41 protein-coding genes and 1 pseudogene (1 of these 42 only partly in view) are annotated in these 44,354 nt (G+C 60.1%); 16 read left to right on the top strand and 26 right to left on the bottom strand.

Annotated elements, in window-relative coordinates:
* Positions 1-344: 344 nt before the first annotated feature.
* Both HMPREF2996_RS02245 and HMPREF2996_RS02240 read left to right on the top strand, forming a co-directional pair.
* On the top strand, positions 345-701 hold the full coding sequence (locus tag HMPREF2996_RS02245) for a VOC family protein (protein ID WP_369816035.1): 357 nt from the start codon (positions 345-347) through the stop codon (positions 699-701).
* Between the two features lie 102 nt (positions 702-803).
* Complete coding sequence (locus HMPREF2996_RS02240) at positions 804-1,406, top strand: AMIN domain-containing protein (protein WP_246821747.1); 603 nt, start codon at positions 804-806, stop codon at positions 1,404-1,406.
* A gap of 96 nt (positions 1,407-1,502) precedes the next feature.
* Here the strand turns inward: HMPREF2996_RS02240 and HMPREF2996_RS02235 are convergent, their stop codons facing one another.
* The 4 genes and pseudogenes from HMPREF2996_RS02235 to HMPREF2996_RS02220 form a co-directional block, all read right to left on the bottom strand.
* Positions 1,503-3,773, bottom strand: coding sequence for a polyribonucleotide nucleotidyltransferase (locus tag HMPREF2996_RS02235; protein ID WP_070729866.1), 2,271 nt, complete (start codon positions 3,771-3,773; stop codon positions 1,503-1,505).
* Between the two features lie 140 nt (positions 3,774-3,913).
* On the bottom strand, positions 3,914-4,183 hold the full coding sequence (rpsO, locus tag HMPREF2996_RS02230; protein WP_010190317.1) for a 30S ribosomal protein S15: 270 nt from the start codon (positions 4,181-4,183) through the stop codon (positions 3,914-3,916).
* A gap of 78 nt (positions 4,184-4,261) precedes the next feature.
* Positions 4,262-5,177, bottom strand: a pseudogene (locus tag HMPREF2996_RS02225) (nucleoside hydrolase).
* Positions 5,178-6,158: a bifunctional riboflavin kinase/FAD synthetase gene (locus HMPREF2996_RS02220; protein ID WP_070711396.1), complete on the bottom strand. Its 981-nt coding sequence runs from the start codon at positions 6,156-6,158 to the stop codon at positions 5,178-5,180.
* A gap of 37 nt (positions 6,159-6,195) precedes the next feature.
* Between HMPREF2996_RS02220 and truB the strand changes: the two genes are divergently transcribed.
* Complete coding sequence (truB, locus tag HMPREF2996_RS02215; protein WP_070729864.1) at positions 6,196-7,089, top strand: tRNA pseudouridine(55) synthase TruB; 894 nt, start codon at positions 6,196-6,198, stop codon at positions 7,087-7,089.
* Between the two features lie 9 nt (positions 7,090-7,098).
* On the opposite strand, the gene HMPREF2996_RS02210 is transcribed toward truB, so the two are convergent.
* The 9 genes from HMPREF2996_RS02210 to rimP all read right to left on the bottom strand — a co-directional run bounded on the left by HMPREF2996_RS02210 (position 7,099) and on the right by rimP (position 16,319).
* On the bottom strand, positions 7,099-7,773 hold the full coding sequence (locus tag HMPREF2996_RS02210; RefSeq protein ID WP_070718082.1) for a 4'-phosphopantetheinyl transferase family protein: 675 nt from the start codon (positions 7,771-7,773) through the stop codon (positions 7,099-7,101).
* Positions 7,766-8,587 (bottom strand): metallophosphoesterase family protein, encoded by an 822-nt coding sequence (locus HMPREF2996_RS02205; RefSeq protein ID WP_070729862.1) that lies wholly within the window; start codon positions 8,585-8,587, stop codon positions 7,766-7,768. The genes HMPREF2996_RS02210 and HMPREF2996_RS02205 overlap by 8 nt, the downstream gene beginning before the upstream one ends.
* Before the next feature lie 44 nt (positions 8,588-8,631).
* Entirely contained in the window at positions 8,632-9,930 is a 1,299-nt protein-coding gene (locus tag HMPREF2996_RS02200; protein ID WP_070729859.1) for an MATE family efflux transporter, read from the bottom strand.
* Positions 9,931-10,893, bottom strand: coding sequence for a DHH family phosphoesterase (locus HMPREF2996_RS02195; RefSeq protein WP_070643874.1), 963 nt, complete (start codon positions 10,891-10,893; stop codon positions 9,931-9,933).
* On the bottom strand, positions 10,894-11,337 hold the full coding sequence (gene rbfA, locus HMPREF2996_RS02190; protein ID WP_070729857.1) for a 30S ribosome-binding factor RbfA: 444 nt from the start codon (positions 11,335-11,337) through the stop codon (positions 10,894-10,896).
* Between the two features lie 130 nt (positions 11,338-11,467).
* Positions 11,468-14,167, bottom strand: coding sequence for a translation initiation factor IF-2 (infB, locus tag HMPREF2996_RS02185; RefSeq protein ID WP_070729856.1), 2,700 nt, complete (start codon positions 14,165-14,167; stop codon positions 11,468-11,470).
* Positions 14,168-14,276: 109 nt separating this feature from the next.
* Positions 14,277-14,612, bottom strand: a complete 336-nt coding sequence (locus HMPREF2996_RS12390; RefSeq protein WP_083276446.1) for a YlxR family protein — start codon at positions 14,610-14,612, stop codon at positions 14,277-14,279.
* A 120-nt stretch (positions 14,613-14,732) separates the two neighbouring features.
* Positions 14,733-15,749, bottom strand: a complete 1,017-nt coding sequence (nusA, locus tag HMPREF2996_RS02180; RefSeq protein WP_070718075.1) for a transcription termination factor NusA — start codon at positions 15,747-15,749, stop codon at positions 14,733-14,735.
* Positions 15,750-15,752: 3 nt separating this feature from the next.
* Positions 15,753-16,319, bottom strand: a complete 567-nt coding sequence (rimP, locus tag HMPREF2996_RS02175; RefSeq protein WP_070445646.1) for a ribosome maturation factor RimP — start codon at positions 16,317-16,319, stop codon at positions 15,753-15,755.
* Between the two features lie 37 nt (positions 16,320-16,356).
* On the opposite strand from rimP, the gene HMPREF2996_RS02170 reads away from it, so the two are divergent.
* Complete coding sequence (locus HMPREF2996_RS02170; RefSeq protein ID WP_070445643.1) at positions 16,357-17,196, top strand: hypothetical protein; 840 nt, start codon at positions 16,357-16,359, stop codon at positions 17,194-17,196.
* On the opposite strand, the gene HMPREF2996_RS02165 is transcribed toward HMPREF2996_RS02170, so the two are convergent.
* On the bottom strand, positions 17,193-18,962 hold the full coding sequence (locus HMPREF2996_RS02165; protein ID WP_070445637.1) for a proline--tRNA ligase: 1,770 nt from the start codon (positions 18,960-18,962) through the stop codon (positions 17,193-17,195). The two genes, HMPREF2996_RS02170 and HMPREF2996_RS02165, sit on opposite strands and share 4 nt — an antisense overlap.
* A 32-nt stretch (positions 18,963-18,994) precedes the next feature.
* Here HMPREF2996_RS02165 and yaaA point away from each other — a divergent pair, with 32 nt between their 5' ends.
* Both yaaA and HMPREF2996_RS02155 read left to right on the top strand, forming a co-directional pair.
* Positions 18,995-19,717 (top strand): peroxide stress protein YaaA, encoded by a 723-nt coding sequence (gene yaaA, locus HMPREF2996_RS02160; RefSeq protein ID WP_070445634.1) that lies wholly within the window; start codon positions 18,995-18,997, stop codon positions 19,715-19,717.
* A gap of 77 nt (positions 19,718-19,794) precedes the next feature.
* Positions 19,795-20,919, top strand: coding sequence for an AAA family ATPase (locus tag HMPREF2996_RS02155; RefSeq protein ID WP_070729854.1), 1,125 nt, complete (start codon positions 19,795-19,797; stop codon positions 20,917-20,919).
* A 10-nt stretch (positions 20,920-20,929) separates the two neighbouring features.
* On the opposite strand, the gene HMPREF2996_RS02150 is transcribed toward HMPREF2996_RS02155, so the two are convergent.
* Entirely contained in the window at positions 20,930-22,243 is a 1,314-nt protein-coding gene (locus HMPREF2996_RS02150; RefSeq protein WP_210384570.1) for a DUF4921 family protein, read from the bottom strand.
* Between the two features lie 51 nt (positions 22,244-22,294).
* Between HMPREF2996_RS02150 and HMPREF2996_RS02145 the strand changes: the two genes are divergently transcribed.
* Positions 22,295-23,110 carry a PhzF family phenazine biosynthesis protein gene (locus HMPREF2996_RS02145; protein ID WP_070445631.1) on the top strand — a complete coding sequence of 272 codons (816 nt, stop codon included), beginning with the start codon at positions 22,295-22,297 and terminating at the stop codon, positions 23,108-23,110.
* The gene (locus tag HMPREF2996_RS02140) at positions 23,103-24,491 is read left to right on the top strand and encodes a protein adenylyltransferase SelO family protein (protein ID WP_070729852.1); all 1,389 of its coding nucleotides are present in this window, start codon (positions 23,103-23,105) and stop codon (positions 24,489-24,491) included. Before HMPREF2996_RS02145 ends, HMPREF2996_RS02140 begins: the two co-directional genes overlap by 8 nt.
* Positions 24,492-24,789: 298 nt before the next feature.
* Here HMPREF2996_RS02140 and mqo read toward each other — a convergent pair whose 3' ends face one another.
* Positions 24,790-26,292, bottom strand: a complete 1,503-nt coding sequence (gene mqo / locus HMPREF2996_RS02135) for a malate dehydrogenase (quinone) (protein WP_070711408.1) — start codon at positions 26,290-26,292, stop codon at positions 24,790-24,792.
* 301 nt (positions 26,293-26,593) lie between these two features.
* On the opposite strand from mqo, the gene HMPREF2996_RS02130 reads away from it, so the two are divergent.
* From HMPREF2996_RS02130 to HMPREF2996_RS12940, 6 genes are all read left to right on the top strand, one after another.
* Entirely contained in the window at positions 26,594-27,595 is a 1,002-nt protein-coding gene (locus tag HMPREF2996_RS02130; RefSeq protein WP_070711409.1) for an alpha/beta hydrolase, read from the top strand.
* A gap of 56 nt (positions 27,596-27,651) precedes the next feature.
* Positions 27,652-29,037, top strand: a complete 1,386-nt coding sequence (gene mtr, locus HMPREF2996_RS02125; RefSeq protein WP_070729850.1) for a mycothione reductase — start codon at positions 27,652-27,654, stop codon at positions 29,035-29,037.
* A 341-nt stretch (positions 29,038-29,378) separates the two neighbouring features.
* Complete coding sequence (locus HMPREF2996_RS02120; protein ID WP_070445621.1) at positions 29,379-29,816, top strand: hypothetical protein; 438 nt, start codon at positions 29,379-29,381, stop codon at positions 29,814-29,816.
* 41 nt (positions 29,817-29,857) lie between these two features.
* A complete protein-coding gene (locus HMPREF2996_RS02115; protein WP_070445619.1) occupies positions 29,858-30,256 on the top strand; it encodes a hypothetical protein in 399 nt (132 codons plus the stop codon).
* A 304-nt stretch (positions 30,257-30,560) separates the two neighbouring features.
* Positions 30,561-30,914, top strand: coding sequence for a hypothetical protein (locus HMPREF2996_RS02110; protein WP_070643849.1), 354 nt, complete (start codon positions 30,561-30,563; stop codon positions 30,912-30,914).
* Positions 30,915-30,962: 48 nt separating this feature from the next.
* On the top strand, positions 30,963-31,397 hold the full coding sequence (locus HMPREF2996_RS12940; protein ID WP_246822968.1) for a hypothetical protein: 435 nt from the start codon (positions 30,963-30,965) through the stop codon (positions 31,395-31,397).
* A 122-nt stretch (positions 31,398-31,519) separates the two neighbouring features.
* On the opposite strand, the gene map is transcribed toward HMPREF2996_RS12940, so the two are convergent.
* The 5 genes from map to dxr form a co-directional block, all read right to left on the bottom strand.
* Positions 31,520-32,389 (bottom strand): type I methionyl aminopeptidase, encoded by an 870-nt coding sequence (gene map / locus HMPREF2996_RS02100; RefSeq protein ID WP_070527034.1) that lies wholly within the window; start codon positions 32,387-32,389, stop codon positions 31,520-31,522.
* Positions 32,390-32,458: 69 nt separating this feature from the next.
* Positions 32,459-34,309 carry a penicillin-binding transpeptidase domain-containing protein gene (locus tag HMPREF2996_RS02095; protein WP_070729848.1) on the bottom strand — a complete coding sequence of 617 codons (1,851 nt, stop codon included), beginning with the start codon at positions 34,307-34,309 and terminating at the stop codon, positions 32,459-32,461.
* Positions 34,310-34,366: 57 nt separating this feature from the next.
* Positions 34,367-35,530, bottom strand: coding sequence for a flavodoxin-dependent (E)-4-hydroxy-3-methylbut-2-enyl-diphosphate synthase (gene ispG, locus HMPREF2996_RS02090; RefSeq protein ID WP_070445607.1), 1,164 nt, complete (start codon positions 35,528-35,530; stop codon positions 34,367-34,369).
* 77 nt (positions 35,531-35,607) lie between these two features.
* Positions 35,608-36,816 (bottom strand): M50 family metallopeptidase, encoded by a 1,209-nt coding sequence (locus HMPREF2996_RS02085; protein ID WP_070729846.1) that lies wholly within the window; start codon positions 36,814-36,816, stop codon positions 35,608-35,610.
* A gap of 15 nt (positions 36,817-36,831) precedes the next feature.
* A complete protein-coding gene (gene dxr, locus HMPREF2996_RS02080) occupies positions 36,832-37,998 on the bottom strand; it encodes a 1-deoxy-D-xylulose-5-phosphate reductoisomerase (RefSeq protein ID WP_070729844.1) in 1,167 nt (388 codons plus the stop codon).
* A gap of 192 nt (positions 37,999-38,190) precedes the next feature.
* Between dxr and HMPREF2996_RS02075 the strand changes: the two genes are divergently transcribed.
* The gene (locus HMPREF2996_RS02075; protein ID WP_070520063.1) at positions 38,191-38,640 is read left to right on the top strand and encodes a DUF2631 domain-containing protein; all 450 of its coding nucleotides are present in this window, start codon (positions 38,191-38,193) and stop codon (positions 38,638-38,640) included.
* Between the two features lie 89 nt (positions 38,641-38,729).
* On the opposite strand, the gene HMPREF2996_RS02070 is transcribed toward HMPREF2996_RS02075, so the two are convergent.
* From HMPREF2996_RS02070 to rlmN, 3 genes are all read right to left on the bottom strand, one after another.
* Positions 38,730-40,235 carry an ABC transporter permease gene (locus tag HMPREF2996_RS02070; RefSeq protein WP_070729881.1) on the bottom strand — a complete coding sequence of 502 codons (1,506 nt, stop codon included), beginning with the start codon at positions 40,233-40,235 and terminating at the stop codon, positions 38,730-38,732.
* Between the two features lie 80 nt (positions 40,236-40,315).
* Positions 40,316-41,137 carry an ABC transporter ATP-binding protein gene (locus tag HMPREF2996_RS02065; protein WP_070729842.1) on the bottom strand — a complete coding sequence of 274 codons (822 nt, stop codon included), beginning with the start codon at positions 41,135-41,137 and terminating at the stop codon, positions 40,316-40,318.
* Positions 41,138-41,208: 71 nt separating this feature from the next.
* Positions 41,209-42,315 (bottom strand): dual-specificity RNA methyltransferase RlmN, encoded by a 1,107-nt coding sequence (rlmN, locus tag HMPREF2996_RS02060; protein ID WP_070729880.1) that lies wholly within the window; start codon positions 42,313-42,315, stop codon positions 41,209-41,211.
* Between the two features lie 93 nt (positions 42,316-42,408).
* On the opposite strand from rlmN, the gene HMPREF2996_RS02055 reads away from it, so the two are divergent.
* Positions 42,409-42,813, top strand: coding sequence for a LapA family protein (locus HMPREF2996_RS02055; RefSeq protein WP_070729840.1), 405 nt, complete (start codon positions 42,409-42,411; stop codon positions 42,811-42,813).
* A 2-nt stretch (positions 42,814-42,815) separates the two neighbouring features.
* Here the strand turns inward: HMPREF2996_RS02055 and HMPREF2996_RS02050 are convergent, their stop codons facing one another.
* Together HMPREF2996_RS02050 and frr are read right to left on the bottom strand one after the other, a co-directional pair.
* Positions 42,816-43,670, bottom strand: coding sequence for a phosphatidate cytidylyltransferase (locus HMPREF2996_RS02050; RefSeq protein ID WP_198530945.1), 855 nt, complete (start codon positions 43,668-43,670; stop codon positions 42,816-42,818).
* 130 nt (positions 43,671-43,800) lie between these two features.
* On the bottom strand, positions 43,801-44,354 hold the 3' portion of the coding sequence (gene frr / locus HMPREF2996_RS02045) for a ribosome recycling factor (protein WP_010190379.1). It continues 4 nt past the right edge of the window; the window shows 554 of its 558 coding nt (coding positions 5-558); the start codon falls outside the window, past its right edge; the stop codon is at positions 43,801-43,803.

The raw sequence follows: 44,354 nt of genomic DNA, 5'->3' as shown, positions 1-44,354 counted from the left end.
CAAACAGTCGCCCAACACATCACCGCCACCAGAAAACGCATCCGCGAGGAAGCCCAACATTTAAAACAAGAACTCGACGACTACGCACAACAACAAGCCCAAGCCCAAGCCGAAGCCGAGGACAACACCGACACAGATGCCAGCACCGACGACATCCCCTTCTAAACCTCACCGTCGAATAAAACGACGACACCAATCCAGCAGAAAGGAAAGAACCCAAGAAACCAGGAACACAACCACCGTCGTCACAGACGACGACTGCACTGCCGAAGCCCAGTCAGGCTCGCCCCAACTGTTGCCATTGGGACCGGCTGGACTTAGTCATGCCGGTTAGGATGGAGTGAATGCAGATCTACATTGCCTCAGTACCCGTCGATGATGTTGCCCTCGCTCACGACTTCTATGTCAATACGCTCGGCTTTCGAGTCAAGGACGATGTAACCCACGGAGACTTTCGGTGGCTCACGGTCACCAATGCGGAAGGCCAAGGGGATATGGAGCTCCTGCTCGAGCCCAAGGCCCATTCCGCGGCCAAGGACTACGCAGCAGCACTCAAGGCTGACGGTGTCCCTGTCACCCAGTTCCTATCCGCAGACGTGGAGCGAGAATATAGCGAGCTCACTGAAAAGTGGGAGTGCATTTCACTATGGTGCCGACCGACGTCGGCCCCTCCATCATCGCCGTCTTCGATGACACCGTAGGCAACCTCATCCAACTGGTACAGCTCAAGAAATAGAGAATAAAGAATGTCACACTTACCTTCTTCCGTCGCTATCATCGCAGCCGTTAGCGCCCTATGCGTAATGCCTCTAACTGCATGCGCGGAGCGTGGGTCAGACACGACTCCGGCACCGCAGTTCAGTGCAATTCCGTCTAGCTCCGCTGCTATCGATGGGCCGGAGCCGCCGTCCAGTGACACGCAGAATGCTCTCTCACAACAGGATGCCAATGTTGCTGCCTTTGCGGGTATGGGGACGGCTGCGATTGATGACCAACACCACATGCCAGATCGGTTGGGCGGCCTCATTCCGACGGGCGTGCGCGTAGGTGCTCACGACGGTTTCACGCGGGTAGTGGTTGACCTCGAGGGAGAAGGTGAGCCCGGCTGGTTCACCGCCTATACCGACGATCCTCGTCAGCAGGCATCAGGTCATCCAGTCGAAGTAAAGGGAAGCACTTTTCTCAATCTGGGGGTCGAAGGAACTCCGTGGCCTTCCACACCCGATCTCGAAGAAAGGTATATGAAGCCAGGAACTACTCCCGGTACTGGTGTGGTGAGCGAAGTCGTATACACGACCTCATTCGAGGCACAAACCCAATTGATCATTGGACTACAGAAGAAGACACCGTACTCAGTGACTTTCCTGGAGGACCCTAAACGCCTAGTTCTCGACTTCCAGGTTTGACGTGTGGTGAAACGATAAGGGCCCTGTCCCCAGCTAATTTCTGGGTTACAGGGCCCTTGATCTAGGAGGTCCTAGTGGTCCTAGCTAGTCCGAGGATTAGTCCTCCTCAACCGGAACCAGGGAGATTTTGCCGCGATTATCAATGTCGGCAATTTCGACCTGAATCTTATCGCCAACATTGACGACGTCCTCGACCTTCTCAATGCGCTCGTCGCCACCGAGCTTCGAGATGTGTACGAGGCCGTCACGACCCGGAGTCAGGGAAACGAAGGCACCAAAAGCCACGGTCTTCACCACGGTGCCAAGGAAACGCTCACCCACCTTCGGCAGCTGCGGGTTAGCGATGCTATTCACGCGGTCGATCGCAGCGTCAGCTGCTTCACCGGTAGCGGCAGAGATATACACAGTGCCGTCTTCCTCGATGGAGACATCGGCGCCAGTTTCCTCAGTAATGGCGTTGATAGTCTTGCCCTTCGGGCCAATGAGCTCACCAATCTTGTTCACCGGGATAGTCACCGAGGTAATGCGCGGAGCCAGGCCAGACATCTCGTCTGGACCCTCGATGACCTCAGACATCGTGTCGAGGATGGCGGCACGGGCGTCGCGGGCCTGTTCGAGGGCGTCGGCAAGCACGTGCGAAGGAATGCCATCCAGCTTGGTATCCAGCTGCAGGGCGGTGATGAACTCGGATGTACCGGCAACCTTGAAGTCCATATCGCCGAAGGCATCCTCAGCGCCGAGAATATCGGTCAGCGCCACGAACTTTTCCTTGCCGTTGACTTCGCCCGAGACCAAACCCATGGCGATACCCGCCACCGGAGCCTTCAGCGGAACGCCCGCGTTGTAGAGGGACAGGGTGGACGCACAGACGGAGCCCATGGAGGTAGAACCGTTGGAACCAAGGGCCTCAGACACCTGGCGAATGGCGTAGGGGAAGTCCTCACGGGACGGGATCACCGGCAGCAACGCGCGCTCAGCCAGCGCACCGTGACCAATCTCGCGGCGCTTCGGGGAACCTACGCGGCCGGTCTCGCCGGTGGAGTACGGCGGGAAGTTGTAGTGGTGCATGTAGCGCTTGGACTCCACTGGGGTCAAAGAATCGATCTGCTGCTCCATCTTCAGCATGTCCAGGGTGGTCACACCCAGGATCTGGGTCTCGCCACGCTCGAAGAGAGAGGAGCCGTGTGCACGCGGGATCAGATCAACCTCCACGCCGAGGTCACGGATATCGGTCACACCACGGCCATCGATCCGGAAGCCCTCGGTGAGGATCTTGGTGCGCACGATGTCCTTCATCACGGCGTTGAAGGCGTTGCGGATCTGTTTGGATGCATCGGCCTCGTCGAGGTCATCAAAGTCTTCGATGAGCTTAGCCTCGACCTGCTCCATGTACTCATTAGTGGCGTCGTCGCGGTCCTGCTTACCCGGGATGGTAAGCAGCTTCTCCAGCTTCTTGGAGGCTGCCTTTTCGACGGCCGCGTAAACATCATCACCGTAGGGCGGGAAGAGCGGAAACTCCTGCGTCTCCTTCGCTGCACGCTCCGCCAGACCTGCCTGCGCTTCACACAGGGACTTGATGAAAGGCTTCGCAGCCTCCAAGCCCTCAGCCACGGTGGACTCCTGCGGAGCCGGTGCACCTTCCTTGATACGCTCGGCTACGTTCACACCAGCGCCGGCCTCGACCATCATGATGGCTACGTCGTCCTTGCGGCCCTTCTTCACGATGCGGCCGGCAACGACCATCTCGAAGAGGGCATGCTCGTGCTGCTCGTTATTCGGGAAGGCCACCCACTGGCCCTTCGGGTGCTTATCATCAGCAATCAGTGCCATGCGCACGCCGCCCACCGGGCCGGATACCGGCAGGCCAGAGAGCTGGGTGGAGGCGGAAGCGCCGTTGATGGCAACGACATCGTAGTACTCCTCCGGGTCCATGGAGAGGACCGTGACAACGACCTGAACCTCGTTGCGCAAGCCCTTCACGAAGGTTGGGCGCAGCGGGCGGTCGATGAGGCGGCAGGCCAGGATAGCTTCGGTGGAAGGGCGCCCCTCGCGGCGGAAGAAGGAACCCGGGATTCTACCCGCGGCATACATGCGCTCCTCGACGTCCACAGTCAGCGGGAAGAAGTCGAAGCCTTCGCGCGGCTGGTTAGAAGCGGTGGTCGTGGACAGCAGCATGGTGTCCTCGTCCAGGTAAGTGGTCACGGAGCCACCGGCCTGGCGAGCCAGCTGGCCCGTCTCAAAACGGATGGTGCGAGTGCCGAAATCGCCGTTGTCCAGGGTGGCGATGGCCTCGGTGATGCCGTAATCGTCGTCGATAAGAAACTCGACGGAATTGTTCGGTTGCTTTTTAGCGTTCTTAGCGCTCATGGATATAACTCTCCTTGGAGCTGTCATGGCGATCTTCGGTGCCGCCTCTTCTTCGATGTTTTCTGACAACGTCCAAGGATTTTAGCAGATGAGACAAGAAAACCCCCGCACACAAGGTGCGGGGGCCAAAAGTTAAGCGCTTAGCGGCGCAGACCCAGGCGAGAAATCAGGTCGCGGTAACGGTCAACGTCGTTAGCGGCCAGGTACTTCAGCAGGCCACGACGGCGACCAACCATCAGCAACAGACCACGGCGGGAGTGGTGATCGTGCTTGTGATCCTTGAGGTGCTCGGTCAGGTTGTTGATGCGGGAAGTCAGCAGCGCAACCTGTGCCTCCGGGGAACCGGTATCGGTCTCGTGCAGGCCGTACTCCTTGAGGATTTCAGCCTTCTTCTCGGTACTCAAAGCCATGGAAAATCTCCTATTGTATTTCAGTCCACATGAAATGTTGCGCCATGAGGCGCTGCCCGTGACTACTGTGGACCGCAGTCAGCAAGCCGAAGTAGAAGTATAGAGGCTGCCGAGCTTCGACATCAAATCATCAACAAAGCGCGCGTCATCTACCGCAACGGCCACACGGGTGGTGGGGTTATCCAAGCGTTCCGGGTCACCGATTGTGCGGCCAGTATCCTCACACCGCAGATTGAGGTCGAGGCAGGTGACCAGCGAGGGATCGGCAGCCACAGCTACCGCTAAAGGGTCGTGGAGCCCGCAACCGCCAAGGTGCGGAGAGGTCGTCTTGTAGGCGCGAATGTAGTAGTCCACGATGTCTGCGTAGATACGACCAGTGGGTGTACCGCGCCATTGCTTCGTGTGCTCCCTGGTGAGCAACGTGCGCAGCGTGACATCGAGCCCCACCATCGTGAGGTCCTGAGCATGGCGGAATACATAGTCCGTGGCTTGGGGATCTTGGAAAACGTTGGCCTCGGCATAAGGAGTGACGTTCCCGGGTACGGTCAGCGCCCCCCATCATCACGATGCGGGCGTTGCGGGCAAAGTCCGGGTCTTTGCGCATGGCGGCTGCAATGCTTGTCGACGGCCCCGTCGGCACGATAACCAGATCCTCGCCATGCTCACGGACCGAACGGATAAGAAAGCCCACTGCGTCCTCGTATGCCTTGCGGCGCGGCGGAGGCAGAAGTACTTCCCCAAGGCCATTGCGGCCATGGATGAAAGCAGAAATGGGAGCAACGCTAAAGCCCGGCCGCGTCGGACCGATGAAGACGGGGACATCCTCGGCGTCGAGAAGCTCGAGCAACGCCAGCGAGTTACGCACGCCCAACGCCACCGGAACGTTTCCATAGGTACCCGTAACCCCGATCAGCTCGAGATCGGGGTGCGCTAAGGCATAGGCGAGCGCAAGGGCGTCATCAATTCCGGTATCAAGGTCGAGGATGATCTTCATTTAAACCTCGCGGGCAAGAATTTCACGAACTCGGGCAACGTCACGTTCCATAGCTGTCAGGAGCTCCTCCACGGAATTGAATTTCTCCATGTCACGCACATGGTCGACGAAATGCACGGTGGCTTCGTGGCCGTAAAGGTCAGCGTCGCGGTCCAGCACGAAGGACTCCACCGAACGCTCCTCGTCACCAAAGGTAGGGTTGGTGCCTACCGAAATGGCTGCGGGATAAGGAATGCCGGGCTCCATGTCACCTTCCAGAGGGGCGCCGGTGGGCTCAACCACGAACCAGCCCGCGTAGACGCCATCGGCTGGAATGGCGACGGATTCCGGGAAATACTGGTTAGCGGTTGGGAAACCAAGCTCCTTTCCACCACGTCCTGCACCACGCACAACGGGCCCAGTCACCGTGAAATGACGCCCCAGCGCCCAATTGGCGCGCGCAATATCGCCCTTGGCAAGGGCGGCGCGAATGTTGGTGGAGCAGATGCGCTCGCCGTCGTCGTCAAGCAAGGGCACGATGTCAACGCCGAAGCCGAACTCAGCGCCGAATTCCGCCAGCGCCTCCGCGGTGCCGGACGCGCCCGCGCCAAAGGTGAAGTTCTCCCCCACCACGACGTGCTCTGTGTGCAAACGCTCCACCAGGAGCTCCGTCACATAGTCGCGCGGCTCGACGCCCCGGAGTTCTTCGGTGAAGTCGATGACGAGCACGGCCTCGATGCCCATTTCTTCCGCCAGCTGCATGCGACGCTCGAAAGTAATCACGGAGAGAGGAGCGCGCTCCGGCAAGAATACGGAGACTGGGTGCGGATCGAAGGTCACCATGACCGCGCGCTGTCCATGTCTGTGTGCGTGCTCAACGGCCTTCCTCACGAGCTGTTGGTGCCCGCGGTGCAGGCCGTCGAAGACACCAATTGTCACCGAAGTCGGGCCAAGGTCAGTGGGGATGCTATCGATTCCGTACCAAATATCCACGGGCACCATGCTATCCCACTGCGGCCGGTGCCCTAGACTGCAGGGCATGACTGATCCGCTCGAACGTTCCGGCCTCGTGGTCGTCGACAAACCCGCCGGCATGACCTCGCACGACGTCGTGGGAAAACTGCGCCGCTTCTTCCGCACCCGCAAGGTGGGGCACGCAGGCACGCTTGATCCGATGGCTACTGGAGTGCTCGTCATAGGCATCGAGCGCGGCACCAAGTTTCTTGCCCACATGGTGGCCTCCACCAAAGCCTATGACGCCACGATTCGTCTCGGCATGGCAACCCACACCGACGACGCGGAGGGGGAAGCGACGTGGGGCAAACCGGCAACCGCAGTGGAGAATTCCGCCATTGCGCGGGAAATTGCTGCCTTGACCGGCGATATTATGCAGCGCCCAGCAGCGGTCTCCGCCATCAAGGTGGATGGCAAGCGCGCGCATGAAAGGGTGCGGTCAGGTGAAGAGGTCGAGCTTCCGGCTCGGCCAGTAACGGTCAGCCGCTTCGATATTCTCGCTACGCGCCGCGAGGGTGAGTTCATCGACCTCGACGTCTCAGTGGCGTGTTCTTCGGGAACCTATATCCGCTCGTTGGCTCGGGATTTGGGCGAGGCCCTCGGCGTCGGCGGACACCTTACCGCGCTGCGCCGCACGGAAGTGGGCCCTTTCACGCTTGACGACGCCCTCCCTCTCGACGCCCTCGAAGACTCCCCGGAGTTGTCCTTAAGCCTCGACGAGGCGCTCGCTCGCAGCTATCCGGTTGTGGACGTCACCGATGATGAGGCCCAAGCTTTGGCCATGGGTAAGTGGCTGGAGCCGCGTGGGTTGAAAGGCACGTACGCGGCCGTCGACCCGCAGGGACGGTCGATTGCCTTGATCAAGGAAAAAGGAAAGCGCTTAGCCACGGTTTTCGTCGCGCGCCCCTCGACGCTATAACTGCCTGATTTAGCGGTCAAAGTTGAGCGCAGGGACAGCGGTGGCGACGATGACATAGCCATCTCGGATGATCCAGTGCCCAGTGATGAAAGGCACTGGGGTCGGCCGCGCCAAGAGGTAGGACACCAGAGTGCCATCGAGGCGTAAATCGATTTCGGCTTGGTCAAAATCCAGCCAGCGCCGGGTCATGGGGAACCACGTCTTGTAGGTGGCCTCCTTGGCGCAGAACAACAGGCGGTCCGGACAGGAAATACCCGCCGCTTGCAACTGAGCCAACTGCGGCATCTCCCCCGGCCGCGCGATCATCGTCAGCACGTGTTCCGGCAGGGGCTCCGCTGGTTCGGCGTCGAGCCCCATGGAGCGCACGTGCGTGGCAGGAGCTGCCACGGCTGCGCGCAAACCTTCGGTGTGCGTCATCGATCCGGTATAGCCCTCCGGCCACAGCGGCATGCCGCGCTCGCCGCGCAGAATCGGCTCGTCTCCCGTGTAGTTGAGCTCCTTCAAGGCCTGGTGGGCGCACCAGCGCGCATCCCCAAACTCGGATTTGCGCACGTCCACGGCTTGGGAGACCACGGAGCGCTCTTCCGGGGAGAGATGATGATAATTGAGAAGATTGGTCATCGACTCATCCGTGCGCACATAGCAAAAACGAGCTGATTCCGGGAAGAGAGAAGGTTCAAGCATGCTCGGCCCTCCCTGTCTTCTCGTCGATGGTAAGCACTGGGTACGGCCACGGCTGAAGACCACCGTGCGCCTGCCACTCACGCGGATAGCCCAGGGACACCTCGATGTGGTCTACCCCATCGATGTTGGCGCGATTAGGCATGTGGAGGTGACCATAGATCACAGCCTTAGCGTTATAGCGCCGCGGCCAGGAGCGCGTGTGGCGGGTGCCGCACCACAAGGCCACTTCGGGCCAACGCAAATAGAGAGTCGGCTCCTGTACCAGCGGCCAGTGGTTGATAAGAACCGTTTCGCCCTCGACCCGTGACAGCCGCTTGATCGAATAAGCCAGGCGGTCCCAGCACCACGCGCGCACATCGACGAAGGGGGCGATGGCAAATTCATCGGTCATGACGATCTGCTTCTCCTTCGCACTCGCAAGCGCCTGTTCCACCGTGGTGCCTGGTGGACGGAAGCTGTAATCGTAGAGCGTAAACAGCGGGACCACGGTGACGTCTCCGAATACCGGAAACGGATCCTCTGGGGTAATCACGCCGATTTCCCGACAGCCTTCAACGAGGCGATCGTATTTCGAGCGTCCCTGGTAAACGTCCTGTGACCGAGAAAAAAGCTCATGGTTGCCAGGTGCCCAAATGACCGTAGCGTAGCGGTTCTTTAGGCGCGCCAGGGTGTTAATCACCAGATCAATGCGTTCGGCGACGTCTCCCGCAACAATCAACCAATCGTTGGGATTCGGCGGGACAAGTTCATCAATGCGGTCCCCGTTCACGCGTACCGCTGCATGGAGATCAGAGACGGCCCACAGAGTGGTCATAGCGCCTCCTTCGCACGAACAGTCCTTCTACTTGTACCACAGGCTTAGACCCGTGCCCACCGCATGGAGTAAAAGCGCCCAACCACGCCCACCATGCGGATGAGGATGAATGCGGCAATACCGCCCCACACCCCGGTCAGGCCGGTGCCGAAAACAAAGGCCAACCAGACCCCGGACAGGAAGCCGAGAAGCACTGACGCGAGGGTCAGCGTGCGGAGGAAGGCTGCGTCCCCAGCGCCCAGGAGGACGCCGTCCAAAGCGAAGACAACGCCGCCGATAATGACGAGGAAAGTCATAACCCACCAGGGGCCGGAGATGGCCTCTAGGACCTCCGGGCTCGTGGTGAATATCCGTGGGATAAAGGCGGAGCCAAGGCCCAGTACCGCTGCCAGTGCGAGGGAGAAGGACGTCGAGTAGAGCGTCACCTTGGTTCCTACCGTGCGGGCATAGCGCGCTGAGCCCGCTCCCAATGCCGCGCCGGTCAAGGCTTGGGCAGCGATCGCGAGGGAATCCAGAACGAGGGATAGGAAGTTCCACATCTGCATCATGATTTGATGCGCAGCGAGCTGCGCAGTGCCGATACGTGAGGCCACGGCCGCCGCTGACAGAAACGCCACTTGGAAGCTCAGCGAACGCACGATGAGGTCACGCCCCAGCACGAGCTGCCGACGAACCACGCTCCAGCGAATCTCCCACGAGCCGGTATGCTCGCGGCGCAGCTCCGCCACGAAGAACGCCGCGATGATCCCCATGCCCAGCACCGTGGCCAGAGCGGAGCCCGGTAGACCCCAGAAGTGCACGAAAATAGGCACCGCGATGGCGCCGGGAACCATACCTGCAAGGGTGAAGTAAAGGGGCTTGCGGGTGTTGTGAACACCGCGCATCCAGCCGTTGCCGGCCATGTTGATGAGGGTAAAAGGAATAGCGACAGCGGCAATCCGCAACCACTGTGCAGTCCCTCGCGCTGTATCCGGGTTACCTGTCAACCAGGTGGCAAAGACGCCGGCAAAGAGCCACATGATGACGGCGAGCACCATTCCAACACCCACGGCAACCCACGTTGCCTGGACGCCCTCGGCGACGGCCTCCTCGCGCTTCCCCGCGCCGAACAGCCGTGATGCACGCGCGGTCGTGCCATAAGACAGAAAGGTTAATTGGGTGGTAACCACCGAATGGAGTGTGGCCGCTGCGCCAAGCGAGGCCAGATCCTCCGCCCCTAAACGGCCTACGACCGCGGTATCCAGCAATAGATACAGCGGCATGGCCGCCAGAACGCCCAGAGCGGGGACGGCGAGGCGGAAGACCTCAGCGGCAGAAACCTTCACTGGTTGCTCGGAAGCCATCTAGGACAACGCACCTACCAGCTGTGCTATAACCTCTTCGGGCCTTCCGTGCGCGGTATAACCTGCGGCTGGAATATGCCCGCCGCCGCCGAAGGTGAGGGCCACTTCCGCACAGTTGACGGCGGAGGAGCGCAAGGACACCGCCCACATTTCGGGCGCCTGTTCCTTGAAGACCACTCCGATGTCAGTGCCTTTCAAGGCCCGGACATAATCGACGAAAGATTCAATCGCGGAATCGGCGTGGGTGCTGACCTCCTCATGCGGGACGAAGAGAACAGCGAGGCGGTGCTCCCCTGCTTCCTCAATCCTGAGGCCTGAGAGCACGCGTCCAATCATCTGCAGGTCATCGGCCGTGCTGGAATCCATGAGTTCCAGCGCAATCTGCTTGGTGTCGAGACCATAGAGCATCAGGCGCGCAGCGATATCATGCATGGCTGGGCGCCCCCACCGGAAATTACCGGTATCGGTGACTAGGCCCGCGTACAGGCAATGCGCGATGACGCGATCGATCTGGATGGACAGCCTGTCCAGAATGTCCAGCAGCACCACCGTGGTGGACTCACATACCGGATCCACCACATTGATGGCTCCAAAACCATCGTTGGAGGCGTGGTGGTCGATGCACAGGACGCGGCCCACGGCGGCCATGTCTTCGATCTCCCGGGCCACCGAACCCGTCCGATCTATCGAGCCGCAGTCCACAGTGACATAGAGGTCATATCCTTGTGGAAGCTCATCCACCAACTCAATCTCATCCACCGTGGGGATGGAAAACAGGTTGGCTGAAATGTCACGGCGTTGGCCAATCACGGTGCGGGTTTGTTTCCCGCGCTGGCGGAGCGCCAGGGTAAGGGCGGCTGCCGAGCCGACCGCGTCGGCGTCTGGGCGCAAGTGCGTGATGATGCAAATACTGCTGGCTTGCACCAGCGCATCCACTGCGGCTTCGTAGTTGGTTCGCGACACTTAGTCCTCTTCCTCATCCGAGGTCTTGTACGGGTTCGCGTCGCCTGCGGGCCGTGCACCTTCCTTCAGCTTCGCTAACTCCGCATCGCGTGCACGGGCGCGGGCGAGCAGCTCCTCCATGTGCGCGGAAGCCTCGGGGACAGTATCGAGCTCAAAAGACAGCGTCGGTGTAAAGCGAACGGAGAGCTCATCACCCACAATCTTGCGCAATTGTCCCTTGGCCCTGGTGAGGGCTTCGGCCGCTTGACCATAATCTGGCTCGGTCTCGATATCCGTACCACGCACGGTGTAGAAGACGGTGGCGTCGTGGAGATCACCCGTGACCCGGGCATCCGTGATTGTCACCAGCTCAAGGCGGCGATCCTTGATTTGGCGCTCAATTGCGCTGGCAACGATTGTCTGAATGCGCTTTGCCATGCGTGCGGCGCGTGCGTGATCAACCATAGTGAAGCTCCTTTACGTACGGTTACTGGCAACTAGTCTAGGATACCGATTCTGCACCTTTCGGCTGAAATGAGGAAAGCCCAGCCAGAATCTTTCCTGGCTGGGCTTCACTACCTGAGGTTTCCTGCGCTTAGTCGCGCGGGACCTCGACTTCTTCGTAGGCCTGGATGATATCGCCTACCTGAATATCCGGGTAGGACAGAACCATACCGCACTCGTAGCCGGCGTTGATCTCGTTTGCGTCATCCTTCTCGTGACGCAGGGACTCGATCTTGGCATCGGAGGTAATGACGTTTCCGTCGCGGACCAGGCGCACCTTGCCATTGCGCTTGACCTTGCCCTCCGTGACCATACAACCGGCGATGGTGCCGACGGCGGAGGACTTGAACAGCGCGCGGATTTCTGCCGCACCGGTGTCGCGCTCCTCGTAGATGGGCTTGAGCATGCCCTTCAGAGCTGCCTCAACCTCTTCGATGGCGCGGTAGATCACCGTGTAGTAGCGGATATCGACGCCCTCAGCGTTGGCTTCCTCGGTGGCCTTGCCCTCAGCGCGGACGTTGAAAGCGATGATGATGGCGTCCGAAGCCGCAGCCAGGGAGACGTTGGTCTGCGTCACCGCACCCACACCACGGTCGATGATGTTGAGCTGTACCTCGTCGTCGACCTCGATGTCCAACAGGGCATCTTCGAGGGCTTCCACGGAACCTGCGTTGTCACCCTTGAGGATGAGGTTGAGCGTCGAGGTTTCCTTGAGCACTGCATCCAGGTCCTCGAGGGAGACGCGCTTGCGAGCCTTCGCCTGCAGAGCAGAACGCTTGCGGGCATCGCGCTGTGCAGCAATCTGGCGTGCCACGCGGTCATCCTCAACAACTAGGAGGTTGTCGCCGGCGCCTGGCACACCATTGAGACCCTGCACCTGGACCGGGCGGGACGGGCCGGCCTCTTCCACATCGTGACCGAATTCATCGAGCATGCGGCGCACACGTCCGTGTGCATCACCAACCACGATGGAATCACCAATGCGCAGCGTACCGCGCTGGATGATGACCGTAGCCACCGGACCGCGGCCGCGGTCGAGGTGGGCCTCGATGGCAGAGCCCTGTGCATCCATGTCCGGGTTAGCGGTGAGCTCCAAGGCAGCGTCCGCCGTCAGGATGACGGCTTCAAGCAGATCATCAATGTTGATGTTGTTCTTCGCGGAGATATCCACGAACATCGTGTCGCCACCGTACTCTTCCGGAACCAGTCCGTATTCAGTGAGCTGACCACGGATCTTGTCCGGGGAAGCCTCCGGCTTATCAATCTTGTTGACTGCGACAACCACAGGGATGTCTGCTGCCTTCGCGTGGTTGATTGCCTCGATGGTCTGCGGCATCACGCCGTCATCGGCGGCAACGACCAGGATGGCCAAGTCGGTGGACTTAGCACCGCGGGCACGCATGGCGGTGAAGGCCTCGTGACCCGGGGTATCCAGGAAGGTGATGGTGCGAGGACCATCCTCCAGGTCCACCGTGGTTTGGTAAGCGCCGATGCCCTGGGTAATGCCACCGGCCTCGCCGGCACCCTCGTTGGTCTTACGAATGGTGTCCAGAAGGCGAGTCTTACCGTGGTCGACGTGACCCATCACAGTAACCACTGGCGGGCGCTTCTCAAGTGCCTCTTCGCCACCCTCGTCCTCGCCGAACTGCAGGTCGAAGGACTCGAGCAGTTCGCGGTCCTCATCCTCTGGGGAGACGACCTGGACCTCGTAATTAATCTCCGAACCCAGCAGCTGCAGGGTGTCTTCGGAGACAGAAGCCGTAGCAGTCACCATCTCACCGAGGTTGAACAGCGCCTGCACCAATGCTGCAGGATCTGCACCAATCTTCTCAGCGAAGTCAGCCAGGGAAGCACCGCGACGCAGGCGCACGACCTTACCGCCGCCGTCAGGCAGACGTACGCCGCCTACCTCATGCTTCTGCTGCTCTTCAAACTCATGGCGCTTCTGACGCTTCGACTTCTTACCGCGACGCGGCGCACCACCCGGACGGCCGAATGCACCAGCGGTGCCACCGCGACGACCGCCGCGTCCACGGAAACCACCGTGGCCAGGACCACCGCGGCCGGGGCCGCCACCGCGGCCGCCGCGACCACGACCACCGCCGCCACTACCAGCGGCCTTCGACGGCATGCTGGCCGGGTTCGGGTGCGAAGGCATCATTGCCGGCGAAGGACGACGTCCACCGCTACGGTTGCCATCGCCCTGCGGGCGTGCGCCGCCCTTGCCGCCACGGTTATCACCGGGCTTGCCAGCGGAGCGCTGTCCCTTGGTGCCGCCTGGGCGAGGTCCGGGGCTCGGACGATCGCTGGAGCTACCCGTGGAGAACGGGTTATTAGCCACGCGGCGGGTGCCGCCAGGCTTCGGCATGCTGCGCGGAGTGACAGCGCGCTCGCCACCCTTCTCGGTGTTCTTGCGCTGTGCTCCAGGCTTCGGTGCGCCACCCGGCTTCGGAGCGGCACCCGGCTTCGGTGCACCGCCCGGCTTGGGGGCGGCACCCGGCTTGGGGGCAGCGCTTGGCTTCGGGCCTGGCTTTGCCGCGGCGGCAGGCTTCTTTTCTGCCGGTTTCTTGGCAGCAGAAGCTGGGGTGGCTGCTGGCGCGTTCTTCTCCGCTGCCTTGTCCTCGCCACCCTTAGCTTCGTAGTGAGCGCGCATCTTCTTGATCACCGGGGGTTCGATGGTCGAGGATGCGGTCTTGACGAACTCGCCTTGTTCCTTCAGCGTGGCGAGTAGTTCCTTGCTGGTTACGCCGAGCTGCTTTGCCAACTCGTGTACACGTAGCTTTCCGGGCACTTGTCTCCTCTTTAATCTTTCTAGGAGCCAAGGCCGCGGAATACGGCCTGACCCCTAGTTAATGGCTATGGACTTTCATCGCTGATGCTGCTTCATGGTTGTGCGCTCATCAGTGTTCGGTCTTCCTTTTTAACTCTGGGTCGCACGGGCTGTTGCCCGCCGACTGCACCTGCTGCGTGGCAGCGAGGTACTCACGTACGTGACCTGTGTCCACGTCTGTGGACAATCGGAGCGCGCGCCTGAAGGCACGGGTCCGCTCCGCCAGCTCTACTGCTTCCAGATCAGGCCTTATCCACGCTCCCCTTCCGGGAAGGCGTCGGCCGGGATCCGGAACAACACGGCATCCTGTGGGATCACCCTTATCGGCGACAACCCTCAGCAGTTCCGTGTCGGGATGCTTTTGACGCGTAGCGATACAGGTGCGGAGACGCTGTCCTCGAGACATCCAACTCCTTAGGTCATATCGCTATTGCTGCTACGCCACAGCATTCCTGCATGTGGGCCGTTGTCTAGTCTACGCGAAAATAGGCCAAACCTTTAATTCCACCGCAGGCTGCTCGGAAAGCTAGTCCCGAGCGGCGTCGGAGTGAATATCAATCTTCCATCCGGTCAGGCGTGCTGCGAGGCGTGCGTTCTGGCCTTCCTTGCCGATAGCGAGCGAAAGCTGGTAATCCGGCACGGTTACCTTGGCCACCTGCGCTTCCTCGTCGAGGATTTCTACGCGCACGACCTTCGACGGGGCGAGAGCATTGCCCACGTAAACGGCTGGGTCTTCGTTGAAGTCGATGATGTCAATCTTCTCACCCCCGAGTTCACGCATAACGTTGCTGACGCGAGAGCCCTTCGGGCCGATACACGCCCCCTTGGCGTTGAGGCCCTTGGCGTGGCCGCGAACGGAGATCTTGGAGCGGTGGCCAGCCTCGCGGGCAATGGCGATAATCTCGACCGCACCGTCGGCAACCTCCGGGACCTCCAGCTCAAAGAGACCGCGAACCAGCTCGGGGTGAGTACGCGACAGCGTGATCTGCACCTTAGCGCCGTTGCGGTTCACGCCCACGACATAGGCCTTGACGCGGTCACCGTGCTCGAGCTTCTCCCCTGGCAGCTGCTCAGCAGGCAACAGGAAAGCATCCTGGGAATCGTGTTCGGTGCCCAACTGCACCACAACGACGCCGCGCTTGTTGGCGTGGATATCGCGCTGGACGACACCCGACACTACCGTTCCGGTCAGCTCAGAATAGGAATCATAGGTTCGCTCAGCCTCGTTCTCGCGCAACTTGCGCAGAATGGCATCGCGGACCGCCTGCGCGCCGATGCGCCCAAAGTTGTCCGGGGTGTCGTCGTATTCGCTGATGACCTCTCCGGTCTCCGGATCACTTTCGGTCACAATGACAGTGACGGCGCCGCTGTCGGCGTCGATGTCTACGCGCGACTTCGTACCTTCCGCCTTTTTCTCAGCGGATTCTGCACGGTGGTCCAGGTAGGAATACAAAAGGGCACCCGCGATAGCTTCGAGCAGGTCCTTCACAGGTACGCCGCGCTCGCGCTGAATCGTGCGGAGTGCCTCTAGGTCAATATTCACTTGTTAGTCCTCTCGGGTTGCCGAGTTCTGCTCGGCGAAGTCGAACGTCTGCATAGCCGCCTCCAGCTCCATGGCTGAAGGCTGAGCAAATTCAATTTCTACCACTGCACGGCTCAAGTTTTCCAATCGCTCGATCTGGTAACGCACCTCCTTCTTCACCGTCGTGATAAGCGCCACGGATTCTTCGTCCTCAGACAGGGCGCCGATGCGCGCGACGCGAGTGGTTCCAGGTTCCTCGACAAGCGCATATCCGACCAGCCTTCCTTGGTTGCGGCGCCAATGGCGCGGGGCGCTCAGCGGGAAGTCCACACCTGGCGTCGACACCTCCAAGGTGTAGCCCGCGCCAAAGTTGAGGGTGCCCGCTTCCTCTTGGGCATCGAAAAGCTCGGAAATCTCCTGCGATAGTTCTTCTATGAGATCGGAGCTCGGGCGCTCATCGCCATCGATGCGAATGATGACCTGAGACTTCTTACCAGCTCGCGTGGTCTTCACGTCTTCGATGTCGAGGCCGCGTGCGGCGGCGACAGGCTGCAGAATTTCGGTTAGTTGCGCGGGTGTTGGGAATGCCATGCGCTCTAGACTAGGTCACCCGGGTAGGGTCTATCGCGTGAACCGCCGAGTAGTTATCCCCACCCTGCTTGTGTGCGCTGCCCCCTGGATGGGCGGCTGCCAAGCCACCGACGCGATCGTGGATTATTTTGGCCCCCACGCGGACCCCTCCCTCACCTCGCTTGCTCACACCGCCAGTGCGGATGCTCTCGCCTTGGAAGAACTTGATGCGGATGCCGCTGCCTTGCGCGCAGAGCAAGCTGAGCAGCTCTATGAAGAAATCGAGCGACTATGCGGACGCGATGAGGAAGGAGAGACTCCACGCTCCTGTGCGGTCGACCGTGACGTTGCCCCGCAGGATTCCGCGGACGTCTCCGCCGTGTTTGACGCCGCCTCCTCATTCTCCGAAGAGAACATCAGCAACGTTCCTGAAGAATCCCGCGCCCTTGTTCTGACACAAGCCATTGCGCTTAACGCGTGGAAGAACGAGGAGCTGGCAGACGCTCCCGAACTCACAGAACAGGACCGTGAACTCGGAGTCGAGCTCCTAAAATGGGAATACCAGCAGGTCTATGCCCTCGATTTCGCGCGCTCCTATGTGTCCCCCGACCAAGAAGATCATGTCGATGAGCTTCTGCGCATTCACGAGGACAGAATCCTGCAACTTCAGCTGCAACTGGAAAAGCTCGGTCCCGTGCCGCAGCCCGCGCCCGCATACGATTCACCGGCAGGTAGCCTGCCAAAGGACGCCGACTCAGCGCGCGCATTCATCGACGAGGTCGCACACAACGACACGCTGAAGTGGACCAATGCGGCCATCACGGCGGCACCGGCAACCCCGTGGCAGCACTGGCTTATCACGGTTGCGGCGCAATCGCACCGCTTTCATGCTGCCTAGCCGCGGATAAGTTCCGTGAGGGTCTCCACGATCTGATCGGCGGGAACTTCACGAGTCTCGCCGCCGCGGATGCGCAGCTCAATGATGCCATCAGCGAAAGCGCGACCCAGGATGGCGATGAACGGCATACCCAGAAGCTCAGCATCCTTGAACTTCACGCCCGGGGAGACCTTGGGGCGGTCGTCGTAAAGCACCTCGATGCCTGCGCGATCCAGATCCTCCACCAGCTTCTGACCTGCCTCCAGGGCAGCGGCGTCCTTGTTCGCTACGGCCACGTGCACCTGGTACGGGGCCACGGCCACCGGCCAGTTGAGGCCCTTCTCATCGTGGCGCTGCTCTGCCAGCACGGCGAGCATGCGCGTAACACCAATGCCGTAGGAACCCATGGTCGGCACGGCGCGCTTGCCGTTCTCATCGAGAATCTGTACGTCGAAAGCCTCGGTGTACTTGCGGCCCAGCTGGAAAATGTGGCCAAGCTCAATGCCGCGCTCCAGAGTCAGAGTGCCCTGACCATTCGGTGCCGGGTCCCCTTCCTTGACCTCGGCGGCCTCGATGAACTCATCCACAGTGAAGTCACGGCCGGCCACCAGTCCGATGACGTGACGCTGCGGGGCATCCGCACCGGTAATCCAGGAGGTACCAGAAACCACGCGCGGGTCAGCATAAATCTTCACGTCGTGGGCATTCAGGACACGCGGCCCGACATAGCCCTTGACCAGGAAGGAGTTCTTCTTGAAATCCCCCTCACCGGCGAGCTCAAACTCGGCCGGCTCCAGCGAGGCCTCGAGGCGCTTTTCATCCAGCTCGCGGTCGCCCGGAATGAGGACGGCGGCCAGCTCCCATTCCTTCTCTTCTTCCGTGGCTGCGGGGGCGGCCACCTTGATCATCATGCACTTGAGGGTGTCCGCGGCGGTGACTTCGCGGCCGTCGACAGTAATGCCGGCACCCTTAGCCCACTCCACCAGAGACTCAATGGTCTCGGATTTCGGAGTCTCATGCTCCTGTGCCTCCGGCAGGCCGTCGAAGGGGATTTCCTCCGGAGCCTGAGTGACCACGGCCTCCACGTTGGCAGCGTAATCGCCCTCGGTGGCGCGCACGAAGGTATCTTCGCCTACCTCAGACACGGCAAGGAATTCCTCAGAGGCCGAACCGCCCATCGCACCAGAAGTGGCCTTGCAAATCGCGTAATCGATCTCTAGGCGGTCAAAGATGTTCTGGTAGGCCTTGCGGTGGCGGGCATAGGACTCATCGAGCCCCTCATCCGTCATGTCGAAGGAATAGGAATCCTTCATGGTGAACTCGCGGCCGCGCAGCACGCCCGCACGCGGGCGCTCCTCATCGCGGTACTTCGTCTGGATCTGGTACAGCGTGACCGGGAAATCCTTGTACGAGGAGTACATATCCTTCACCGCAGTGGTGAACATCTCCTCGTGGGTCGGGCCCAGCAACATGTCCGCACCCTTGCGGTCCTTCAGACGGAACAGATTATCGCCGTATTCCGTCCAGCGGTTCGACTCCTCATAAGGCTCGCGCGGCAGCAGCGCCGGGAAGAGCATCTCCTGGCCACCGATGGCGTTCATCTCCTGGCGGATAACGTCTTCGATCTTGCGCATGGCGCGCAGTCCCAATGGCAACCAGGTGTACACACCCGGCGCAACGCGGCGCACATAACCTGCGCGGACGAGAAGCTTGTGGCTGGGGACTTCGGCATCAGCCGGATCCTCACGAAGAGTGCGGAGGAAAAGCTCAGAAAGACGTGTAATCATGGTTGCTCAGTCTACATCGCTAGCATGTAGCCATGCTGATCATCCTCCCTCCTTCTGAGACCAAAGCACACGGCGGCAGCGGCGCGGCCCTGAACTGGGACGAGCTTTCCTTTCCCGCGCTGAACCCGATCCGCCGAGAAATCGCTGCAGAGTTGTCGTCCCTCGACGTCGATGAAGCGCTGGAGGTGCTCAAGCTCTCTGAGAAGTTGCGTGGGGAAGCCGAGTCCAACCGCGAGTTGGCTTCCTCCCCCACCATGCCCGCGCTGGAGCGTTTCACCGGCGTGCTCTACGACGCCCTCGACGCCCCCACCCTCCCTCCAGAAGCACGGAAGTACCTAGCCGTGGGCGATGCGCTCTTCGGGTTGCTGCGCGCCGATGACCTCATCCCGCACTACCGGCTCTCCGGTAGTACGAAACTGGGCGGGCGGACGCTGAAGTCTCAGTGGGGTACGGCGATCACGGATGAGCTACGCGCGCTTGTCGACGCTGGCGAGTTCCTCATCGACATGCGCTCGGGCACCTATCAGCAGCTGGGCAAGCTCAAGGACGCCGCCACCGTGCGCGTGGAGTCAGTGCAAGAGGATGGCTCCCGCAAGGTGGTCTCTCACTTCAACAAGCACTACAAGGGGGAGCTCGCTCGCGTACTCGCTCTCAAGGGCGAGAGCGTCTCCACCCTCGAGGATGCCGCCCGCGTAGCCCAAGAGTCGGGCATGAGCACCGAACTGCGCGGCAGCGAGCTGGTGCTCGTGGTCTGATTTATCTATTTATCAATTTATCTACGCCCGCCGATTTATCTATTTATCAATTTATCTGTCTGCTCTATACTTCCAGCATGACTGGAAACCCTTTTCGCCCAACGTTTGGTGCCAGCCCACTCAAGTGGGCTGGCCGCAGTGCGGTCCTCAATGACTTCACGGTTGGGCTCGACGGCGGAGTTGGCAACCCTAATCGCGCAATGCTCATTAGCGGTCATCGTGGGATGGGGAAAACAGTCCTGTTGACTGAGCTAGAGGACATCGCAGCACAACAAGGATGGGCTGTTATTCGGGTCAGTGGTCGAAGCAATTCAGTCACCCAGCTCATCGACTCCATCATTCCAGAAAAAATCAACCAGCTGTCTTCTCCATCAACCCGTCGAATCAAGGACATACGCATTGCGGGCCTCGGTGGCATTGGTACTGAAGAGATTGGGACGCCACCGGTGCCAACATTAGAATCGCGCTTGCGCGAACTCTCCGCTCATCTCCGAGACAGCGGAATTCTACTTACAATCGATGAGATTCAGGACGCCGATCCTCATGACCTTGAAAGCATCGCAGTCGCATTCCAGCATCTTGTTCGCGATGAACTCGACGTTTCCATTGTGATGGCAGGGCTTACTGCCGGTGTTGACAAGCTTCTGCACCTGCCGGGAACAACGTTTTTGCGCCGTGCCCGCAGATTTCACCTAGGACCTGTTAACCCGCAAGCTACAACCAGCGCTTTCAAAGATACGGCAGCTTTAACGTCGATTGCTTTCAACGACGAAGCCGCCGACCGCGCTACTGAAGCGAGCCACGGTTATCCCTTCCTCATCCAGCTCATCGGATACTTGGCCTGGAACGCTGCATCCCAAGCCGGTGAAACGACCATTTCCTCAACAACCGTCGACGCAGTTCTTGGTGAGGCAATCACGGCAATGGGGACCCAAGTGCACGATCCTGCGGTACGTGCACTCAGCCAACGCCAACTTGAGTACCTACACGCGCTGGCTGATATCGCAGATGAGGCGGGGACGGCCACATCTGGCGCTATCGCTCACGAACTCAAGACAACGACAACATCTCTCAGTGAAGTACGCGCGCGTTTGCTGGAGCAGGGACTTATCGACGCCCCACGACACGGCACTGTTGCTCTAGCCCTGCCGTACCTCCGCGATTATCTTCACGCCGGCGGCGAACAAACCTACGTGGACTAACCGTGACCGCTTACACCAGTGGGTTATAGCGCAAGCTATTGCGTTTGAGCTCGCACTCAGTGGCGATAGAGATCCCGGAAGCAATCTTTCCGCGCTCGCGAAGGCGGAACATGGCGTCCACGACGCGATCACGCAAACCCCACGGATCAATGGTGTTGATGTAGACCTTCGTGCCGCCCTCAAAGCCAGCCAAGGTCGATACCCTGAGCTTGAGCATGACGCGCCACGGCTGAGGCAGGTCCACGCTGGGCGGACGGTGGTGCCACTCTTCATTGCAGGCCACGTCCGGCCCCACCGCGGCGTGGGCCGCGTGAATCAGATCCGACATTCCACGTACTTCCTCCGGGTTCTGTTCCCACGGTTCACAGCGCGGTGACTTGGAGAAGATCTCCAGTGTGGGATAGCGGTGGCCAAATCCGGCGAAGAGCACCGCATAATCATTTTCTGCGATGACGAGGTTGCGCTTTGCCGCATAGCCCACAGCCCAGTCGTTGTACATGTTGGGGTGCGCACGCAGAATCGCATTTTCCTGGTGAGCGGCCATGCCCAGGGCGTCAATCGCGACGAGCTGCTTATGCAAGTGATCGAAGGACGCGCCCGCCGGTGCCAGCCAGTTCTGAAATACAGCGACATAGGAGGCATAGCGGTTGCGCTGGTAGAGCTCGCGCGTCGATTCCGCAGTGAACGTTGTCAGCAGGAAGTGCTCATCGGGGCTCAGCGTGCCGGAGGAGGCTAGCTGACTATCATCGACGGCCCCATCCACGAAGTGCCGTGAGGAGATAATGACATCATGTCCGCCGCCGAAGAAACCATCGGCGAGGGCGAGCAGAGAATCGTCGTCCAGCGCGGTATCCTTGCCCGCTGCCTTGAGCTTGGTGCGCACCACGTTAAGTACGTGCAGGCGCCCAGCCTCGTCGCCTTCGTACTTCTCCTTGTGCTGAGCCAGGTCTGGATCCATGGTGAAGCCATAGTTCTCGTGCCAATAGTCATAAGACACGATTTCAAAAAGGTTCGGAACGCGGCGAAACAGCGGCTGGGAGTTATCCAGCTCGTGGGGAAAAAGGCCGCGCTGAATCTCCCCCGAAGCCAAGATGCGGGACTTTTCCGGCGGGGTGTCCAGCATGCGCCCGGAGCAAAAAGCACAGCTGTGCGTCAAGGCATCAGGGCCCAGCGGATGCGGTTCCTTTGCCGCATGCGCAAGCGGGCGGTTGCCGCGTCCTGGCACGGTCCACACCTCTGTTCCGGAGAAAGGGTTAACCTGTTTGACGGTCCCATCCGCCATGGTCTGGATAGGTTCGACGCGGCTAAAAAGTGCTTCGCTCATGCTGCCCAGCGTAGACCTCCCCACCCGCCGGTGCGACTAGACTTAGGCCTCATGCAGCACCGATTCTTTGAAGTAGATGTCTTCGCCACTGGGCCGTTTACCGGTAATCCCCTCGCCGTGGTTGCGGATGCCGATGGTTTGAGCACCGAAGAAATGCAGCGTATCGCACACTGGACCAATTTCTCTGAGACGACCTTCCTGTGCTCACCTACTGATCCTGGCGCGGACTACCGCATACGAATCTTCACCCCGCACGAAGAGTTCCCCTTCGCCGGTCACCCCACGCTGGGCAGTGCGCGCGTCGCGGCGGAGCTATTAGGAAAGAGCGGGACCCTGATTCAGGAATGCGGTGTCGGATTAGTCGCCGTGCGCCAGGACGAGGGCCGTTTCGCCTTCGCTACCCCGCCCTTACTGCGCCACGGGGAGCTCAGTGAGGCTGAGCGCTCCGAAGCAGCCGCCGTACTCGGAATCGATGAAGAGAGCATCGTTGACTCCGGCTGGGTGGACAACGGGCCTGGCTGGCGCTTGGTCCAGCTCGAATCTGCTGAAACCGTCCGGAAGCTTCGCCCCACGCCCACCCCCGGCGTCAAGGTCGGCGTGGTCGGCCTCACCGGGGATACGGAGCCGGCCTACGAGGTTCGCGCTATCACCGGGCAATTCGAGGACCCCGTCACCGGTTCCTTCAATGGCGGAGCCGCCCAGTTCCTCCGCGCCAAGGGCGCCGTTCCTGCCCGCTATACCGCGGCACAAGGCAGCCAAATAGGACGCGATGGCCGCGTCTTTATCGACGATGACGGGGACGAGCTCTGGGTAGGCGGCAACGTCCACATTCGCGTGCGCGGAACCCTGGGGTCCCGCGATGACTAAACAGCCCCTGCCTTTTGAGCTGCACAATGATTTTGCCCAACGCCTGCCACAGATGGTCACGGCAAGCCGCGGGGAAGAACAGCCAGCTCCACGAATCGTGGCGCTCAATGAGCACCTAGCCGCCGAGCTCGGCCTCGACCCAGACTGGCTGCGCAGCGAGGACGGAATAGAGTTCCTCCTTGGCCGTGGAGCAGTCACTCCGCACGCGATGGCCTACGCGGGCTTTCAGTTCGGGCAGTATAACCCGGCAATGGGTGACGGCCGCGCCCTCCTCTTGGGCGAAGTCACTGGCCCCACCGCCGCTCACAACCCCACGGGCCTGTGGGATCTGCATGCCAAGGGCACGGGGCTGACTCCCTACTCGCGTTATGGCTCTGATGGGCGCGGCACGCTGCGCTCAATGCTGCGTGAGTATCTCTTCTCCGAGTCGATGCATGCCCTAGGTGTGCCCACCACTCGGTCGCTGGCGGTGCTCGCCACCGGTCGCCCCATCCAGCGCCAGATGGCGGAAGAGGCAGGGGTTCTCGTGCGGGTGGCCGCGAGCCACATTCGTGTTGGTTCCTTCCACTTCGCCGCGCACTCGCAGGTGCCTGGGCTACTAGAAAGCCTTGCCGCCTACACCAGTGAACGCCACTACCCCGGCGCCGACTTCCGGGAGCTGTTCACGCACGTCATGGAGGCACAAGCCGCGACGGTCGCCGGGTGGATGCAGCTGGGCTTCATTCACGGCGTAATGAACACCGATAACACCACGTTATCGGGCGAAACCATTGACTATGGCCCCTGCGCGTTCATGGAAAGCTATGACCCCAACACCTGGTTTAGCTCTATCGATACGCAGGGACGCTACCGCTTTGGGCGCCAGCCCGACATGTTGGGCTGGAACCTTGCGCGATTGGTGGAGTCACTGCTTCCGCTTATCGACGACTCCCCTGACACCGCCCTCACCTGGGCTCAAGAGGCCATTGATACCTTTGGCGAGCGTTATGAAAGAGCGCGTCACCAGGAAGCACAGCGCTGCCTACAGATGCCCGAAGAGCTTTTCCAGGATTACAACGCTGCCCTCGTGCAGGCCGCCCCGGACCTCACACAAGCCAACCGCAGCCTTGTCAGTGCCGCGGCGGGCGAGCCTGCGGCGGCCTATGAACTCCTCAAGGATAGAAGTTTCGTTGAAGCCTACTGCGCAAGTAGCCCCGACGCTGTGCTGCTCGAGCGAACCGTGCCGCGCGTGATTCCTCGGCCGCGGCTGGTCGAAAGCGCTCTGGGCGATGCCGAAGAGTTCGCCCGTCTTCTGCACGCCACCACGCATCCTTTTGATGCTGCGCCGGAGTATGAGCAGCCCGGCGGCACCGAAGGCTATCTCACCTACTGCGGAACCTAAGAACCACGAGCGCAAACAGAAGCAAACACACCACCGCCCCGAGGTCTCCGTAGGAAAGGAAACGGAGTCTCGGGGCGGCGGTGCGTCTCTATCTTTCACTGCCACGCTCCCGGTCGGTTTCTCAGGCCGACCGCCCCGCGTGGCTGGGGTTCTCTCTATCTCTCTCGCATGCGCTCTCTCAAACGCACACCATCATTATGGGGCGCTGTCCTTGGTGAAGCGTTCCGGTGCACTGAACGCTTCCTGCCAATTACTGAGAATTACCTGCGAGGAATCGCCGACGGGGCGAAGAGCGAGATTACTTGGTGTCCAGCTGCAGAGTCTTCTGCGTGTACTCCCACATCTCGTTGTAGAGCTTCTTGTCCTTGGACAGCTTAGTTCCGTAGGAAGGAATCATCTCCTGGATCTTGTCGCCCCACTGAATCATGTTCTCACCGAAGCAGCGCTCCAGTAGCTCAATCATGATGGCTGGGGTGATGGAAGCACCCGGGGAAGCGCCAAGCAGACCAGCGATGCTGCCTTCTGGGTTGTTGATGAGGGTGGTGCCGAACTCCAAGGAGCCGAACTGCGGTGCACCCGCTGGCTTAATCACCTGGACACGCTGGCCGGCGATAACAGTCTCCCAATCAGCCGGGTCAGCGCTCGGGACGTATTCCTTCAGGGTTTCAACGCGCTTATCGAAGTCCTTGAGAACCTCAGTGACCAGGTACTTGGTCAGACCAAACTCCTGTGCTGCCACGCCCAGGTAAGAGGTGATGTTGTCCGGACGGATGGACTTGAACAGGTCCAGGTAGGAGCCCTTCTTCAGGAACTTCGGGGACCAGCCGCCGTAGGGACCAAACAGCAGGCCTTCTTCACCGTCGATGACACGGGTGTCCAGGTGCGGCACGGACATCGGCGGAGCGCCCACAGCAGCCTTGCCATAAACCTTTGCGTGGTGCTGCTTGACCAGCTCCGGGTTCTTGGAGCGCAGCCACAGGCCCGAAACCGGGAAACCGGCGAAACCAGAAACCTCACGGACACCAGCCTTGCGCAACAGGTCGAGTGCGTAACCGCCGGCACCAACGAAAACAAACTTGGCGTGGACAGCCTGGTAGTCACCGGTGTGGAGGTTCTTTGCCACCACGCGCCACTTGGAACCCTCACGCTTGATATCAACGACCTCGTGGCCATAACGGATCTCGGTGCCGGCAGCCTTAGCCGCAGTGAAGAACTGCTTAGCCAGGGCGCCAAAGTTGACGTCGGTGCCCGCATCGGTCCACGAGATGGCAACCTTCTGGGAGTTGAAGTCACGGCCCTGGGACATCAGGGGCAGCTTCTCCTGGAAGGTGGCGTCATCGTCGCTGAACTGCATGTTCGGGAACATGTGGTTATCCTTCAGCGCGTCGAAGCGGCGCTTCAGGTAATCCACCTGGATGGAGCCCTGTGCAAAGGACACATGCGGAACCGAGTTGATGAAGGCCTTCGGGTCCGTCAGGATGCCGTTGTTGAGCTGGTGGGACCAGAACTGGCGAGAAACCTGGAACTTCTCATTGATATTCATAGCCTTGGAAACATCAATGCGGCCGTTCTTTTCTGGGGTGTAGTTCAGCTCGCACAGCGCGGAGTGGCCGGTACCGGCATTGTTCCACGGGGAAGAGGACTCAAGCGCAGGGCCGTCCAAACGCTCGAAGACCATCTGCGTCCAGCTGGGCTCGAGCTCACGCAGCATGGCGCCGAGGGTGGCGCTCATAATACCTGCACCAATGAGTGCGACCTCAACCTCGTCTACTACTTGTGCTGTCTTCTTATCGGAGGACACTGTACTTATTACCTCTTTGAGTCGATGTATTCGTTGTGGTCAAGTGCCCTGCGCATGTGGGTACACAGGGCGCGGTGAGAAAGCGCTCGACGATGCTAGGAAGCAAACCGGCATACAGACCTCCCCTACGAGAGGTCCGTCAAGCATTAATTCCACTTTACGCCCCTTAGTGCGAAATAGGCATTCCTGGAAAAATAAATGCCCGAATCTGAAGTTGCTACCCCATTTGTGGTGCAGGGCATTTCCCGTCAGCGCTCTGCGGGGCCGGACACTTCTGGGAGCGCGACCTATCATGAATCCCATGATGCATAACGAACTCGAATGGTCAGAAGATATCCTCGGCCCCGACTTCCAGGCCGCCCCACTCGAACTCGGCACCGACCCTGACGGTGAAGGCAATGTCCGCGCGACGCTCGTGCGCTATTGCCCCCGTGGCGATGCCCATGATGACCGCCCCGCCTTACTGTGGGTCCACGGGATGACGGACTATTTCTTCCACGACCACGTGGCACGATACTTTTATGAGCTCGGCTATGCCTTCTACGCTATCGACCTGCGCAAGTGCGGACGCTCTCGACGGGACGGACAGACCTGGCATTACATCAGCGACTTGCAGTACTACGACGCTGATCTCAACGCGGCCCTCGATGCCCTCCCCAACCAGCGTGTCATCATCATGGGCCACTCCACCGCTGGCACCATCACCGCGCTCTGGCTTGATCGCCTTCGCCGCCAGGACCGTGAGCGCTTCGATCGAATCTCTGGTGTCGTGTTCAACAGCCCCTGGTTAGCCATGATGAGAATAGCGGATAAAACTTATGAGGTGCTCAAGCACGTAATCTTCGCTGGCGCCGCTATCGCTCCGCGGATCGAAATTCCCGGGGGCGATCTCACCGCCTACGGGGAATCTATCCATGCCGAGGAGCAGGGCGACTGGGATTTCGACCGTCGCCTCAAGCCACTGGGCGGGCACCCGAAATACCTGGGCTGGGTAGCAGCGGTCTTCCATGGCTTCGACGCGATCCATTCCGGCCGCATCAACATGGGACTCCCGCTGCTGACCATGACTTCAGGACGCTCCGAACTCAATCAGCCTTATAGCGAATCCTCTAACACCGCCGATGTTGTTGTGGACGTACGCCAGAGCCAGCGATGGGCCAAGGAGCTCAGCGCCCGTTACACGCTCCACGTTGTAAATAATGGGCGCCACGATCTCTTTCTTTCCCGCCCCGAGCCGCTGCAGGAAGCATTCTCCACCGCCGCGGAATGGTTGCGCGCCGTGGCCCCTCTTGAGACGGATTAGACTCGCCCACCTCGCGCTTTTCGGCCTGCACGGGTTGCGGCTAGGCAGCCTCTAGAATGGTCGGCATGACTTCCGCACAGCACTTTGACCTCGTCATCATCGGCACTGGGTCGGGAAATTCAATCCCCTCCCCTGAGTTCGACGATAAATCCATCGCCGTCATCGAAAAGGGAACCTTCGGCGGAACCTGTCTCAACGTGGGCTGCATCCCAACGAAGATGTACGTCTACGCTGCCGACGTGGCACTCGCCGCGCGCGAGGCAACCCGTCTTGGGCTCAGCGCCCACGTGGATGCTGTGGATTGGGACGGCATTGTCGAGCGCGTATTCCACAACCGCATCGATCAGATCGCCCGCGGCGGCGAAGAGTACCGCCGTGGCGAGGAAACGCCCAATATTACAGTCTTTGATCAACATGCTCGGTTCATCGGACCGAAAACCCTGCAAGCGGGCGATGACATCATCACCGGTGACAATATTGTTATTGCTACCGGCTCACGCCCTGTACTGCCCGAACCCTATGCCAGCTCTTTCGTGCCGGTCCACACCAACGAGGACATCATGCGGCTTGAGAAGCAGCCGCGTAGCCTCATCGTGGTCGGTGGCGGCTACATCGCCATGGAATTTGCCCACGTCTTCGACGGCCTGGGGACGGAAGTGACCGTGGTCAACCGCTCGGAGAAGTTCCTCCGGTTCCTTGACGAAGACTTAAGCTCCCGGTTCAACGACATCGCACGCGAACGTTTCGACGTACGCATTGGCACCGCCACAGCACTAGAGGAAACCGCAGACGGTGTACGCCTCACCTTGGATAACGGTGATGTCGTGGAGGCGGAAGCCATCCTCGTGGCCACCGGCCGCCAGCCCAACGGCGATCAGATGGATCTTTCTACCAGCGGTATTGAAATGCACGAGGACGGGCGCATCAAGGTCGACGAGTTTGGTCGCACGACCTGCGAGGGCGTGTGGGCGCTCGGCGATGTCTCCTCTCCTTACATGCTCAAGCACGTAGCCAATGCGGAGCAACGAGCGGTACAGCACAATCTGTTGCATCCTGAAGACCTCCGTCCCATGCCGCACGAGCACATCCCCGCTGCCATTTTCACCCACCCGCAAATTGCGACGGTGGGACTTACTGAGGCACAAGCCCGCGAAGAGGGCTATGACGTCACGGTGAAGGTGCAGAACTTTGGCGACGTTGCCTATGGATGGGCTATGGAAGACGCAACGGGCATCTGCAAGCTCGTGGCCGATCGTGCCACCGGCAAGCTCCTCGGCGCCCACATCATGGGCCCACAAGCGTCCACTCTTATACAGCAGTTGATCACTGCCATGGTCTACGACCTTGATATACGCGAGTTCGCTCGCTCGCAATACTGGATCCACCCGGCACTGCCAGAAGTAGTGGAAAACGCAGTTTTGGGACTAGAGTGGCAGGAGTGAAAGTTACATCGGATTGAGTGATCTTTTTCACATTGCGATTAAACTAATTTCACCAAAAGCCCTGAACCGCACTACAAGCACTTTTTAACACCAACAACATCTGTCAGCACCCTTTCAGAATTTCACCCATTTTGGGGGTGATAGCCGTGAGGGCTTAAAAGAAGACTCAAACTGACGTGCATTTTGCCTGACCGTTGGCTAGGTTAATTACAGACACCGGAACGAGCCGATACTCTCTACCGGCTCAGTGTGTTTTGGGGATACCAAAATAATCCCTATCCCTGTAAATCAAAGCCTCCTACTCTGGAGGCTTTGCACGTACGACTCTAAGGACTTTTGATATGCGTATCCGCAATGCAGCCATCGCCGGCGCTACTGCTCTCGCTGTTGCTTTCGGCGGCTCCACCGTCGCTTTCGCTGAGGACGCCAACGGCTCCGCTCAGGAGAACACCAACTCTTCCGCTTCCACCGACAACGGCTCCTCCTCCGCTGAGGACAACACCAACTCCGAGGCTTCCCTGTCCTCCAAGATTGGTGACTGGTTCTACGTTAATGAGAACGACAACAAGGGCACTGCGGCTGACGGCCGCGCCATCTTCGGCTCCTCCAAGCACGAGAACTGCGATGCTGACGAGACCGAGGAAGAGTGCACCACTCTCGGCGACCAGCCGGCTTGGGCCAAGGCTTTCTACGGCCTGGGCATCGCTAGCGCCATCGCTTCCGTAGCTGGCTTCATCGGCGTTGTGTACAACTTCTTCGTCCACGGCCCGTCCTTCTAAGACGTCTCCCTTACACACTTTTTCCGAAAGGTTTAAATTTCATGCGTAACTTCCGCACCGCTGCCGTTGCCGCTGCAACCGCCGCTTCCGTTGCTTTCGCCGGCACCTCCGTTGCCTTCGCTGCAGAGGACAACGAGACCGAGAACACCTCCTCTTCCAACCTGTCCTCCGCATACGACAAGGTCAAGGAAGACGACTCCGACGAGACCCTGTCCTCCAAGTGGGGCACCGCTACCGAGAAGGACAGGAAGGTCACCGGCGAGGACCTCTTCGGCAAGAAGCGCGCCGAGGATAACCCGCAGTGGGCTGAGATCTGGCGTGGCGGCACCTACGCTGCCCTCGGCACCGCAATTGCAGGCGCCCTGTTCGCTGCCTACAACTTCGCTGTGTACAACAACATCGTTCCGGCACACGTGCTGGACCCGATTTTCCGCCGCTAATTAAGTTGCGGGTACGCTGACTGACTCAGCGCACTTCATTAGCGCCCATCCTCGCATCGTGGGGGTGGGCGCTTTTGCATGCCTAGGCACCGATGAACTGTGGAGATACTCTAACTCTCTTAATAATTGCTGAGTGAATTGCTACAGTGGTGTGCCCGACAGGGGGATTTGGCGGCCTCAAGTAAACATCTAAGAGTGGTGCCGTTCCAGTGAATCCTGTCAATGTTTACGCTAGAATCGCTCAAGTGACTTGGGGCACCCTATAGTTACTCCAGTTCCTACGAGGTTTAAAAGGATTCACACTATGCGCATTCGCAAGGCCACCATTGCCGGTGTTACCGCTCTCGCTGTTGCATTCGGCGGCACCACCGTTGCTGCCGCTGCAGAGGGCAGCAGCAACGATTCCACTTCCAACTCTTCCGCATCCGCTGGTGAGCAGCAGGGCACCCAGAAGGCAGGCGGCTCCTCCGCACTGGGCAAGGCGCTCGAGGCTGAGAAGGAAGCCAACGGTCAGAACATCTTCGGCCAGAACTCTTCTATCTCCACCGAGCCGAAGTGGGCACAGGCCTTGGCTGGCATCGGCATCGTCGCCACCATCATCACCATCGCCGGTGGTCTGGTTGGCCCGGCACTGAACTACCTCAAGTTCGGCATGTAGTTCTCCCCTTCCCCCTTCTAACCCACTTTTTGAAAGGCTTTTCTCAAGATGCGTAAATTCCGCACCGCCGCCGTTGCTGCTGCAACCGCCGTCACCGTCGCCTTCGCTGGCACCACTGTTGCTTCCGCCGCTGAGGCCGTTGAGGGCTCCGGCCTGACCGACGCGCAGGTTCAGGAGGAGCTCAAGAAGGATGCTACTTCCTCCGAGATGTCTTCCGCACTCTCTTCTGAGGGCGAGGGCTCCCTTTCCTCCAAGCTGGGCGGCGTAACCGACGGCAACATCACCGGTAATGGTGCTGACGCCTTCGGCTCCACCAAGAACCCCTCGAAGGTTCCGCAGTGGCTGGACCTCTGGCGTGGTGGCACCATCGCTATGGTTGCCGCTGCTGCTGTTTCGTCCGCTGTTGCTGCCTACAACTACGCTGTGTACTCCGGCGTTATCCCGGACTACGTTGGCCAGGCCATCAAGAACGTCTCTTTCTAGTTCACGCTTTTACTGGCAGTACAAAGCCCTCCGCCCCACCGTGTACCGCACGGGAGGTGGAGGGCTTTGTTTCTTTTTGGCAATGTTTAGGCGCCTAGCGCTTAAACGCCTGCGCTTAAACGCTAGGCCTCATCCGGCAGGGTGAGGATCTCGTTGCCGTCATCGGTGATCACGATGGTGTGCTCGAACTGAGCGGTGAACTTTCCATCCGTGTTCTGGACGGTCCAGCCGTTATCCCAAATCTCATAATCCAGCGAGCCCAGGTTAATCATCGGCTCGATGGTCAAGGTCATTCCAGGCTCGAGGATGTCTCGGTAGGTCATGGAATCGTAGTGCAGCACAACCAACCCGTTATGGAAGGTAGGGCCTACGCCGTGCCCGGTAAAGTCAGTGACCACGTTGTAGCCAAAGCGGTGAGCATAAGACTCGATGACGCGTCCGATGACATTAATCTCACGGCCCGGCTTAGCGGCCTTAATGCCGCGCATCATCGCTTCCTTGGTGCGCTCTACCAGCAGCTTGTGTTCCTCGGTGACGTTGCCAGCAAGGAAAGTAGCGTTGGTATCGCCGTGGACACCATTCTTGAACGCAGTGACATCGATATTAACAATGTCACCGTCCTCAATCACCGTGGTATCCGGGATGCCATGGCAGACAATCTCATTGAGGGAAACACAGCAGGATTTCGGGAAACCCAGGTATCCCAGCGTCGACGGATATGCGCCGTGGTCACACATGTACTCGTGCGCAACGCGGTCAATCTCATCCGTGGTCACACCGGGAGCCACAGCCTTTCCCGCCTCCTGAAGGGCGTTGGCGGCAATCCGGGAGGCTTCACGCATGGCCTCAATAACCTCCGGGGTCTGCACGAATGGCTCGCCCTGAGCTTCCTGAACCGTGTCCTTCCACACGTACTCGGGGCGCTCAATATCCTTCGGTACCTTGCGGATTGGGGTATCTTTTTCTTGTTTCAGCATCGCGCGCTTAGTCATAACTACTCATGGTAGCCCTCTTCCCCAGCACCCGACAAAGAGCACCATTGGCGCGCTTATGAGCGCGCGCTACTGCTCTTGTGCGGGAGCAACCTCGCCGTGGCCTTCCGCGCGGAGGGTGTCCAGACGCTGCAAGAAATTATCAGTGATGTTGACCGAAATCGTCGAGCCACCACCCAAAACGACGAGTGTTGCGAACGCAATGTCATCATCCCGGAATCCGGTGAACCAGGCGTGCGAGCCGCCGTTGATTTCCGCCTCACCGGTCTTGCCGTAGACGGTCCCCTGGGCCTGCATTCCTGCGGCGGTACCGCTCGCCACTACTTGGCGCATCATGTCACGCACGTGAGCCAGGGTTTCCTCGCTGGGCGCGGGGACCTCCTCGGAAACCTTGGTTTCGCGTGACTCGATGAGCGTTGGCGTCGGGGTCTTGCCTGCCGCAACTGTCGAAGAGACAAGGGCCATGCCAAAGGGAGACACAAGGTCCAGGCCCTGACCATAGCCAGCTTCCGTGCGCTCCAGAGGAGTCTCGCCCTCGGGGACGGAGCCGGTAAGCGTCGACAGCCCCGGCACCTCATAGTCGATGCCTAAGCCATATTGCTTGCCCACATCGCGCAGCTCTCCCTTCGGCAGGTCCGTCGAGATCTGCGCGAAGGTGGTGTTACAAGATTGCGCGAAGGCTTGGCGCAGCGGCACCGAGCCGAGGGAGAAACCGTTGTAGTTGGTCACGGTTCGCCCATACAGGTCCATGGTTCCGGGGCACGGCACGATGGAGTCTGGCGAAAGGCCTTGCTTGTCGACGCCCGCCGAGGCCGTAATGATCTTAAACACCGATCCGGGAGGGAACTGTCCTTGGAGGGCAATATCGCCCTTCTTATCCGCTTCTGGAGTTTGGGCCACGGCAAGAATCTCGCCCGTCGAGGGGCGCATGGCCACGATCATGGCCTCGTACTCGGGGCGCAGATTGACCGCTTCTTGAGCGGCACGCTGGACGTCATAGTCCAGCGAAACTTTGACGGAAGGGGCTGCCTCGGGTTCGTGATACTCGACGTCGGAAAGCGCGGCGCCGTGCTCGTTGACTACCGAGACGGACCAACCATTAGTCCCGTCGACCTCCTCAGAGACCATCGTCCGCACGCGGGCGAGGATATCCGGGGCCAATCCAGAATCGCGCGTGATAAGCGCGGGCTCCTCGTTGAAGCGAATCCCCTTCTGGTTCTCCAGGACTGGGCGCAGCCGCGCTGCCTGAGCCTCATTGAGCATGGTGACCGAATAAGCACCATCGACTTCTTCGAGATTCTTGGCGAGCTCTCCGGAATCAATGTCGGGGAAGGAATCATCCTCCCGGTGCGCCTGGCTCAGCGCGCCGGACACTTTCGCGGCGACGGGGCGGGGATCGTCGACGGCGTCGGTGTCGACGACGAGCCGGTATTGCAAGCCCGGAGACATGAGTTCCACCCCATCGGAGGAGACCACGCCGGCGCGTTTCGGCGCTATTGAGCGCAATTCGAGGTGTTGGTGCGCGCCGAGATCAGGATGGATAATGCTGGGCTGCCAGCGAACCGTCCAGTCTTTCTCCTTGCGGGTCAAGGCCATCGAGGTGTCATAGCGCAAGGAACGATTGCGCGGCAGGTTCCACGTCACCGAATAGTGCGCGGTGGCTTGGGCCTCTTGCTGATCAACCCCGGTCAATTCAACGTCGAGCCCCTCTGCTTGCAGGCCCGCGAAGGTTGCGTCAAGAGTGTTCGTGGCGGTCGTGCCATCATCGACAAGCTGCGCCAAGTCCTTGTTATTGCGGGTTTCCATGTCTTCCAGGAATTGCTCAGCAACTGGGCGCGCGGACACCGGCTTGGGGGTGCACCCCACCAATGACGACGCCGCGATGCTTGCCGCACCGAGCAGCGCCACGAACTTCTTCATGATTGGGCAGCGTAGCAGCCAAGGGCGGCCCGACGGCCGCCCCACACCGCAGGTGGACTACTTGGTAACGCGAACCTCAGCCTTGGCGCCTTCCACGGCTTCCAAGCCCTGCTCTTCTGCCAGACGCATTGCCTCTTCGATGAGCGTTTCCACAATCTTGGATTCAGGAACGGTCTTGATGACCTCACCCTTAACGAAGATCTGGCCTTTGCCGTTACCGGAAGCTACACCGAGGTCCGCATCGCGGGCCTCACCTGGGCCATTCACCACGCAGCCCATGACGGCCACGCGCAGCGGGAATTCCATACCGTCAAGGCCCTCAGTGACTTCGTTGGCCAGCTTGTACACGTCCACCTGTGCGCGACCACAGGACGGGCAGGAGACAATCTCCAGCTTACGCGGGCGCAAGTTGAGGGACTGCAGAATCTGGTCGCCGACCTTGATCTCCTCGACCGGGTCCGCGGACAAGGACACGCGGATGGTGTCACCGATGCCTTCGGCAAGCAGGGCGCCGAAAGCGACCGAAGACTTGATGGTGCCCTGGAATGCGGGGCCGGCCTCGGTAACACCGAGGTGCAGCGGGTAGTCACACTGAGCGGCGAGCTGGCGGTAGGCCTCCACCATGACGACCGGGTCATTGTGCTTCACGGAAATGGCGATATCGCCATAACCGTGCTCCTCAAAGAGGCCAGCCTCCCACAGTGCGGATTCAACAAGAGCCTCCGGGGTGGCCTTGCCGTACTTCTCCATGATGCGCTTGTCCAGGGAGCCTGCGTTAACGCCAATGCGAATCGGAATACCAGCATCGCCGGCTGCCTTTGCTACCTCCTTGACGCGGCCATCAAATTCCTTGATGTTGCCCGGGTTGACGCGGACAGCGGCACAGCCGGCATCGATGGCGGCGAAGATGTACTTGGGCTGGAAGTGAATATCGGCAATCACCGGGATCGGAGACTTCTGCGCAATTGCCGGCAAAGCCTCCGCATCCACCGTCTTCGGACAAGCCACGCGAACGATATCGCAGCCACTGGCGGTCAGCTGAGCAATCTGCTGAAGGGTGGCGTTGACGTCATGCGTCTTCGTCGTGGTCATCGACTGCACGGAGATGGGGTGGTCAGAGCCCACGCCAACCTGGCCAACCATGAGCTGACGCGTCTTGCGGCGCGGCGCCAAGGTGGGGGGTGGGCCGTCGGGAATACCAAGACCAATAGGGGTCGACATGTGTGCTCCTTGCTAATTGGGTTTTAACGCCCCTACTCTAGCACCGCGCACGACAGCGGGAGCAGGCAGCTAGATCACTAGCCAAACAGCCGAATTGGGTTGACCACGTCCGCAATCATGATGAGCGCACCCACCGCCATCAGAACAAAAGCCAGCGCATAGGTCACCGGCATGAGCTTGGTGTAATCCGCCGGCCCCTTCGGTTCCTTGCCCATAAGACGGCGCAGGGCATCACGAATCTTCTCGTAGAAAATGACGGCGATGTGACCGCCGTCAAAAGGCGGAAGCGGAATGAGGTTGAACAGCGCGAGGAAGAAATTGAGGGTGGCCAGCATCATAAAGAAGGAGGACCACAGGCTTCGCTCGACCAACTCGCCGCCCACGCGGGAGGCACCCACCACGGACATGGGCCCGTTGACGTCACGCTCCTGCCCGAAGATAGAAGCCACCACACCCGGAATCTTTGCCGGGAATTGGGCGATGCCCTGGACGGTGGCGTTCAAGGCATTTCCCGAATAGCGAGCGGTGGCCGGGATAGCGTCGACAAAGGAGTAGGTCTCCCTGATATCGATAATCTGGTTGGTCATGCCGATGGCGCCGACCTTCACCAGCTGCCCCTCCGCGTTGAGCCGGGTCACTGTTGCAAGCGTGATATCGAAATCACGCGGTGCACCATCCCGCTCGACGGTAAGGGTGACGGTGTCACCGGGGTAGTTCATGACGGTATCGCGAAGCTGCGCGAAGGAGTCCATCGTTTCGCCGTTGAGCGCGACAACGATATCCTCTGGTTCCACACCCGCTTCGCCGGCTGGGCCCAGCCCCTGGCAGGGTTCTAATTCGCCCTCGGCATTCTGATTCGCGGCACAGGAGACCTCCCCTACACGCGGGCGAACATCCGCGTCTGGGTTGGGCAAGCCCGTGGTCATTGCGATCATCAACAGGATAATGAATCCCAACAGCAGGTTGACTGTGATACCACCGGCCAGCACGATGATGCGCTGCCACGCCGGCTTTTTGTACATGGCATAGGGCGCTTCTTCCTCCGTGAGGAACTCATCCTGCGCCGTCATGCCCGCGATATCGCAAAAGCCACCTACCGGAAATGCCGCAAGGCCATACTCGGTGTGGCCACGTGTAAAAGAGGCGACGCGCGGCCCAAAACCGATGAAGTAACGCCGCACCCGCATCCCGAAGGCACGGGCAGTAAACATGTGGCCTGCCTCGTGTAAGGCAACGGTGATGCCGATCCCCACAGCGAAGAGGATAATACCGAGGACATGTGCCATAAACTACGGGGCTTTCTAACGAGCGAGCGAATCCACCATCGCATTAGCGCGACGGCGGGCCTCACCTTCCACGGCGAGGACATCATCGACGCTAGAGGGTACACCAGCAAACTCTGAGGCCTGCCCCACGACGTGGCTAACCACGTCCACAATTTCCGGGAAGTGAATACGGCCCGCCAGGAAAGCAGCTGCTGCCTCCTCGTTCGCGGCGTTATATACGGCAGCGTGGGTGCCTCCGGCAGCGGCCACCTCACGGGCAAGGCGGACGGCCGGGAAGGCTTCGTCATCGAGCGGCTCGAAGCGCCACTCATGCGCGGTGGAAAAGTCCAGCGCCGGCTGCGCGCCTGGCACGCGGTGCGGCCAGTCCAGTGCCAAGGAGATCGGGAGCTTCATCGACGGCGGGGAGCATTGTGCAATCGTGCAGCCATCGGTGAAGGTGGCCATGGAATGCACGATGGATTGGGGGTGGACGGTGACGTCAATGAGGTCCGGGTGGACGTCGAAAAGCAGCGTCGCCTCGATGAGCTCCAGCCCCTTATTCACCAAAGTCGCCGAATTCAGGGTGTTCATCTGCCCCATCGACCACGTCGGGTGCTGTGCTGCCTGCTGTGGGGTGACATCCCACATCTCCTCGCGTCCCCACCCGCGGAAAGGACCACCGGAGGCGGTGAGTACGAGGTGCTCAAGCTCCACGCCGCTGCCTGCGCGCAGGCACTGCGCCATGGCGGAATGCTCGGAATCCACCGGGATGATCTGGCCCTCCCCCGCCAAGCGGGTCACGATGGAACCACCGGCAACGAGGGATTCTTTGTTCGCCAACGCCAATGGTTCGCCCTTCTCCAAGGTGGCGATGGTGGCGGCCAAGCCCATGGAGCCCACAAGCGCGTTGAGGACCTTATCGGCGTCCACTGCCTTGACCAGCTCCTCGGCAGAGTCTGGACCCGAGAGCACGGTGCCACCGAGGGCGTCGGAAACGGTGCGTGCCGCATCGGGCTTGGCGACGGCCACGTGGTCAAACGAAAGGTTGAGGGCACGAGCCTGCTCAATGACGAGCTGTGGGTTGGAACCGCCGGCGGCGATACCCACGACTGTGAATTTATCGGGATTATCCGCAATAACGTCCAGAGCCTGGGTGCCAATCGAGCCAGTAGAGCCGAGAATAAGAATGCGTTGGGTATTCACCCTGTCAACCCTAGCTGGTCAACCTAAGCAAGAGTCGTGAGCGCTGCACTAGCGATAGTCGGGGGTGTTTAATCGCGGTTATCGGCAGGATCATTTAAACTACTACACAGAATAACTGGCATTTTTCGTGCGCTCGCTCGAATCAATGAGTTCTAAGCAGGGTGAGCTGCATGTACACGCAAAGGAGAGCAAGTGTCTTCCCACAAGCCGGCATCGCAGGTTTTCGACGGCGTATCCACCGATGACGTCCCGTCCGCAGGTTTTGGTTGGTCCCGGATCAGCCGCTCGGGCGTACAGATCGCTGGTTGGACGTCCGTCGTGTTCCTGCTTGCTTATAACTTTGGTAACCACAAGGGCCACGTGGAGACGATTTGGCTCTTCGCCCTGGCAATCCTGATTGCCCTTGGTTTGGTCATTTACGCTCTGCAGCCAAAGCTCTCCCAGGTACGCACCCTGACCGCCCGTAACAAGCCGGTAGGCCACGAGGAGCCGGACTGGGCATATGAGCAGAAGACTGTTCACAACGTCTACGCTTCCCTGACCGATGATGAGCTGCGCGCCCTCAACATTGAGCCTTCCCGCGTTGCTCACCTCCGCGGTGTTTCCGAAGGCCGCCACGCTGCCAAGCCGGTGACCAACTAAAGCTTCTTCGCTTTAAACGAAGCTCCCTCTCCTACCAGTTCAAACCTTGAACTGGTAGGAGAGGGAGCTTTTTCTATCTGTCCTGCCCCCTAACTCACATAGCGATTCACCGTGGCATAGATTTCCGGCGTCCGCTCTTGTGCCCTGTTTCCGGCGAACCGCCAGACCCCGGCGTAGACAAGAGCCGGAACCAGCAGCGAAACTATCATTGCGACAAACAACAGTGATCCGCCACGCTCGTAAGCGAGGACAGAGATCACAATGCCGGGAAGCGCGGGCACCCACACCAACAGCATGCCGACAAACGCAGTGAGGAAAGCACCAGCAGAATAGCCAGACTTATCGTTCCACCGGTTCTGCCCAGGAGCGGACAAGGGATAAGGGTTCAGCACGGTCAGGCCCAAGCCCACCGCCGCCGTAGAGATAAACACGCCTACGGCCACAGCTGTGCACAACAAGCCCAAGGTGAAGTTGTCACTAAAGACAAGAACCACTACGGCAAGCAGAACGAACCCAAGAAAAGGAATAGTCACGTGTGCGAGGTGGCGCGCATGAAGGATGGTGCGTGGGGCAACCGGCGCCACCATGTGGACCCAATTCGATGGCCCATCGAAGCCATAATCATTAGCCAAGAGCGAAGAGAGCACGATGGCGCTGAAACAGAGCATAAAATAGGCGGTGAAATCATCGCCCCGCCACAACTGATAGAGCGTCAGCACACCAAACAGAGGCATCATATACAGCATGCCCGTTTGCCGCTTATCACGGGTGAGATAACGCAACGCGCGGGTATATTCCATCGCCGCAGGGCTGGAATAAGACCACGCGCCCAGCTCCAACTTGGACACGCCCTTTCCTGTCACCTCGCTGGCTACGTCACCACCCGCTCCCGGATTGCGCATGAGGCTGGATATCTGGCGCGACCACACCCAGCCCAGCAGGCCAAGGCTGGCCGCCGCGATCAGTAGTTGGGCTAGGGCGGTGAGGAAGTGGCCGTCGGCAAGCGCGGGCGCCCACCCCACCCCGGCACCCAACGGGGTCCAGGCCATGATGGCGCCGACCCTATCAAGCGGTGGCAAGGACTCGAGGACGCTCTGCGCTTGCAGCACGCCAAAGACCAGCAGGCCCATCACGATCATCGCCGCGATCTGGGTGCGGGATTTCTGGGAATCCGCGATGGCAGAAGCCACTTGACCAAGGCATTCGCCGAAGATGATGGTCGTCACGCACGATAAAACCATGCCCACGGCGAAGGGCGCTGCAGCCCACCCGGGCCCCGTCAGGATGAGGAAAATGCTGCCGATGATCGCATACACCAGGGAAAAGACGACCGACATGATGGCACGGGTGGTCAGCAGGCCGGCAAAGAACAAGCCCGGAAGGACCTCGCGGGGAGTCAACGGAAGTGCGCCCAGAGTTGTCGGACTCAATTGGTTCTCCCCCGCCGGCATGAAGAGAGCGAGGAGAACGTAGATGAGCATGCCGCCTGCCACCCCGACGGTCAGCGCTTGGTAACCGTGGCCCGGGGTGGTGATATCGGAATACACCATGAATGCGAGCGACAAGAGGCCGATCGCCCCGTAAATCAGCATCATGAGCCCCATCATGAGCGTCGCCGGATTGGAGGAAACGCTTCGCCACCACAGAGTGCGATGAAGGCTGAACAGAGTGGATGTCATTCGCGCTCACCTGCCGCTGGCGAGCGCAGCCACCCAAACTTCGAGGCATCCAGATCCCGTCCGCCGACGGCAGCGATAAATAGATCGCTCAGGCTTTGGCCCTGGCGGACATCGTCAACGTGTCCCGCAGTGATGACTTGGCCGCCGTTGATGATGGCGACGTGATCACACAGCCCCTCGACGAGCTCCATGACGTGTGAAGACAAAATGACTGTTCCGCCACGCGAGGCATAGGCGCGCAGCATCTGCTGGATAAGGCGTCCAGAGACCGGATCCACTGCTTCCAGCGGCTCATCCAAGATGAGCACCTCTGGGTTGTGCAGGACGGCTCCTGCTAAGAGGATCTTCTTGGTCATGCCGGCGGAATAATCCGCGATGCGCTTATCGGCGGCATCGGAGAGGGAGAGGGCGTCGAGAAGCTCCTGCGCACGGCGCAGCGACTCGGTGCGCTCCAGTTTGTGCAAAGCACCGAGGTAGTGCAAATACTCCGCGCCCGTGAGGCGATCAAAGACCGGTGCCCCATCCATGAGCAAGCCCATGGCCTGCTTGGCGGGAATGGGCTCCTCCCACACATTGTGACCAGCGATGAAGCTCTGGCCCGAATCGGGGCGCTGGAGACCACAGGCCATGGTCAACATCGTGGTTTTACCCGCGCCATTCGGCCCCACTATCCCGTAAATGGAACCGCGCGGGACGTCCAGGTTGAGGTGGTTAACGGCGATCTGAGAACCAAAGGACTTACGCAAATCGCGCACAGCCAGAGCCTGGGTGCGCGGATCAGCGGCTAAGTCCTCACGATAAGGATGAGTCATAAGCATTAACGGTATCAAGAACCATTAATTCTTTGTTCTCCGGAAAAACTATTGTTAGGAAACTGTAAGCAGGGCCCTTACGCGGTCTCGCGCTCATCAGCGGCGAGCTGGCCACAAGCCGCAGCGATTTCATCACCCTTGGTATCACGCACGGTGCAGGGCACGCCCTGCGCGATGACGCGGCGAACGAACTCGTCCTGGCGCGCCTTCGGGGCAGCGTCCCACTCCGAGCCTGGTGTGGGGTTGAGCGGAATGACGTTGACGTGGACCTTAGAGCCCAGTGCCGCATGCAGCTTCCGGCCCAGCATGTCGGCGCGGAAATCCTGATCGTTCTTATCGCGGATCAACGCATACTCGATGGACACGCGGCGGCCCGACTTATCGGCGTAGTACTTAGCGGCATCGAGCACTTCTTCAACCGGCCAGCGGTTGTTAACCGGCACGAGGGTATCGCGCAGTTCGTCGTCCGGGGTGTGCAGGGAGACTGCGAGGGTGCAGGATAAATCCTCATCCGCGAGCTTACGGATGGCCGGTGCCAAGCCGACCGTGGACACCGTGACATTGCGCTGGGAAAGGCCGAAACCGGTGAGGTCAGAGCCGGTTATCTGGCGCACTGCATGGACCACGCGCTTGTAGTTGGCCAGCGGCTCGCCCATACCCATGAAGACAACGTTGCTTAGGCGCCCGCCTTCTTCTTCCATGAGGCGAGCAGCGTGCCTAAACTGCTCCACGATTTCCGCGGTGGACAGGTTGCGATCCAAACCTCCCTGGCCGGTGGCGCAGAATGGGCAGGCCATGCCGCAGCCAGCCTGGGAGGAGATACACAGGGTGGCGCGACCTGGGTAGCGCATGAGCACGGACTCCAACAGGGTGCTATCGTGCAAACGCCACAGGGACTTGGTGGTTTCCCCATCGTCGGTGGAGGTTTGCCGAATGGGCTCCATGAGCGTGGGGAACAAACGCTCCTGGACCGCCTCGCGGGCGGCGGCCGGGATATCCGTCATCTCGGAAACATCGGCGGTGTGGTGGACGTAGTAGTGCTTGGCCAGCTGCTTTGCCCGGAACTTGGGAAGGCCAAGTTCCGCGAGCACCTCAATGCGCTCGGCCTCGGTCAAGTCCGCGAAGTGCTTCGGGGGTAGCCCGCGGCGCGGAGCGGAGAAATTCAGTTTCAGTGGTTCAGCCATGGTAGAGCCCATTTTCCACGTTTTCGGCCACATTATCCAATCTAAGCTCTGCTGGAGTGGCGAAAGTGACATCTCAACCTATTTAATAGATGCATGACGAATCCAGAAAACTCCCCTGAGGAATTCCGTACCACCACCCCGGCCGAGGAGCCGCTGACTGATTACACCGCGGAAGCCCCCGCCACCGAAGGCTCAGTAGAGCCAGTTCCAACCACGCCGGATTATGAGAACAAGAATGATGGCAAGGTGAAGGGCTCCTTCGCTGCCAGCACGTGGATTGCCCTGATCGTGGGCTTCCTGCTGCTCATCGTCCTCATCATCTTCATCCTGCAGAACCAACACCAGGTACCGCTGAACTTCCTTAACTGGTCCGTCCAGTTCCCGGCGGGCGTCACCTACCTCATCTGCGCCATCGCCGGTGCTCTCATCATGGCCCTCGTTGGCGGCTGGCGCATGTTCGAGCTGCGCCGCCAGGTACGCAAGCAGGCTCGCCGCTAAACCTAAGGTGCAAGGGTGGTGAGGAAGCTCATCGCCACCCAGGTCACCATCGCGGAGGGCAGCATGCCGTCTAAGCGATCCATGATGCCGCCGTGCCCCGGCAGCAAGGCGGACATATCTTTGATTCCCAGTTCGCGCTTGAACTGGGATTCCACTAAGTCACCGAGAGTGGCGCAGAAAACCAGCCCCAAGCCCATCAGCGCGCCTACCCACGGCTTGTGGTGAAGAAGGAATGCGAAAGAAAGCGCACCGGTCAGGGTGCCGAAGACTACGGAGCCGGCAAAGCCTTCCCACGATTTTTTAGGGCTCACCGCAGGAGCCATGGGGTGCGAGCCAAACATCACGCCGGCGATGAAACCACCGGTGTCTGAGGCGACCACGCAGAGCATAAACACGACAATCGACGCCGTCCCCGAAGCAAACGGCGTTTCCACCCGTGAGAGCATCGCGGCAAACGTGCCGAACAAGGGGATCCACGTCAGCACGAAGATGCCCATCGACATATCGCGAAGATAGTTAATTGGCGGGCGGTGCCTGCCGTTATGGAAGAGGCGCCCAAACATGAGGGCTAGGACCGCGACCACATACACCGCAACAAGGCCCGGGGCGTTAAGAAACCACGAGACCCAGAGCATTGCCTGGCCGAGAACGATCAGCAGGGTGCGTGGGACATAGTAGGAGTGCTCCCGCAGCCGAGTCAGCACTTCCCACATGCCCAATCCCACCGCGGCGGCGACGACGAGGTACCACACAAGAGGCCCAGCCCACACCGCGAAGACGACGAGCGCGCCTAGGCCGACGCCGACGGCAATTGCCGCGGGCATGTCTCGCCCCGCAGAATTCTTGGGTTTGGGCATCCGACTCGAGTGCTCAGTGCTCACGCATGCTCCTCATCTCATCGTGGGTGGTCTGGCTCTACACAGAAAAGACCGCCGTGCTGGCCGGTGCCTGGCGCGGCGGCAAATCAAAGCTCTAAAAGTGCGGAGGCTAGACCTCCATGAGCTCCTCTTCCTTATTGGCGACGAGCTTGTCCACCTGCTCGATGTAGCCGGAGGTAATCTTTTCCATCTCCTTCTCGGCAGCGATAACCTCGTCCTCGCCGGCGTCACCATCCTTCTGCAGCTTCTTGAGCTGCTCCATCGCACGGCGACGGATATTACGGATAGCAATCTTGCCGTCCTCGCCCTTGCTCTTGGCCATCTTGACCATGTCGCGGCGGCGTTCCTCAGTGAGCTGCGGGATGGTCACGCGCAGCACCTGGCCGTCATTGGTCGGGTTCACGCCCAGATCCGAGTTACGGATTGCGTTCTCAATCTCGTTCATCACGGACTGCTCATAAGGCTTGATAAGCAGCATGCGCGGCTCTGGTACCGAGATGGTGGCCATCTGGGTAATCGGGGTCGGCACACCGTAGTACTCAGCAACCAGGCCGTTAAACATAGCCGGGTTGGCACGGCCAGTGCGGATGGTGAGCAGCTGCTCGCGGGTGTGCTCAACCGAAGCGGTCATGTGCTCTTCAGCTTCGAGCTGGATCTCGTCGA

Source organism: Corynebacterium sp. HMSC066C02, assembly GCF_001814945.1.
Lineage (GTDB): Bacteria > Actinomycetota > Actinomycetes > Mycobacteriales > Mycobacteriaceae > Corynebacterium > Corynebacterium aurimucosum.
This window is presented reverse-complemented; position numbering and strand designations above follow the sequence as displayed.

Coding starts and splice junctions, on each gene's coding strand:
- HMPREF2996_RS02235 (WP_070729866.1), bottom strand. CDS start 3,773: ATGAGCGCTAAGAACGCTAAAAAGCAACCGAACAATTCCGTCGAGTTT.
- HMPREF2996_RS02110 (WP_070643849.1), top strand. CDS start 30,561: ATGCGCATTCGCAAGGCCACCATTGCCGGTGTTACCGCTCTCGCTGTT.
- HMPREF2996_RS02240 (WP_246821747.1), top strand. CDS start 804: ATGCCTCTAACTGCATGCGCGGAGCGTGGGTCAGACACGACTCCGGCA.
- yaaA (WP_070445634.1), top strand. CDS start 18,995: ATGCTGATCATCCTCCCTCCTTCTGAGACCAAAGCACACGGCGGCAGC.
- HMPREF2996_RS02095 (WP_070729848.1), bottom strand. CDS start 34,309: ATGAAGAAGTTCGTGGCGCTGCTCGGTGCGGCAAGCATCGCGGCGTCG.
- HMPREF2996_RS02165 (WP_070445637.1), bottom strand. CDS start 18,962: ATGATTACACGTCTTTCTGAGCTTTTCCTCCGCACTCTTCGTGAGGAT.
- HMPREF2996_RS02210 (WP_070718082.1), bottom strand. CDS start 7,773: ATGCTTGAACCTTCTCTCTTCCCGGAATCAGCTCGTTTTTGCTATGTG.
- rimP (WP_070445646.1), bottom strand. CDS start 16,319: ATGGCATTCCCAACACCCGCGCAACTAACCGAAATTCTGCAGCCTGTC.
- HMPREF2996_RS02065 (WP_070729842.1), bottom strand. CDS start 41,137: ATGCTTATGACTCATCCTTATCGTGAGGACTTAGCCGCTGATCCGCGC.
- rlmN (WP_070729880.1), bottom strand. CDS start 42,315: ATGGCTGAACCACTGAAACTGAATTTCTCCGCTCCGCGCCGCGGGCTA.
- HMPREF2996_RS02085 (WP_070729846.1), bottom strand. CDS start 36,816: ATGGCACATGTCCTCGGTATTATCCTCTTCGCTGTGGGGATCGGCATC.
- HMPREF2996_RS02070 (WP_070729881.1), bottom strand. CDS start 40,235: ATGATGCTGATTTACGGGGCGATCGGCCTCTTGTCGCTCGCATTCATG.
- rpsO (WP_010190317.1), bottom strand. CDS start 4,183: ATGGCTTTGAGTACCGAGAAGAAGGCTGAAATCCTCAAGGAGTACGGC.
- HMPREF2996_RS02155 (WP_070729854.1), top strand. CDS start 19,795: ATGACTGGAAACCCTTTTCGCCCAACGTTTGGTGCCAGCCCACTCAAG.
- HMPREF2996_RS02120 (WP_070445621.1), top strand. CDS start 29,379: ATGCGTATCCGCAATGCAGCCATCGCCGGCGCTACTGCTCTCGCTGTT.
- HMPREF2996_RS02115 (WP_070445619.1), top strand. CDS start 29,858: ATGCGTAACTTCCGCACCGCTGCCGTTGCCGCTGCAACCGCCGCTTCC.
- HMPREF2996_RS02205 (WP_070729862.1), bottom strand. CDS start 8,587: ATGACCACTCTGTGGGCCGTCTCTGATCTCCATGCAGCGGTACGCGTG.
- HMPREF2996_RS02055 (WP_070729840.1), top strand. CDS start 42,409: ATGACGAATCCAGAAAACTCCCCTGAGGAATTCCGTACCACCACCCCG.
- HMPREF2996_RS12940 (WP_246822968.1), top strand. CDS start 30,963: ATGCGTAAATTCCGCACCGCCGCCGTTGCTGCTGCAACCGCCGTCACC.
- rbfA (WP_070729857.1), bottom strand. CDS start 11,337: ATGGTTGATCACGCACGCGCCGCACGCATGGCAAAGCGCATTCAGACA.
- HMPREF2996_RS02200 (WP_070729859.1), bottom strand. CDS start 9,930: ATGGCTTCCGAGCAACCAGTGAAGGTTTCTGCCGCTGAGGTCTTCCGC.
- HMPREF2996_RS02245 (WP_369816035.1), top strand. CDS start 345: ATGCAGATCTACATTGCCTCAGTACCCGTCGATGATGTTGCCCTCGCT.
- HMPREF2996_RS12390 (WP_083276446.1), bottom strand. CDS start 14,612: ATGTCTCGAGGACAGCGTCTCCGCACCTGTATCGCTACGCGTCAAAAG.
- mtr (WP_070729850.1), top strand. CDS start 27,652: ATGGTCGGCATGACTTCCGCACAGCACTTTGACCTCGTCATCATCGGC.
- HMPREF2996_RS02140 (WP_070729852.1), top strand. CDS start 23,103: ATGACTAAACAGCCCCTGCCTTTTGAGCTGCACAATGATTTTGCCCAA.
- HMPREF2996_RS02220 (WP_070711396.1), bottom strand. CDS start 6,158: ATGGTGCCCGTGGATATTTGGTACGGAATCGATAGCATCCCCACTGAC.
- truB (WP_070729864.1), top strand. CDS start 6,196: ATGACTGATCCGCTCGAACGTTCCGGCCTCGTGGTCGTCGACAAACCC.
- map (WP_070527034.1), bottom strand. CDS start 32,389: ATGACTAAGCGCGCGATGCTGAAACAAGAAAAAGATACCCCAATCCGC.
- HMPREF2996_RS02145 (WP_070445631.1), top strand. CDS start 22,295: ATGCAGCACCGATTCTTTGAAGTAGATGTCTTCGCCACTGGGCCGTTT.
- HMPREF2996_RS02150 (WP_210384570.1), bottom strand. CDS start 22,243: ATGAGCGAAGCACTTTTTAGCCGCGTCGAACCTATCCAGACCATGGCG.
- HMPREF2996_RS02130 (WP_070711409.1), top strand. CDS start 26,594: ATGATGCATAACGAACTCGAATGGTCAGAAGATATCCTCGGCCCCGAC.
- HMPREF2996_RS02050 (WP_198530945.1), bottom strand. CDS start 43,670: ATGCCCAAACCCAAGAATTCTGCGGGGCGAGACATGCCCGCGGCAATT.
- ispG (WP_070445607.1), bottom strand. CDS start 35,530: ATGTCGACCCCTATTGGTCTTGGTATTCCCGACGGCCCACCCCCCACC.